A 57671-nucleotide genomic window follows, 5' to 3' on the forward strand; every position below is an offset into this window, starting at 1 on the left:
CCGCAGACGGAGGGGTTGGGGTTGACGGTCACCGTGGTGGTGCTGGCGGCCTGGTTGACGGTGACCGGTGCGGTGCCGGTCGACGGGGTGAAGCAGCCGTTCCCGTTGTAGGTGGCGGTGATGGTGCCGGTCGCCAGCGTGGTGGTGACGCACGCCTTCCCGCCCGGGCCAAGCGCGAGGGTCTCGTTGAGCCCGCCGGGGCCGGTGAGGGTGACCGTTCCGGTGGGTGTGCCGGTGCCGGGCGGGACCGCGGTGACGGTGGCGCAGACGGTCACGGCCTGACCGCAGACCGAGGGGGTGGGTTCGACGGTCACCGTGGTGGTGGTGGCGGTCTGGTTGACGGTGACCGGTGCCGTGCCGGTCGAGGGGGCGAAGCATTCGTCGCCGTTGTAGGTGGCGGTGACGGTGCCGGTGCCCAGGTTGGTGGTGGTGGCGCAGGCGGTGCCGTCGGTGTTGAGGGGGACGGTGGTGTCGAGTCCGCCGGGGCCGGTGAAGGTGACGGTTCCGGTGGGTGTGCCGGTGCCGGGCGGGACCGCGGTGACGGTGGCGCAGACGGTCACGGTCTGGCCGCAGACGGAGGGGTTCGGTTCGGCGGTCACCGTGGTGGTGCTGGCCGCCTGGTCGACCGTCATGTCGAGGGTGCCCGCCGAGCCCGCGAAGCAGGTGTCCCCGTTGTACGTGGCCACGTATGTGCCGCTGGTGAGGCCGTCGGTGGTCAGACACGCCGTGCCGCCCGCGCCAAGGGCGAGTGTCTCGTTGAATCCGCCGGGGCCGGTGAAGGTGACGGTTCCGGTGGGGGTGCCACTACCGGGTGCGACCGCCGTCACCGTGGCGCACACCGTCACCGTCTGGCCGCACACCGACGGGTTCGGGTCCGCCGAAACCGAGACCGCGCTCATCGCCTGGTTGACCGTCACCTCGACCGTCCTCACCGACGGCAGGAAGCATGGGTCGCCTCCGTAGGAGGCGGTGACCGTGCCGCTGACGAGGCCGCTGGTGGTCACGCACGCCGTGCCGTCCGCGTCCAGCCCGACCACCTGGGTGCTGCCGTCGGGAAGCAGGAAGCTGAGGGTTCCGGTGGGGGTGCCGGTGCCGGGCGGGAGCGCGGTGACCGTGGCGCACACCGTCACCGTCTGGCCGCACACCGACGGGCTCGGGTCCACGGACACCGCCACCTGGCTCGACGCCTGGCTGACGGTCACGTCCCGTGAGCCCGTCGACGGCAGGAAGCAGTCGTCGCCGGCGTAGCTGACGGTGACCGTACCGGTCTGCAGCGTGGTGGTGACGCACGCGGTGCCGTTCGCGTCGAGTGTCGTCGTCTCGTCGAGTCCGCCGGGGCCGGTGAAGGTGACGGTTCCGGTGGGTGTGCCGCTACCGGGCGGAAGCGCCGTGACCGTGGCGCAGACGGTCACGGTCTGGCCGCACACCGACGGGTCCGGCTCCACCGAGACCGCCACCGTGCTCATCGCCGGTTCGACCGTCGCGTTCGCGGTGCCGGTCGACGCGGTGAAGCAGGTGTCGCCGTTGTAGGTGGCGGTGACGGTGCCGGTGCCCAGGTTGGTGGTGGTGGCGCAGGCGGTTCCGTCGGTGTTGAGGGGGACGGTGGTGTCGAGTCCGCCGGGGCCGGTGAAGGTGACGGTTCCGGTGGGTGTGCCGGTGCCGGGTGGGACTGCGGTGACGGTGGCGCAGACGGTCACGGTCTGGCCGCAGACGGAGGGGTCGGGCTCGACGGTCACCGTGGTGCTGCTGGCGGCCTGGTTGACGGTGACCGGTGCGGTGCCGGTCGACGCGGTGAAGCAGGTGTCGCCGTTGTAGGTGGCGGTGACGGTGCCGGTCGCCAGGCTGGTGGTGGTGACGCAGGCGGTGCCGTTCGCGTCGAGTGTCGTCGTCTCGTCGAGTCCGCCGGGGCCGGTGAAGGTGACGGTTCCGGTGGGTGTGCCGGTGCCGGGTGGGACCGCGGTGACGGTGGCGCAGACGGTCACGGCTTGACCGCAGACGGAGGGGGCGGGCTCGACGGACACGGTGGTGGTGCTGGCGGCCTGGTTGACGGTGACCGGTGCGGTGCCGGTCGAGCCGGTGAAGCACTCGTCGCCGTTGTAGGTGGCGGTGACGGTGCCGGTGCCCAGGTTGGTGGTGGTGGCGCAGGCGGTGCCGTCGGTGTTGAGGGGGACGGTGGTGTTGAGTCCGCCGGGGCCGGTGAAGGTGACGGTTCCGGTGGGTGTGCCGGTGCCGGGTGGGACCGCGGTGACGGTGGCGCAGACGGTCACGGTCTGGCCGCAGACGGAGGGGTCGGGCTCGACGGTCACCGTGGTGGTGCTGGCGGCCTGGTTGACGGTGACCGGTGCGGTGCCGGTCGAGCCGGTGAAGCATCCGTCGCCGTTGTAGGTGGCGGTGACGGTGCCGGTCGCCAGGTTGGTGGTGGTGGCGCAGGCGGTTCCGTCGGTGTTGAGGGGGACGGTGGTGTTGAGTCCGCCGGGGCCGGTGAAGGTGACGGTTCCGGTGGGTGTGCCGGTGCCGGGCGGGACCGCGGTGACGGTGGCGCAGACGGTCACGGTCTGGCCGCAGACGGAGGGGTCGGGCTCGACGGTCACCGTGGTGCTGCTGGCCGCCGGGCCGACCGTCACGTCGAAGGTGCCGGTCGCGCTCGCGTAGCACGTGTCCCCGTCGTAGGCGACGGTGACCGTGCCGGTCGCCAGCGTGGTCGTGGTGACGCACGCCGTGCCGCTGGCGTCCAGAGTCACCGTCTGGTCCAGCCCGCCGGGACCGGTGAAGGTCACCGAGCCCGACGGAGTGCCGACGCCCGAGGCGACCCGCGTCACGGTGGCGCAGAGCGTCACCGTCTCACCGCACACCGACGGGTCGGGGTCGGCCGAGACGGTGACCGAGACGGGCGCCTGCTCGACGACGTGGGGCGTCAGGGGGGAGTTCGACGCGTCGAAGTTCGCGTCGCCACTGTAGAAGGCGGCTGCCTGGTGTAAGCCGACGGCGAGGTCGTCGAACGTGACCTGTGCCTGCCCGTTCTGGTCCACGGGAGCGGTCAGCACCGGACCGTCGTCGCTGACGAGGAAGGACACCGTGCCCGTGGGGGTTCCCGCGCCCGGCGGAACGGGGGTCACCTGCGCGGTGAAGGTCACCGGCTGGCCGCAGAAGGAGGGTTCGGGGGTGACGGACAGGGCGGTGGTGGTGTTCGCGAGGGTGACCTCCTGGGTGTCCGCGCCCGTGGAGGGGTCGTACTCGGCGTCGCCCGAGTAGTCGGCCTGCACGCTGTGGAGACCGGTGTCCAGGTTGTTCGTCGTGTACTGGGCCTGGCCGCTCGTGTCGAGCGTGACCGTGGTGACGGGCACGCCGTCGACGATGAACTCGACGCTGCCGGTCGGGACGGGGCCGCCGGCGACTTCCGGCTGGACGGTGGAGGTGAAGGTGACCGACTGACCGAAGACGGATGGATCCGGCGCAGAGGTCACGATGGTGGTCGAAATGGCCATGGTTCGGCTCCTTTCGGATGACACACGAAAGCAGGTGATCGCCATCGCCCATGTGGTCTGTGGCCGAGTGCGGGACATACGCGGACAGGCCGGTGCGGCGTTCCGGTAATGGCCCTTGTCCGCGCGGAGTCGGGGGACATCACCCGCTGATGTCAGCAGTAGGCACTCCGATTGGTCCGCTCAGCCAGATGGGCGAACCGAATACCACCCTTTCGGCGCAGCGCACTTAAGGGCAGGGGAGGTGAAAAATTAATATCGTGCGATGTTTTTGGCGTGCCCCTTGCTGTGCCGTTTACCTGGGCTCCTGCAGAAAGCCGTGGTGTTCACGACTCCGTCCACGAGATGCGCGTTCCCGCCGAGCGGTTGTCCCCGCCGTGCTGCCCATGCCCGGGCGGCGGTGGTCAGCGGCTCTCCTGCCCGACGATGCGGGTGAGTTCGACGCGGGAGCGTACGCCGAGGAGGACGAAGACGTTACGCAGGTGGTAGTCGACCGTGCGGGTACTGACGGCCAGCCGTTGGGCCACCTCCCGGTTGGTGGCGCCCTCGGCCACGTGGCGTGCGATCCGCAGTTGCTGCGGTGTCAGGCACGACAGCCCCGCCGTCGGGTCCTTGCCGGACGCGGCGCCGTTGGCGCGCAGTTCACCGCGTGCTTGGTCGGCCCAGGCGCCCGCGCCGCAGCGTTCGAAGGCGACCAGGGCGGACCCCAGCCGGCCCCGGGCCTCGCGCAGCCGGCGGCGGCGCCGCAGCCACCGGCCGTACAGGAGCTCGGTGCGGGCGCGTTCGAAGTCTCCGACGGACTCGTCGTGCAAGCTCAAAGCGGACTGGAAGAGGTCGTCGGCTTCTTGGCCGTCCGCGGTCAGCAGGGCCCGGCAGCGGGCGAGTTGGGCCTTCGCGTGCGGGTCGGTACCGAAGGCCGCCCACCAGTCGAGCCCGGCGACGACCCGCCGCGCGTCCTCCGGCTGCCCGGCGAACACCGCCGCCTCCACGAAGCACGGCGCGGCCAGCATCCACACCGCGAAATGACCACGCCGGGGGCCGGGGCCGACGAGCGGGCCCAGCCGGTCGGCGGCCTCCAGGGGGCGGCCACGGGACAGGTCGGCGCGGGCGGTCGCCCACTCGGCCAGGGTCGCCGTCTGAGCCAGACCGTGGCGGCGGGCGGTCCCCAGGGCGGCAGAGGCATGGCCGGCGACCGCTGTGGTGTCCCCCTCGATCGATGCGGCCAGGGCGAGCATCGCGTGGTGGCTCGCCGCCGTGTTGCGGTGGCCGGCCGTCACCGCGGCCCGCACACCCTCCTCGGCGTGGGCACGCGCCTGCGCGTGGCGGCCGGCACGCAGTTCCGCGTAGGCCAGGTACTCCAAGGCCCGCGCTTCCCAGGCGGCGCACCCCGCGTTGCGGGCCGCCGCGAGGGCGCGGGCCCCGATGGTGAGGCCCGCGCGTACGTCCCCCAGCATCAGGGCCGCCTTCGCGGCGCGCAGCAGTCGCTCCGGCCGGCCGTCGGTGCGCGCTTGCTCCAGCACGCGCCGCAGTGGCTTGACGGCGTGCTCCGGCTGCCGGGTCAGCAGACCCCGTACGCCGTCGCGGTAGTCCCGGAAGAACCCTGTCGTCCCGGTACCGGGCTCGTCCGGGGATGCCGTTGCCGTGGCCGTGGGCCTGAGCGGATGGGGGTGACCGTCCGGCCTTATTGGTGTGTCCATGTCACTCAGGATGGCCAGGCAAGCCGTGACATCGCCCGCCGCCCAGGCGGAATCCACCGCCGAGAGGCGTGCTTCCTCGGCCAGGTCCGGGTAGTCCTCGGCCAGGAGGGATGCGGCCAGCAACAGCGACTCGCGCGCGTCACCTACCGGTCCGTCGAACAACTGCTGCCTGCCACGCGCGAGTTCGATCTGCCCACGACCCTCGGCAAACGGCCGGACGGCGTCTCGTCCGTCCCGGACGGCGACGCGGGGGGCCGGCCGCACTCTGCTCGTGTCTAAGGTCACTCGACGGAGACTACTTGTGCGTAATGGAGACCGGGAGATTGAAATGCGCACTTTTCGCGCGCACGTGTGCATCCAGCGAACACGGCAGACGGACCGGTGGACGAACCTGGCGGCGGACGCGTGGCGCGCGCCCGCCGCCAGGTGCTCAGCGCCGCGGACTCGGAGGCCCGGCGGCACCCGATGTCACGAACTGTGCGGGCAGTTGCCCCGGTACTCCTCGATCGTCGTGCTCGGCTGCGGCAGCGGGCACAGGAACTGCTCATAACGGGTGTCGTTGTCGATGAACCGCTTGAGCCAGGAAATGCTGTACTTCGCGACCGTCGTGTTCGACATGGTGGGTGTGGAGTGCGTCGCCCCGTTCAGCTCCAGATAGGCCCGGTCCAGCGAGGAGGGCAGACTCGTGTAGAAGGGTTCGGCGTGGGAGGAGACGGGGGCGACGGTGTCTCCGTCGGCTCCGACGATCAGGGTCGGCGTGCTCACCTCGGGCCAGGTCTTGTCGGTGTCCCACGGGGTCAGCGGGATCGCTGCCTGAAGGGCTGGACGCGACTTGGCGGCCTCCAGACTGCCGCCGCCGCCCATCGAGTGGCCCATGACGCCGAGGCGGGAAGCATCTATGCGGGTGCGCACCGAACTGGTCCCGGTGAGGTAGTCCAGGGCCGCCAGCAACTGGGTTCCGCGGGAGGCGGGCTGGTCGTACACGCTCTGCGTGTCGATGGTCATCACCACGAAGCCCTGCGAGGCCAGGCGCGGTCCGAGCCAGGCGACGGACGACTGGGTCGCGGTGAACCCGGGCGAGATGGCCACCGCGCCGAAGGTGCCGTCGCTGGTGCTCGTCGGATAGTAGATGGTGCCGCCGCCGAACCCGGTCACGGATCCCGCGGAGACGGATGTCTGCGACACGGCGTACGGGCCGCGAGCCGCCTCGATGCTGGCCGTGGTCGGGGCCGGACCGCGCTCGTAGGGGTTGGCGGCTGCCTGGGCGCCCTGGCTGTTCAGGGGGCCCAGGCTGAGGATGACGGCGAGCGCCGCGGCGGCACCGGCCAGTCGCCGGGGTGATCTGCCGGCGCGGGTGTGTGATGCGGTGTGGGGGTGGAGTTGCACCACGAGTTGTCCTTTCCTGTGGTGGCGGGCGGCCCGGCCGGCGGGGCACACGGGACGCGGGGCGTCAGCCGCATGCCCGGGGCGGGCGCCGCCGTGGGGATGGCCGAGTCATTGTCGAAGAGCGGTCCCCGCGCGGGGACCGGCAATATCACCGGTCTTGAGGGGGGCCGCCTCGCAGACGCGCGGCAGGCGGTGCCGCAGGACGGCTCGGGCACTCGTCCCCGGCTGTCACGCTCGGTTACTATGCTCACTTCGGGTCGGAGGGTGGAAGCAAGGCTGCGCCGCGAGGGAATCTGCCATGGAATGCAAGGTAAAAAGATCGTGGGGCCTTGGAATATGTTGAGAGAGGTCACCGCGACCCGCTACGTCGCACCCCTGCACTCCGGCGGCTCCGTGCCGGCACTCGTCGAGGCCGACGACCTCGGCACCTACGTCGTGAAGTTCACCGGCTCCGCGCAGGGCCGCAAGGCGCTCGTCGCCGAGGTGATCGTGGGCGAGCTGGCCCGCGCGCTGGACCTGCGCTTCCCCGAACTGGTCCTGGTGCGCTTCGACCCGGCGATCGCCGCCGACGAGCCCCACCAGGAGGTGCGGGAACTGCACGGCGCCAGCGCCGGCGTGAATCTCGGCATGGACCACCTGCCGGGTGCCGGGGACTTCACCCCGGAGGTCGCCGAGACCTTCCGTGTGGACCCGCTGGAGGCGGGCCGGATCGTCTGGCTGGACGCGCTGACCGCGAACGTCGACCGCACCGTCCACAGCTCGAACCTGATGGTCTGGCCCACCTTCGGGACGGTCCCGCCGCGGCTGTGGCTCATCGACCACGGTGCCGCCCTGGTCTTCCACCACCGCTGGGCCGCGTCCGACCCCGCGAAGGCGTACGACTTCCGCCACCACGCGCTCGGCCGCTACGCCCCCGACGTACGGGCCGCCGACGAGGCACTCGCCCCCAGGGTCACCCGGGAACTGCTGCGGGACATCGTGGCCGAGGTCCCGGACGCCTGGCTGGCCGGCGAGGAGGGCTTCGCCACGCCGGACGACGTCCGCACGGCGTACGTGGAGTACCTGCACGCGCGCGTGGCGGCCTCCGCGCACTGGCTGCCCACCGACTTCCCCGGCCGGGAGGAACTCGCCGCCGAGGAGGCGCGGCGCGCGGCGCGGACCCAGCAGGGCCGGCCGGACTGGCTGAAGCGGGTCCCCGACCTGCACGGCAAGCCGGCCGCGGAACAGGATTGGTCGGTGCACCTGGGATGAGCACGCATGACGGGCGGGTCGAGATCGAGTACTGCACCCAGTGCCGCTGGCTGCCCCGCGCGGCCTGGCTGGCGCAGGAGCTGCTGACGACCTTCGAGGAGGAGCTGACCGAGCTGGCCCTGAAGCCCGGCAAGGGCGGGGTCTTCGTGGTCCGCGTCGGCGGCGAGGTGGTGTGGGACCGGCGGGAACAGGGCTTCCCCGAGCCGACGGCGGTGAAGCGGGCGGTGCGCGACCGAGTGGCCCCGGGCAGGTCCCTGGGCCACTCGGACACGCCCGCCTGAGCGTCAGCCCTCGAGCCGCTCGTACGCGGGCAGCGTCAGGAAGTCCGCGTAGTCCTCGTCGAGGGCGACCTTCAGCAGCAGGTCGTGGGCCTGCTGCCAGTGCCCGGCCGCGAAGGCCTGCTCGCCGGTCTCCTCGCGGATGCCGTCCAGTACCCCGGCGGCCACCTGCCGCGCCAGCTGAGGGGTGACCTTGACCGTGGTCCCGTCGTGCTCGAACTCGACGCCCGCGTTGATCCACTGCCAGATCTGCGAGCGGGAGATCTCGGCGGTGGCCGCGTCCTCCATCAGGTGGAAGATGGCGACCGCGCCGAGGCCGCGCAGCCACGCCTCGATGTAACGGATGCCCACCTGGACGGCGTTGACGAGTCCGTCGTACGTGGGACGGGCGTCCAGGGAGTCGATCGCGATCAGGTCGGCCGCCGTCACGTGGACGTCCTCGCGCAGGCGGTCCTTCTGGTGCGGTCTGTCGCCGAGCACCCGGTCGAAGGACTCCATGGCGATCGGGACCAGGTCGGGGTGGGCCACCCAGGAGCCGTCGAAACCGTCGTTCGCCTCACGGTCCTTGTCGGCACGCACCTTCTCGAAGGCGACCTTGTTGACCTCCGCGTCCCGGCGCGAGGGGATGAACGCCGCCATACCGCCGATCGCGTGCGCGCCGCGCCGGTGGCAGGTGCGGACGAGGAGTTCGGTGTACGCCCGCATGAACGGGGCGGTCATCGTGACCGCGTTGCGGTCCGGCAGGACGAACCTGGCGCCGGCGTCACGGAAGTTCTTGACGATGGAGAACAGGTAGTCCCAGCGGCCCGCGTTCAACCCGGAGGCGTGGTCGCGGAGTTCGTAGAGGATCTCCTCCATCTCGTACGCGGCCGTGATCGTCTCGATCAGGACGGTGGCGCGGATCGTGCCCTGCGGGATGCCGAGGTGGTCCTGCGCGAAGACGAACACCTCGTTCCAGAGGCGGGCCTCGAGGTGCGACTCGGTCTTCGGCAGGTAGAAGTACGGGCCCTTGCCGAGGTCGAGGAGGCGCCGGGCGTTGTGGAAGAAGTACAGGCCGAAGTCGACGAGGGCGCCGGGAACCCGGCGGCCGTCGGCGTCGACGAGGTGACGCTCGTCCAGGTGCCAGCCGCGCGGGCGCATGACGACGGTCGCCAGTTCCCCGGCCGGGCGCAGGGCGTACGACTTGCCCGACACCGGGTCGGTGAAGTCGATGTTCCGGGTGTAGGCGTCGATCAGGTTGAGCTGGCCGAGTACCACGTTCTCCCAGGTGGGGGAGGAGGCGTCCTCGAAGTCGGCGAGCCAGATCCGGGCGCCCGAGTTGAGCGCGTTGACGGTCATCCTGCGGTCGGTGGGGCCGGTGATCTCCACCCGGCGGTCGTTCAGGGCGGCCGGGGCCGGGGCCACGCGCCAGGAGTCGTCCGCGCGGATCGCGGCCGTCTCGGGGAGGAAGTCGAGCGTGGCGGTACGGGCGATCTCGGCGCGGCGCTCGGCACGGCGGGCGAGGAGTTCGTCACGGCGCGGGGTGAACCGCCGGTGCAGCTCGGCCACGAAGGCGAGCGCCGCGTCGGTGAGGACCTCCTCCTGCCGGGGCAGGGGCTCGGCGTCGACGACGACGGCGGCGGGCGGGGGTGGCGCTGGTGCGGACATGGGCGGTCACTTCCTTCGGCGGCGGCACCGGGCGATAGTGGATAGTAGTTTCCTCATCGTGGAACTTCAACGGTGTGTTGATGTCGTGGCCACCCTCCTCACTCGAGGTGCGCGAGGTCCGCCTCGGTGTCGATGTCGTACGGCCGTGCCACGTCCCCGCACTCGACGATCGTGAGCGCCCCGGGGTTCTCCTTCAGGTACGCGCGTGCCCCCCGGTCGCCCGTGGCGGTCGCGGCGATGCCCGCCCAGTGCGCCGCGCCGAGCAGGACGGGGTGGCCGCGTACCCCGTCGTAGACCGCCGAGACCAGGGAGTGCTCGTCCCGGTACGCGGCGAGCACCCGCGCCACCGCCTCCGGCCCGATGCCCGGCTGGTCGACGAGCGAGACCAGCGCGGCCCGCGCGCCGGTGCCGGCCAGCGAGTCCAGTCCCGCCCGCAGCGAGCTGCCCATGCCCGTCTCCCAGGCCGGGTTGTCGACGAGTACGCATCCGGTCAGCCGCGCCCGCTCCCGTACCAGGTCCGCGCCGGCCCCGAGGACCACGTGCACCCGCTCGCAGCCGGCCGCGCGCAGTACCCCGGCCGCGTGCTCCACCAGGGGCCGGCCCCGGTGTGCGAGCAGTGCCTTGGGCCGTCCCCCGAGCCGTCTGCCGCCCCCTGCGGCGAGGAGCAGCCCGGCGATCTGGTGGTGGTCGTCCGTCATGGGTCCTGCATACCCGACGGCGGAGGGAGCGGCCGGCTTCCGTGGACCGAATTTCGGTCCGCGTGCTGGCGCGCCCCGCACCGGGTGGCGTTTACTGGCCCGCGTCCCCCGGCACCCGGCCAGTGCCACGGGGGCGTGCGCCGGGGGAAGGCGGGGAACACGGGCGCACGGAGGAGCGTGAGGGGGAGGGCTGTGTTGCGGAGCTTGGGGCAGAGACCAGTGACCGGCAGTGACGAGGATCCGAGGGTGGCGGAACTGCGGACCGCGGTGTCCCGCCTGCGCCGGGAACTCGCCACGCATCCGGCGGAGTTCCCCGACCGGGGGATCGCCGAGGACGAACTCGCCGCGCTGGCCGCGATGACGTCCGGCGGACTCCCCGAGGTACCGCGGCTGCGCCGCTCACTCTTACTGATCGCGAGCGCGATCGGGTCCGTCAGCGCCCTGGCGCGGGGCCTGGCGGACGTCCGTGACGCCGTGGACCTGTTCGGCGAGCCGCCGCGCGGCTGACGCCCGTGTCCCGTGCCCGTCGGGGCGCCGGCTCAGGACGACAGCGCCTGGGACAGCTCCGTCGCCACCTGCTGGAGGACCGGCACGATCCGTTCCGTGGCCGTCTCGGTGACCCGGCCGGCCGGGCCGGAGATCGAGATGGCGGTGGCGGTGGGGGAGCCGGGGACGGAGACCGCGAGGCAGCGGACCCCTATCTCCTGCTCGTTGTCGTCGACCGCGTAGCCCTGGCGGCGCACGTCCGCCAGGGCCGCCAGGAAGCCCTCCGGGGTGGTGATCGTCTTCTCGGTCGCGGCCGGCATGCCGGTGCGGGCCAGCAGGGCGCGTACCTCGTCGTCCGGGGTGGTGGCGAGCAGCGCCTTGCCCACGCCGGTGGAGTGCGGCAGGACGCGCCGGCCGACCTCGGTGAACATGCGCATGGAGTGCTTGGACGGCACCTGCGCCACGTAGACGATCTCGTCCCCGTCGAGCAGCGCCATGTTCGCCGTCTCGCCGGTCTCCTCGACCAGGCGGGCCAGGTGGGGGCGGGCCCAGGCGCCGAGCAGCCGGGAGGCCGACTCGCCCAGGCGGATCAGGCGCGGGCCGAGGGCGTAGCGCCGGTTGGGCTGCTGGCGTACGTACCCGCAGGCCACGAGCGTGCGCATCAGGCGGTGGATGGTGGGCAGCGGCAGCCCGCTGCTCGCCGACAGCTCGCTCAGGCCGACCTCGCCGCCCGCGTCCGCCATCCGCTCGAGCAGGTCGAAGGCGCGCTCGAGGGACTGGACCCCACCGCCGCCCGTGGACCTGGCGGACCCGGTGGTGCTGGCGCGGGACGTCGGCACGGCGCGCTCCTTCCGAACGATATTCTGCGTACCGGAATTTTAATTCCGCTTTACGGAAAAGTCCAGAGAGGCGGGTCGGTGGTGGGCCGCAGGTGCCGGAAAGCAGTGTGCCTCTTGACTCCTGAGGAAGCGGAGTGAAGACTCCTTCAACAGAACGTTGAAGTCCGTTACGTAAAGGTAAATCCCGTTTCCCGGGAGTGAACGGCGACGGAGAGGGGTCCGGGGTGTCCGAGGCCGAACTGGTGCTGCGCTCCACACGGGTCATCACCCCGGAAGGGACCCGTGCCGCGTCGGTCGCGGTGTCCGCCGGGACGATCACCGCCGTCCTGCCGTACGACGAGCCCGTACCCGGGGGTGCCCGCCTGGAGGACCTCGGCGACCACGTGCTGCTGCCCGGACTGGTCGACACCCACGTCCACGTCAACGACCCCGGCCGCACCGAGTGGGAGGGCTTCTGGACCGCCACGCGCGCGGCGGCGGCCGGCGGCATCACCACCCTCGTCGACATGCCGCTCAACTCCCTCCCGCCGACCACGACGGTCGGCCACCTCCGCACCAAACGGGAGGCCGCCGCCGGCAAGGCCCACGTCGACGTCGGCTTCTGGGGCGGCGCCCTGCCCGACAACGTCCCGGACCTGCGCCCGCTGCACGACGCCGGCGTCTTCGGCTTCAAGGCCTTCCTGTCCCCGTCCGGCGTGGACGAGTTCCCGCACCTCGACCAGGAGCGACTGGCCCGGTCCCTGGCCGAGATCGCCGGCTTCGACGGCCTGCTGATCGTGCACGCCGAGGACCCGCGGCACCTGGACGAGGCCCCCCGCCGGGGCGGCCCCCGCTACGCCGACTTCCTCGCCTCCCGGCCGGGCCGCGCCGAGGTCACGGCCGTCGCGAACCTGATCGGCCAGGCCAGGCGCCTGCACGCGCGCGTGCACGTGCTGCACCTGTCCTCCGGTGACGCGCTGCCGCTGATCGCCGCCGCGAAGGCGGACGGGGTCCGCGTCACGGCCGAGACCTGCCCCCACTACCTCACCCTGACCGCCGAGGAAGTCCCCGACGGCGCGAGCGAGTTCAAGTGCTGCCCGCCGATCCGCGAGGCCGCCAACCAGGACCTGCTGTGGCAGGCGCTGGCCGACGGCACCATCGACTGCGTGGTGACCGACCACTCGCCCTCCACCGCCGACCTCAAGACCGCCGACTTCGCCACGGCCTGGGGCGGCATCTCCGGCCTCCAGCTCAGTCTGGCCGCCGTGTGGACCGAGGCCCGCCGGCGCGGGCACGGCCTCGAGGACGTGGTCCGCTGGATGTCGACGCGCACGGCGGAACTGGCCGGCCTCGACCGCAAGGGCGCCATCGCGCCGGGCCGCGACGCCGACTTCGCCGTCCTCGCGCCGGACGAGACGTTCACCGTGGAACCGGCGGCCCTCCAGCACCGCAACCGTGTCACGGCGTACGCGGGCCGCACCCTCACCGGCGTCGTGAAGTCCACCTGGCTGCGCGGCGAGCGCATCGTGGCGGACGGCGGGTTCACCGCGCCGAAGGGCCGCCTGCTCACCCGGACGCGCTGACCCCCGCCCGGCCCCCCCGCAGCGGCCGAGAACCGAAAGGAACCCCTGATCGACGTGACGGCGATCGAGACCTTCACCGGCGACGCGAACCCCTACAAAGGCGGCGACCCGTACGCGGACTACCGCACCGCCGACTTCCCCTTCACCCACCTCGCCGACCTCGCCGACCGCCGGCTCGGCGCCTCGGTCGTCGCCGCAGGCGACGAGTTCTTCGCCGACCGCGAGAACCTGCTGCTGCCCGGCCGGGCCGAGTTCGACCCGGAGCGCTTCGGGCACAAGGGCAAGATCATGGACGGCTGGGAGACCCGCCGCAGGCGCGGCGCCTCGGCGGAGCACCCCTGGCCCACGGCGGAGGACCACGACTGGGCCCTGGTCCGCCTCGGCGCGCCCGGCGTGATCCGGGGCATCGTCGTCGACACCGCCCACTTCCGTGGCAACCACCCGCAGGCGGTGTCGGTCGAGGGCACCTCCGTGCCGGGCTCACCGTCCCCCGCGGAACTCCTGTCCGGCGACGTGACATGGACCACGCTGGTGCCACGCACCCCGGTCGGCGGCCACGCGGCGAACGGCTTCTCCGTATCGGCGCAGCAGCGCGTCACCCACCTGCGGGTCAACCAGCACCCCGACGGCGGCATCGCGCGCCTGCGCGTGTACGGGGAGGTCGTACCGGACCCGCGGTGGCTCGAGGCCCTCGGCACCTTCGACGTGGTCGCCCTGGAGAACGGCGGCCGGGTCGAGGACGCCTCCGACCTCTTCTACTCCCCGGCCGCCAACACCATCCGGCCGGGCCGCTCCCACCGGATGGACGACGGCTGGGAGACCCGCCGGCGTCGCGACCGCGGCCACGACTGGATCCGCTACCGGCTCACCGCCCAGGCCCGGGTCCGGGCCCTGGAGATCGACACGGCCTGCCTCAAGGGCAACAGCGCGGGCTGGGCCTCGGTGTCCCTGAAGGACGGCGCGGACGGCGAGTGGCGGGAAGTGCTGCCCCGCACCCGCCTCCAGCCCGACACCTGCCACCGCTTCGTCCTCCCGGCACCCGCCGTCGGCACGCACGCGCGCGTGGACATATTCCCGGACGGAGGCATCTCCCGCCTGCGGCTGTTCGGCTCACCGACTCAGGCGGGCGCGGCGCAGCTGACCGCACGTCACCGGGAGCTGGGCGGCTGACCGAGGAGGCGGTGGGGGCGGAACGCCCCGCGGCTCACGCCGCGTGCCCGCCGTCCACCGCGGACTCCGCACCCGTGACGTAGTCCGCCCCGGCCAGGTACGCCACCGTCGCCGCCTTCGAGGAGGGTGTCCAGTACGGCGTCCAGCGCGTCGGCGGCCTCAACCGCCAGGGGATCATGAACGCCGTCTTCGGTGGCGAGGGCCTGTCCCTGGCCACGCTGGAGGGCATCGGCCGCGTCATCCTCCAGTCCCTCACGATCGAGGGCCTAGCCAACGCCCTGAAGAAGGCCCAGGGCGGCGACAAGCAGGGCCTGACGGGAGGTCTGTTCTCGACGCACACCGGGTGAGGCGATGCGGCGGGGAGGCGGTGGCACGGAGCCCTCGGATCGCGCCAAGACATGGGATGTATGCCGCTGTGTTGCGGCGTCTTGTGCCGCCGAAGGCGGAAAAGCCCGGGGTCGCCGATAAATCCATCCCATTGATCGCCGCACGGATCTTGACATGCTCAGGTCGCATGGTTGAGCTTCGTAACGGCCGTACGCTCCTCCCCCCACACGGAAGTGGAGTCAGACATGCCGTCAGAAGGACTGTCCCGCCGTACCGTCCTCGGTGCCGTCGGCGCGGCCGCTGCCGCCACCGTCCTGCCCGGCGTCCCCGCCTCGGCCGGTCTGCTGCCCGAGGCCGTCGCCGCCGAGGCCGACGCCCCGTCGAACCTCGCCGCTCTCGTCGACATGCGCTTCGGCATGTTCAACCACTTCAACATGGGCACGTTCACCGACGAGGAGTGGGCCGCCCCCCACCACGATCCAAAGCTCTTCGCGCCCAGCGCCGTCGACTGCGCCCAGTGGGCGGCGGCGGCAGCGGCGGCGAAGATGAGCTACGGGGTCCTGACCACCAAGCACCACGACGGATTCTGCCTCTGGCCCACCGCGTACAACGACTACAACGTCGCCACCAGCTCCTACCGGCACGACATCGTCGCCCAGTACGTCGACGCCTTCCGGGCCAAGGGTCTGCGGGTGGGGCTGTACTTCTCGATCTGGGACCGCAGTTACGACGTCCAGGCCTACGACACCCGGCACGGTGTGGCCGCCGACCAGGTCATCCAGCCCACCGACCTGACCTACATCCTGAACCAGATCACCGAACTCCTCACGAACTACGGCACGATCGACATGTTCGTCACCGACGGCTACGCCTGGCAGATGGGGCAGCAGGCAATCCCGTACCAGCGGGTGCGCGAGCACGTGAAGGCGCTGCAGCCGGACATCGTCATGATCGACCACGGCGGTCTGTCCGTGCCGTTCCTGGGCGACGCGATCTACTTCGAGGAGCCGCTCGGCATCACCTCCCCGGCCGGCAACACCTACGCGTCGCTCCAGGGGCAGACCGTCAGCAACGGCTGGTTCTGGCACCCGTCCACGCCCACCACCGAGCCGATGAGCAAGGCCTCCATCCTGTCGCACCTCGCCGACCTGGAGCCCAAGTACACCTCGTTCATCCTCAACTGCCCGCCGAACCGCGACGGTCGCCTCGACGGCAACATCGTGACCCGGCTCGCCGAGGTCGGCGCGGCATGGAGCCCCGACACCTCCCGGCCCGCCCTGCCGGCCCAACCGCACCGCGCCGAGCACCCGGTCACTCCCGTCAGCGCCTACGCCACCGGCTTCCACACCGGCGAGGGCCCGATGAACGCCATCGACGGTCTGAGCGACAAGAACTTCGAGACCTGCTGGTCGACCTGGAGCCTGACGCTGCCGCACTCCCTCACCATCGACCTGGGCGGGGTGTACAGCAACATCTCCGTCCTCGAGTACCTGCCCAAGCAGTGGAACCGCACCGGCTCCACGGACGGCGACATCACCGCCTACACGGTGTCCACGAGCACCGACGGAACCGTCTTCACCCAGGTCGCCGAGGGCACCTGGGCCGGGGACCGCACCACCAAGGTCGCGGAATGGCCGGCCCGCACGGCCGGGTTCGTGCGCATCACGGTCAGCTCGGGGACCGGCGGGTACGCCAACATCGGCGGGGTGCGCATCGGAGGCCGGACCGCCGCGCCGGTTCGCGTCTCCCGGGTCCTGCCCGGCGACGGGACGGTCTACCGGCTGGTGAACCGCAAGAGCGGCAAGGTGGTCGACGTCAGCGGTGCGGGTACCGCCGACGGCACGGACATCCTGCAGTGGCCGTGGACCGGCGGGGCGCACCAGAAGTGGACCTTCGTCGACGCGGGCGACGGCTACTACAAGATCAAGGGAGTGGGCAGCGGGAAGCTGATGGAGGTGGCGGGCCTCTCCCGTGCCGACGGCGGGAACGTCGGGCTCTGGTCGGACGCCGGCGCGCCGCAGCAGCACTGGGCCGTGACGCCGACCGGTGACGGCTACCACTACCTCACCAACCGGCTCAGCGGCCTGTCCCTGAACGTCGACGGTGGCTCCACGGCCGACGGCGCCGACGTCAACCAGTGGACGTACAACGGCGCGACGCAGGAGCAGTGGCAGATCATCGCCGTGTAGACGTCAGACGCCGGATGCCAGGCGCCGGACGCCTGGCATCGGACGATCCGGGTGATTGAAACGTTTCATTCACGGTGTGGCAGGTCGCGTCTCGGGAGGGAGGAGGCTCACGACGAAAATGGGCCCCGGCGAGCCCGGCTGTCGACCCGTGCGCGGAAGGTGAGGGCGTTTCATGCCCGGGCGTGTGGCCCGGTCCGCCCGGCGAGCGCCTCACCGGTCTCCCGCGGCCCGGTCGGCAACGGCGTTGAATGATCCGCCCCGTCGCGCCGTACTCCTCAGCAAGCGTTTGCCGGCCGCCGTCCACCACGGACGCGCGAGCCGGCCCGAGTCGGGAGTCGATGCATGTTCTCAGATGCTTTCCGTACGGACCGGGCAAGGCGCCGCGCCAAGGCCGTCCGGGTGTCCGCGGCGGCTGCGGGAGCGGTGGCCGCGGTCCTGATCGCCGGGTGCGCGTCGTCGAACACGCCCACGGGGGCGGCGCCGTCCGCCGGTACCGTCCAGCCCAAGGCGGCGGGCGACACCGCGCTGACCGAGACCAGGCAGGTGTCCGGCACCTTCGACGGGCACGACGCCCGGTTCGTCGGCGCCGGCGCTCTGGGCGGCAGCGGTCAGGAGGAGGGGCAGGACCCGCTCTTCGAGCTGGCCGACGGGGCCGTGCTGAAGAACGTCGTACTGGGCGCTCCGGCCGCGGACGGTGTGCACTGCCTCGGCAGCTGCACGCTGCAGAACGTCACCTGGGAGGACGTCGGCGAGGACGCCGCCACCTTCCTCGGCAAGTCCCCGGACGCCACCTACCTGGTGGAGGGCGGCAGCGCGGCCAAGGCCGACGACAAGGTGCTCCAGTTCAACGGCGCGGGCACGCTGACCGTGCGGAACTTCGCGGTCTCCGACTTCGGCAAGCTGGTGCGCTCGTGCGGCAACTGCTCGACGCAGTTCCAGCGGAACGTGGTGCTCGACACCGTCAAGGTCACCGGGCCGGGCAAGGACATCGTCGGCATCAACAGCAACCTCGGCGACACCGCGAAGCTGTCCGGCATCACCATCACGGGTGACCCCGGCGGCAAGATCGTGCCGTGCCAGAAGTTCGAGGGCGTAACCTCGGGCGAGCCGAAGGAGCTCGGCTCGGACGCGGACGGGAAGAACTGCGTCTTCAGCGAGGCCGACATCGTCCGCCAGTAGCGGATGCCACGAGGCGGGCGCACCCGGAAGGCCGTCCGTCTGGCTGGGGGACACCGCGCTGGGGCCGAGGGGGAGTCGGGCTCACCCGGGCGCGGGGGTTTTCGCGGTGGGCCGTGATGCCGTGGTTCGTGCGGTGGGCGCGGGTGCCGGGGGGACCGGGCCCACTGTGACCGGGTGGGTGCGGCGCCCGGGGCGGCCGGGGCCCGCCCGGCCGGTCGGCCGGGCGTCACACCGTCCCCGGCAGGGTCCCGCCCGGGATCTCCGCCAGCCGCACCGGCCGCCGTTCCCGGCGGGACAGCTCGCAGGCCTCGGCCACCCGCAGGGCCTGCAGGGCCTCCCGGCCGTCGCACGGGTTGGCGCGTCCGCCGCGGACGACCTCGACGAAGGCGCACAGCTCGGCCTCGTAGGCGGGGCCGAAGCGTTCCAGGAAGCCGGTCCACGGCTTGTCCGCGGCCGGCGGCCCGGTCGGCTCGGTGGAGGCGATCGGCGTACGGTCGTCCAGGCCGACCACGATCTGGTCCAGCTCCCCGGCGAGCTCCATGCGGACGTCGTAGCCGGCCCCGTTCAGCCGGGTCGCCGTCGCCGTGGCCAGCGTGCCGTCGTCCAGGGTGAGCAGGGCCGCGCCCGTGTCGACGTCACCGGCCTGACGGAACATCGCCGGCCCGGCGTCCGACCCGGCCGCGTACACGTCGACGACCTCCCGCCCGGTCACCCAGCGCAGCGCGTCGAAGTCGTGGATCAGCGTGTCCCGGTACAGCCCGCCGGAGAGCGGCAGCCAGGCGGCGGACGGCGGGGACTGGTCGGAGGTCAGGGCCCGTACGGTGTGCAGCCGCCCGAGCCGCCCCGAGCGGACCGCCTCGCGGGCGCCCGCGTAACCGGTGTCGAAGCGCCGCTGGAACCCCATCTGCAGAATGATTCCGGCCGCCTCGACCTCGGCCAGCGCGTGCAGGGTTCCCGGCAGGTCCAGGGCGATCGGCTTCTCGCAGAAGACGGGCAGCCCGGAGCGTGCTGCCCGACCGATCAGTTCGGCATGGGCCGAGGTGGCCGTGGTGATCACCACGGCGTCGACGCCCCACCTGAAGATCTCGTCCACACCCGGCGCCGCCGTCTCGCCGAGGCGGTGTGCGAGCTCCTGCGCCCGCGCCGGTTCCGTGTCCGTGAGGATCAGGGAACCGACCTCGCGGTGGCGGCTGAGCGTGTTCGCATGAATGGTGCCTATGCGGCCCGTCCCGATGACCCCGATGCGCATGGAAACAAAGTGAGGGGCGACCCCGGGCGCTGTCAATGCGTATGTCCGGACAATCTGACTACACGACTTCCCGTCAACCGGCCACGGAGCTACGCTCGGCCCGTGCCGAAACCAGATGTGGACCCCACAGTGCCGCTCCACCTGAGCGTGGACCGGAGCTCACCGGTGCCGTTGTACTTCCAGCTCGCCCAGCAGCTGGAGGCCGCGATCGAGCACGGCGCGCTCACCCCGGGCAGCCTGCTGGGCAACGAGATCGAGCTCGCCGCACGCCTCGGCCTGTCCCGGCCCACGGTCCGCCAGGCCATCCAGTCCCTCGTGGACAAGGGCCTCCTCGTCCGCCGCCGCGGCGTCGGAACGCAGGTCGTGCACAGCCAGGTCAAGCGCCCGCTGGAGCTCAGCAGCCTCTACGACGACCTGGAGGCGGCCGGGCAGCGCCCCGCGACGAAGGTGCTGGTCAATACCGTCGTCCCGGCGTCCGCCGAGGTCGCGGCGGCGCTCGGCGTCGCCGAGGAGAGCGACGTGCACCGCATCGAGCGGCTGCGGCTGGCGCACGGGGAGCCGATGGCGTACCTGATCAACTACCTGCCGCCCGGTCTGCTCGACCTGGACACCGCCCAGCTGGAGGCGACCGGCCTGTACCGTCTGATGCGCTCCGCCGGGATCACCCTGCACAGCGCACGGCAGTCCATCGGCGCCCGGGGCGCCACGGCCGCCGAGGCCGGGCGGCTGGCGGAGAAGGAGGGCGCGCCGCTGCTCACGATGCAGCGCACCACCTTCGACGACACCGGTCGCGCGGTCGAGTTCGGTGACCACACCTACCGGCCCACGCGCTACTCCTTCGAGTTCCAGCTGCTCGTGCGGCCTTGACGCGGTGGCGGTCGCATCGTCCACATGTCCGGACAATGTGACCGAAAGTCTCCTCGTTCCTCGTTCCTCGTTCCCCGGTGCGCGGTGCGCGGTGCGCGCCCGCGGCGGCGCCGGGCCACGGACCGCGGCGGGCCCGAGGGGAGCGGCGCTCCGCACCCGGCGACGGCCGCGCACCTCTGCGCATCTCCTCCCGAACTCTCCGCTCCTTCGCACTCCTTGTCTCCCCCGAACAGCACCGTTCCGCGGGGTGAGGCAGAATCGAGGCCGATGAGCACCTACCGCGACCTCACCGCCCCCATCGGCTCCCGCCGGGCCACCGTGCTGCGTACGGTGGGCACACGAGAGCGCCGGTCACTCCTGACCGCGCCCCGCGTGCCCACGGTCGGGATCGACATCGGCGGCACCAAGGTGATGGCGGGCGTCGTGGACGCCGACGGCAACATCCTGGAGAAGGTCCGCACGGAGACCCCGGACAAGTCCAAGAGCCCGAAGGTCGTCGAGGACACCATCGTGGAACTCGTCCTGGACCTGTCCGACCGGCACGACGTGCACGCGGTCGGCATCGGCGCCGCGGGCTGGGTCGACGCCGACCGCAACCGTGTCCTGTTCGCCCCCCACCTGTCCTGGCGGAACGAGCCCCTGCGCGACCGCCTGTCGGGACGGCTGTCCGTCCCGGTCCTCGTGGACAACGACGCGAACACCGCCGCCTGGGCCGAGTGGCGCTTCGGTGCCGGCCGCGGCGAGGACCACCTCGTCATGATCACGCTGGGTACCGGCATCGGCGGCGCGATCCTGGAGGACGGCCAGGTCAAGCGCGGCAAGTATGGCGTCGCCGGTGAGTTCGGGCACATGCAGGTCGTGCCCGGCGGCCACCGCTGCCCCTGCGGCAACCGCGGCTGCTGGGAGCAGTACAGCTCCGGCAACGCGCTGGTCCGGGAGGCACGCGAACTGGCCGCCGCCGACTCGCCGGTCGCGTACGGGATCATCGAGCACGTCAAGGGCAACATCGCCGACATCACCGGTCCGATGATCACCGAGCTGGCCCGCGAGGGCGACGCGATGTGCGTCGAACTGCTCCAGGACATCGGCCAGTGGCTCGGCGTGGGCATCGCCAACCTGGCCGCCGCCCTGGACCCGTCCTGCTTCGTCATCGGCGGCGGCGTCAGCGCCGCCGACGACCTGCTGATCGGCCCGGCCCGCGACGCCTTCAAACGCCATCTCACCGGCCGCGGCTACCGCCCCGAGGCCCGCATCACCCGCGCCCAGCTCGGCCCGGAGGCCGGCATGGTCGGCGCCGCCGACCTGGCCCGCCTGGTCGCCCGCCGCTTCCGGCGCGCCAAGCGGCGCCGGGTGGAGCGCTACGAGCGCTACGAGCGGTACGCCGAGGCGCGCCGCGCGCAGGACCCGGCATGACCGCCTCGCTGCCCCGCCAGGCCGCACCCCCGGACGAGCCGCACCGCCCGGCCGAGAACCCCCGCCACAAGGCCGAACGCAGGGCGCTCACCCTGCTGATCATCGTGCTGCTCATCGGCATCCCGGCCGGCTACCTGGTGATCTCCGCCAACCAGAGCCGCGACAGCGGCAAGGACAAGGAGCAGAAGTACTCGGCCACCGGCCTCACCGCGGGCTGGCCGTCGAAGGTGCAGCGCCGCCTCTACCAGGTGCCCGTCCCGCACCCGGCCGACCGGATCGCCTACTACGAGACGAACAACTGGAAGACCAGCCGTCTCTACACCCAGTTCCGGACCAACAGCGCCGGTCTGGACAGCTTCCTGGAGAGCATGGAGGTCAGCCGGGACGACCTGCGGAAGGGCGACATCAGCATCAGCGCCCGCGACCAGAAGATCACCGGTTGGACCTTCACCGGCCCCGGACCCTGGTGGGGCCTCACCCACAAGCAGAAGAACCCGGCGCCCACCCAGGACGTGGTCGTGAACCTGGCCGACCCGAACTTCCCGATGGTGTACGTCGTCTCCCGCACCGTGCCCTGACCGGGCGGGCCCCGAGCCACGGCCGCCGGAACCCGAGTACCGGCATCGATGTCAGACCCCGCCCGTACAGTCGAAGACGTCTGATCCGACGCACGGGCGGGAGGTGGCAGAGCGTATGAGCGGCACGGCTGCGGTGGCCGGAAGCGCCGGAGGAACCCCCGGGGACGGGGAGGCCGTCCCGCTGCGGTTCGCGGCCGTCTACCTGCCCGCGCCCCTGCCGCGCGAGGGCCGGATCGCCTTCTGGGACCCCGACGACGGACCGGCCCCGCCCGAAGCCGCCGAGGAACCGCCGGGCGCACGCCGGGACGAGCTGACGGTCGTACGCCGGCACGGCCCGGGTGTGCGCCGCAGGCAGGTGCCCGCCCTGTCCCTGCCGCTCGAGCAGGCCCTCCCGCTGCTGGTGCGGGCCCGCCGGGACCCGGCCGCCCACCCGGCCACGGCCTGCTGGGGCGCGGCCGCCCTGCACGCGCTCCGGCTCGCCGCCCGCGGCCGCCTGCTGCCCGGGCTCACCCCCGCCGGGCACGACGCGTGGCGTGCCGGGCCCCTCGACGCCGACGACATCGCCCACCTGCGCGCGGTGGCCGCGGCCCTGCCCGCCGAGGGCCATGCCGTGCCGCTGCCCGGACCGGGCCCGCTGCGGCTGCCCGAGCCGGAGGCGCTGGTCCGCTCCTTCCTGGACGCCGTCGCGGACACCCTGCCCCGCACCCCGGCCGCGCCCCACGTCTCCGGCAGGCCCTTCGCCGCCCGCGAACCCCAGTCGCTGCCCGAGGCCCACGACTGGGCCGCCGAGGTCGCCGCCGGCATGGACGCGGGTGTGCGGATCTCGCTGCGCCTGGACCTGTCGGCGTACGACCTCTTCGACGGGGACGCGGACAGCACGCGGGCGCGCGGCGCGGGCGCGGCGATCGTCCAGGTGCACAGTCTCGCCGACCCCACCCTGATGGCCGACGCGGCGGCCCTGTGGGCGGGGGAGGCCGACGCCGCGTTCGGGCCCCGCGCGCGCGTCGACGCGGCTCTCGCGGTGCGCCGCGCCGCCCGGGTGTGGCCGCCGCTGGACCGGCTCGCCGAACAGGAGGTGCCCGACGTGCTGGCCCTGTCCGAGGACGAGGTCGGCGAGCTGCTCGGCGTGGCGGCGACCCGGCTCGCCGCGGCCGGGGTCGCCGTGCACTGGCCCCGGGACCTGGCGCAGGACCTGAGTGCCGCCGCCGTGGTCCGGCCCGCGCCGGGCTCGGCGACCGACGGCACGGGCTTCTTCGAGAGCGAGGAACTGCTGCAGTTCCGCTGGCAGCTGGCGCTCGGCGGCGACCCGCTCAGCGAGGCCGAGATGGACGCCCTCGCGGAGGCCCACCGCCCGGTCGTCCGGCTGCGCGACCGCTGGGTGCTCGTCGACCCGGCCCTCGTCCGCAAGGCCCGCAAGCGAGAACTGGGCCTGCTCGACCCCGTCGACGCCCTGTCCGTCGCGCTCACCGGCACCGCCGAGGTCGACGGCGAGACCGTGCAGGCGGTACCCGTCGGCGCGCTGGCCGCCCTGCGCGACCGCCTCACGGCCGGGATCCGGCCCGCCGAGCCGCCCGCGGGCCTGCACGCCACCCTCCGCGACTACCAGCTGCGCGGCCTGGCCTGGCTCGACCTGATGACCTCCCTCGGCCTCGGCGGCTGCCTCGCCGACGACATGGGCCTGGGCAAGACCATCACGGTGATCGCCCTCCACCTGAAGCGGGCCCGCCCCGAACCGACCCTCGTCGTCTGCCCCGCGTCCCTGCTGGGCAACTGGCAGCGCGAGATCGCCCGGTTCGCGCCCGGCGTCCCCGTCCGCCGCTTCCACGGCCAGGGCCGCACCCTGGACGGCCTCGGCCCGGGCTTCGTCCTCACCACGTACGGGACCATGCGCTCGACGGCGTCCCGCCTGGCCGGCCAGCCCTGGGGCATGGTCGTCGCGGACGAGGCCCAGCACGTCAAGAACCCGTACTCGGCGACCGCGAAGGCGCTGCGTACGATCCCGTCCCCCGCGCGCGTGGCACTGACCGGTACCCCGGTGGAGAACAATCTCTCCGAACTGTGGGCCCTCCTCGACTGGACCACCCCCGGACTCCTCGGCCCCCTGAAGGCCTTCCGCGCCCGGCACGCCCGCGCGGTGGAGAACGGCGAGGACGAGGAGGCGGTGGCCCGCCTCGCCCGCCTGGTCCGCCCCTTCCTGCTGCGCCGCAAGAAGTCCGATCCCGGTATCGTGCCCGAACTGCCGCCCAAGACCGAGACGGACCACCCCGTCCCGCTCACCCGCGAACAGGCCGCGCTGTACGAGGCGGTGGTGCGCGAGTCGATGCTGGCGATCGAGACCGCGGAGGGCATCGCGCGCCGGGGCCTGGTGCTGAAGCTGCTGGGCGCCCTCAAGCAGATCTGCGACCACCCCGCGCTGTACCTGAAAGAGGAGGCACGCGACGGCCTCCCCCAGGCCGCCCGCTCGGGCAAACTCGCCCTGCTCGACGAGCTGTTGGACACCCTGCTCGCCGAGGACGGCTCGGCGCTGGTCTTCACGCAGTACGTCGGCATGGCCCGCCTCATCACCGCCCACCTCGCCGCCCGCGCGGTCCCGGTCGACCTGCTGCACGGCGGCACGCCCGTCCCCGAGCGCGAGCGCATGGTGGACCGCTTCCAGAGCGGTGGGACACCGGTCCTCGTCCTCTCCCTCAAGGCCGCCGGGACCGGTCTGAACCTCACCCGCGCGGGCCATGTCATCCACTTCGACCGCTGGTGGAACCCGGCCGTCGAGGAGCAGGCCACCGACCGCGCCTACCGCATCGGCCAGACCCAGCCCGTCCAGGTCCACCGCCTGGTCACCGAGGGCACGGTCGAGGACCGCATCGCGGAGATGCTCACCGCCAAGCGCGCCCTGGCCGACGCGATCCTCGGCTCCGGCGAGGCGGCCCTGACCGAACTGACCGACCGTGAACTGTCCGACCTGGTGTCGCTGAGGAGGCCGTCGTGACGGGCGGGGAGAGGCGCCCGGGTGACGTGGCGCGGCGGGCCCTGCGGGAGGCGCTGGACGCCCGGGAGCGGGGGAGCGGCCCGCCGTGGAGCGAGCACGAGGCCGTGGCGGCCGAGGGCGGGACCGGGCCGGCACCCGGGGCGGGGCCCGGGACCGTCCCCGGGCCGGCCGGGGACGGGGCCCGCGACGAGCGGACACCCGGACCCGGCGCCGGGGACGAGGGCGCCTGGAACGGGACCGCCCGGGACGAGAAGGCCCGGGACGGGACCGCCCGGGGCGAGGAGCCGTCGCCGCGTCCGCGTCCGGCGGTTCCCGGGCGGGACGCGCCGAGGCCCGGCGACGCCGCGCGCGCGGCGCTCCGGACGGCCGTCGCCGCCCGGCGGGACGTGGGCGCGGCCGCCGAGCACGGCCCCGGACCGGCCGCCCGTGTCGCGGCGGCGCGGCCCCCGCAGGAGCCCGCCCCGGACGCCGGGCACCGCCGCCCGGCCCCGGAGGCGGTACCGGAGAGCCGTGGCCCGGCCGGGCCGGGCGGACGCCCGGGAGACATCGCCCGGGAGGCGCTGCGTGCCGCTCGCCGCGCAACCCGGGAGGCGGATCCCGCGGACGGCACCGGGCCCGTGGACGGCACCGGGCCCGCGGACCGGCCGGCACCGGCCGGCGGTGACGACCCGCGGCGCGTCGAGCGGCGCAGGGCGGCCCGGGAGATGCGGGAGTTCCTCGCCACCGCCTTCCGCATGCCCTCGATGTCCGACGAGCCTGACGAGCCGCACGAACCGCACAAGCCATACGAACCCCACGAGCCGCACGAACCGCACAAGCCATACGAGCCGGACGAGCCGCACGAGCCGGACGAGCCGTCCCACCCCGAGGACCCGCCGGCGCGGGCGACCGTACCCGGCCCGCCGGCCCCTTCACCCACCGCGGCCACGTCCCCGGCCACCCCGGCACCGGCGGCCGCGCCCCCCGCGCAGGAGGCACCGCCCCTCCCGCCCGTCCCCCACACCATGGCCACCCCCCACCGCGACCACGAACTGCGCCGCACCTTCCCCGCCCTCCCGGCCCGACCGTCGCAAGGGGCCCGGTTCGCCGGGACGTGGTGGGGCAACGCCTGGGTCGACGCGCTGGAGCAGGGCGCACTGGACGTGCGGCGGCTGGCGCGCGGGCGGGGGTACGCCGAGCAGGGCCACGTGGACGCGATCACCGTGACACCGGGGCTCGTGCTGGCCTACGTGCGCGGCAGCCGCCCGCGGCCGTACCGCGTCCAGGTGCGGCTGCGCACGCTGGAGGAGGCCGACTGGGAGCGGTTCCTGGACGCGGCCGCCGACCGGCCGGGACACATCGCCGCCCTGCTCGACAAGGAGCTGCCCCACTCCCTCGCCGACTGCGGCGTCCCCCTCCTGCCCGGCCCCGGCGACCTGGCACCCCGGTGCAGTTGCCCCGACTCCGGCCACCCCTGCAAGCACGCGGCGGCGCTGTGCTACCAGACGGCCCGTCTGCTCGACGCCGACCCCTTCGTCCTGCTCCTGCTGCGCGGCCGCGGCGAGCGCGACCTGCTGGACGCGCTGTCCCGCCGCAGCGCCGCCCGCGCGGCCCGCGCCGACGGGGAACGGCAGCCGGCGTCCCTGCCCGGCGTCCGCGCCACCGACGCCCTCGCTCCACGCGGCCTTCCGCCGCTGCCCCCGCCGCTGCCCGCACCCCCGCACCCCCAGCAGCCCCCGGTGTACCCGGCGGCGCCGGGCGGCCCCGACCCCTTCGCGCTGGACCAGCTGGCGACCGACGCCGCCGCCCGCGCCCACACCCTGCTCACCACCGGCCGTGACCCGGTCGGCGACCTCACCCTCTGGCAGGACGCCGTACGCCAGGCCGCGGCCCGCCCCGGTACCGGGCTGACCGCGAGCACCCGCGCGCTCTACTCCGCACTGGCCGCCGCCGCGGGCCGCACCCCGGCCGAGCTGGCGCGCGCGGTCGCCGCCTGGCGGCAGGGCGGACCCGAAGGACTCACCGTCCTCGAAGAGCCCTGGGATCCGCCGGCGGGACGCTTCGACCGGGCCCGCCCGCTCCTGCTCGCCGCCGGCCTTCCGGCCTTCCGGCCGTGGCGCAACCGCCTCACCCACCCCCGGGGACATGTCCAGCTCCGGCTCGGCCGCGACGGCTCGTGGTACGCGTACGAGTCGGAACCGGACCACGACGACTGGTGGCCGCGCGGCACGCCCGACCCGGACCCGGTCGGCGCGCTGACGGGCCAGGGCACCTCCGGTGGAGCGTGAGACGGCTCAGCGGGCCCCCGCACCACCCGCCGACGGTGCGGTAACGCCTGCCCGGGCGGCCGACCCGCGGCACGGAGGCGCCCCCGGGTGCGAAATACTCTCCCGATGAGTTCACGCACGTCCCCGACCAGTCAGCCGGTCACGATACGGAGGGCCGTCGCAGGGGATGCCAAACGGCTCACGCGGCTCGTGCGTGGCTCGGGCGCCTACGAGGGCAAGTACGCGACCGCGGTCGCGGGCTACCGGGTCGGTCCTGATTACATCGAGGCCCACCGCGCCTTCGTGGCCGTCGGCGCCGACCAGCAGGGCGGCCGGGTCGTCGGGTTCTACTCGCTCGTCCTCGCGCCACCGGAGCTCGACCTGCTGTTCGTCGCCGACGAAGCGCAAGGAAGAGGTATCGGACGACTGCTCGTGGCGCACATGCGGTCCGAGGCCCGTGCCGCCGGGCTCGACCGTGTCAAGGTCGTGTCGCATCGTCCCGCCGATGACTTCTACCGCCGCGTCGGTGCGGTGCGGACCGGGACCGTGCTCGCGAACCCGCCCGCCGTGCCGTGGGACCGTTCCGAATTCGAGTTTCGCATTCCTTCGGAGCGAGACCGCTCTTCCTGAAACGTGGCACTCGAGCGGATCAATATCTGTACTCGCGAAGCGAGGATTTGACGGACCGCGTAGCGAGGGTTCTTGCCGCACGAGGCAGAGTGAAATTGCGTAATGTGCACGGGCCGTTCCGGTGTGCTACCTTCGATCCCAGTTGCAGTTGTGGTTCCCGAAGTCATTTCCGGACGGGGTAATCATCGCGGCGACTCGGCGTCCGCACGGTGCGGATTCCGATGTATTGCCCCTAAGGAGATATGACATGGCTGCTGGTACCGTGAAGTGGTTCAACGCGGAAAAAGGCTTCGGTTTCATCGAGCAGGACGGTGGCGGCGCTGACGTGTTCGCCCACTACTCGAACATTGCCACCCAGGGCTTCCGTGAGCTGCTCGAAGGCCAGAAGGTGACCTTCGACATCGCGCAGGGCCAGAAGGGCCCGACGGCCGAGAACATCGTTCCGGCCTGACGCTCACGCACCGACCGCAGCTGGGGCCCGCATCCTTCGGGGTGCGGGCCCCAGCTGCACGCATCTCCCGCGGCGTCACCCATTTCAGCACCGGTGCCCCCGGATGTTTCCGCCGGCCCGAAGCTGTTTTTTCACCACCGGTCCATACCTGTAATTCTCCATGCCGCTCATCGCTGCGGGAATTCCTTGATATGTGCCACATCGAGGAAGGTTCCGCATGAACCGCACACGTACGAACGATCGCTCCGCCCGCGCCCGTAAGGGCGGTGCCGACGCAGGAAAGGGCGGCAGCCGCTTCGGCTCGCAGGCACAGCCCCGTTCGGGCGGGCCCGCCCGGTCCGGTGGTCACGGCCGCCGGACCGCCGCGGCGCGGGGTGAGTTCGCACTGCCCAGGACGATCACCCCCGCGTTGCCCGCCGCCCAGGCGTTCGCCGATCTCGAGATGCCCGAGCCGCTGCTGGCCGAACTCGGCAAGCAGGGGGTGACCGCACCGTTCCCGATCCAGGGTGCGACGCTGCCCAACTCCCTGGCGGGCCGTGATGTTCTGGGCCGCGGGCGCACCGGTTCCGGCAAGACCCTCGCCTTCGGCCTCGCTCTGCTCGCCCGTACCGCTGGACAGCGGGCTGAACCCCGCCGGCCGCTGGGGCTGATCCTCGTACCGACGCGTGAGCTGGCGCAGCAGGTGACCGACGCGCTCACCCCGTACGCCCGCTCCGTCCGGCTGCGGCTGGCCACGGTGGTCGGCGGGATGTCGATCGGCCGGCAGGCCGGGGCGCTGCGCGGCGGGGCCGAGGTCGTCGTCGCGACGCCGGGTCGGCTCAAGGACCTCATCGACCGTGGCGACTGTCGGCTGGACCAGGTGGGCGTCACGGTGCTCGACGAGGCTGACCAGATGGCCGACATGGGTTTCATGCCGCAGGTCACCGCGTTGCTCGACCAGGTGCGTCCGGAAGGGCAGCGGATGCTGTTCTCCGCCACCCTGGACCGCAACGTCGACCTGCTGGTGCGCCGCTATCTGACCGACCCCGTCGTGCATTCGGTCGACCCGTCGGCCGGTGCGGTCACGACGATGGAGCACCACGTCCTGCACGTCCACGGCGCCGACAAGCACGCCGCCACGACCGAGATCGCCGCCCGCGACGGCCGCGTCATCATGTTCCTGGACACCAAGCACGCCGTCGACCGGCTGACCCAGGACCTGCTCAACAGCGGGGTGCGCGCCGCTGCGCTGCACGGCGGCAAGTCGCAGCCGCAGCGCACCCGCACGCTGGCGCAGTTCAGGACGGGGCACGTCACCGTGCTGGTGGCGACCAATGTCGCGGCGCGCGGCATCCACGTCGACAACCTCGACCTGGTCGTCAACGTGGATCCGCCGACCGACCACAAGGATTACCTCCACCGCGGCGGCCGTACCGCCCGCGCCGGCGAGTCCGGCAGCGTCGTCACGCTGGTCACACCGAACCAGCGCCGCGGCATGGTCCGCCTCATGTCCGACGCCGGAATCCGGCCGCAGACCACCCAGATCCGCTCGGGAGACGAGGCCCTGAGCCGGATCACCGGCGCCCAGGCCCCGTCCGGCATCCCGGTCGTCATCACCGCGCCGGTGGCCGAACGCCCCCGGCGCAGCGCCTCCTCCCGAGGCCGCCGCCGCCCTTCCCCGGGGACCCGGCGTGCCTCCGTACGCAAGCCCGTCCTCGACACGGTGGCCTAGAACCTTCGCGATCAGGAAGTCGCGCCATCTCCGCGGGGGGCACCGTGTGACGCCGGTCCGGACGCGGCCCCGCACGGACGCGGCCGGACCGCGGGTCCGCGACGACATGAGCGTCGAGGTGGCGCCGACCGTCACGGCCGCCGCACGCACGGGCCGACCGGCCGACCGGCCGTCCCCGGCCGGGCCGACCAGCGCATCGGCCCGGTGACCCGGACCGACCTCACCGCCGTCCGCGACAGCGACGCTCGCACGGACCGCGTCCGCCCGCGCGACTTCCCCGGCGACCACGGATCGTCCCGAGGCCGCGTCTGTGGGCACTCCCGGCTCGCCGCCGCACGCCTTGGCGATGCCCGGCGGCCCCGTGACGGTCCGACCGGGGCCGCGGCTCAGGCGTCGATGATGACGGGGATGATGAGGGGCTTGCGGCGGTGGGTGCGGAACGCCCAGTTCGCCACGGCGCGGGCGAGGAGCTGTTCGAGTTGGCGGGCGTCCCCGACGCCTTCCTCGGCCGCGGTGGCCAGGGTCTTCTCGATGACGGGGACGACCGGCTCGAAGGTGGTGTCGTCGTGGACGAAGCCCCGGGCCAGGAAGTCGGGGGCCTCGGCGAGGGCGCCGGTGTCGGCGTCGACGATCGCCACCACCGTGACCACGCCTTCGGCGGCGAGGGTGAGGCGGTCCTTGAGGGACGCTTCGGTGGCGCCGCCGACTTCCATGCCGTCCACGTAGACGTTGCCGGCGGGGACCTTGCCGGTGATGGACGCGCGTCCGTCGACCAGGTCGACCACGACGCCGTCCTCGGCGATGACGACCCGCTCGGGGTCGACACCGGTACGGATGGCGAGGTCGCCGTTGGCCCGCAGGTGGCGCCATTCGCCGTGCACGGGCATGACGTTGCGGGGCTTGACGATGTTGTAGCAGTAGACGAGTTCGCCGGCGCTGGCGTGCCCGGAGACGTGCACCTTGGCGTTGCCCTTGTGGACGACGTGGGCGCCCCACCGGGTGAGTCCGTTGATCACCCGGTAGATGGCGTTCTCGTTGCCGGGGATGAGGGAGCTGGCGAGCAGGACGGTGTCGCCCTTGCCGATGCGGATCACGTGGTCGCGGTTGGCCATCCGTGACAGCGCGGCCATCGGTTCGCCCTGGGAGCCGGTGCACACCAGGGTGACCTTGTGGTCCGGGAGCTTCTCCAGCTCCTTCGTGCTCACCACCAGACCGGAGGGGACCTTCAGATAGCCCAGGTCACGGGCGATGCCCATGTTGCGGACCATCGACCGGCCGACGAAGGCGACCTTGCGGCCGTGCTGGTGGGCGGCGTCCAGGATCTGCTGGATGCGGTGCACATGGCTGGCGAAGCTGGAGACGATGACCCGGCGCGGCGCGGTGCGCATCACCTGTTCGATCGCCGGGTTCAGCTCACGCTCGGAGGTGGTGAAGCCGGGTACTTCGGCGTTGGTGGAGTCGGTGAGGAACAGGTCCACGCCCTCCTCGCCGAGGCGGGCGAAGGCGCGCAGATCGGTGATGCGGTCGTCGAGGGGGAACTGGTCCATCTTGAAGTCGCCGGTGTGCAGCACCATCCCGGCCCGGGTGCGGATCGCGACCGCGAGGCTGTCGGGGATGGAGTGGTTGACCGCCACGAACTCGCAGTCGAAGGGTCCGAAGCCACGCCGGTCGCCCTCCCGCACCCGTACCGTGCGGGGCCGGATGCCGTGTTCCTTGAGTTTGGCCTCCAGGAACGCCAGCGTCAGCTTGGAGCCCACGACGGGAATGTCGGACCGCTCGCGCAGCAGGTACGGCACGCCGCCGATGTGGTCCTCGTGGCCGTGGGTGAGCACCACGGCCACGATGTCGTCCAGCCGGTCCCGGATCGAGGTGAAGTCCGGCAGGATCACGTCCACGCCGGGCTGGGTCTCCTCGGGGAAGAGCACGCCGCAGTCGACGATGAGCAGTTTGCCGGCGTGCTCGAAGACGGTCATGTTGCGGCCGATCTCACCCAGGCCGCCCAGGGCGATGACTCGCAGGCCTCCTTCAGGCAGAGGAGGGGCGGCTTTCAGTTCGGGGTGCGGATGACTCATACCCTGACGGTACCCGGAGAGCGGCACAGGTGATCCATTGGCTGTGTGATCTCTTCCGGGCAGTGGGCGTCCTTCGCCGCGTCGTGCGGGGTCACCCCCGCCGGCGGACCCGCCCGCGCCTCGGCCCGCGTACCGAGAACCACTGCGAACGCCGCGGCAAGGAGGGCAGGACCCGACACGAAGTCGTCCGATGCCTCGGACACCGTGCCGCCCGAGAGGTCGTTCACCTGATCCGGCCCACATTCTCACCCCCTCCGTCGCAGGGGCGGCCGTGCGGGATGAGAGGGTCTGACGGGTGAGCGAGACACCACCGAACACCCTGCAATACCGCTTCGACGGGCCAGAAGACGCACCTGTCCTGATCCTGGGTCCCTCACTGGGCACCACCTGGCACATGTGGGACCGGCAGGTCCCCGAGCTGGTCCGACAGTGGCGGATCTTCCGGTACGACCTGCCCGGGCACGGCGGCGCCCCCTCGTACCCCGCCGGGTCCGTCGCCGAGCTGACCGCGCGGCTGCTGGTCACGCTGGACGGGCTCGGCGTGCACCGCTTCGGCTACGCGGGCTGCGCCCTCGGCGGCGCGGTCGGCATCGAGCTGGCGCTGCGCCATCCGGAGCGGCTGGCCTCCCTCGCGCTGGTCGCCGCCTCGCCGCGGTTCGGCACGGCCGACGAGTTCCGGCAGCGCGGGGTGATCGTACGGACCAACGGATTGGACCCGATCGCCCGTACCTCGCCCGACCGCTGGTTCACCGGCGGGTTCGCCGCCGCCCAGCCGGCGATCACCGAGTGGGCCGTGCAGATGGTCCGCACCACCGACCCCGGCTGCTACATCGCCGCCTGCGAGGCCCTCGCGGGGTTCGACGTGCGGGGCGAGCTGGGCCGCGTCGGCGTGCCGACCCTCGTCCTGGTCGGCTCCGACGACCAGGTCACCGGCCCCGCCGAGGCCCGCACCCTGGTCGCCGGCATCCCGGACGCCCGCCTCGCGGTCGTCCCCGGAGCCTCCCACCTGGTCCCCGTCGAGCAGCCCGCGGCCGTCACCGACCTGCTGGTCCGGCACTTCTCCACCGCCTGGCAGCCCGCCCACGAGCCCGCCACCGGTCAGACGGCCGTCCCGGCGGCCCCCCTCCAGCCGGCCCCCGCCGCGCCGCCGCAGGCCGCCCCCGTCGCCGAGATCGCGCCGGCCGCCGTACCGCAGCAGCTCCCCGCCCGGCCCGACCCCTACGACGCGGGTCTGAAGGTACGCCGGGAGGTCCTCGGCGACGCGCACGTGGACCGCGCGCTCGCCCAGGCCGACGACTTCTCCGGCGACTTCCAGGAGCTCGTCACCCGCTACGCCTGGGGCGAGATCTGGGACCGCCCCGGCCTCGACCGCCGTACCCGCAGCTGCGTCACGCTCACCGCGCTGGTCGCCGGCGGTCACCTGGAGGACCTGGCCTCCCACACCCGGGCGGCCCTGCGCAACGGACTGACTCCCGGCGAGATCAAGGAGGTGCTGCTGCAGGCGGCCGTCTACTGCGGCGTACCGGCGGCGAACAGCGCCTTCCGGGTGGCCCAGCAGGTCATCCGGGAGGAGACCACCCCCGAGGGCTGAGCCGGTCCGGGCGGCGCCCGGGAGGGAGGATGGGAGCCATGAAGCTCACGAAGATGTCCCACGCCTGCGTCCGGCTCGAGAAGGACGGGCGGACGCTCGTCATCGATCCCGGCGGTTTCAGCGAGCAGGACGCCGCCGTCGGCGCGGACGCCGTCCTGGTCACCCACGAGCATCCGGACCACTTCGACGAGGGCCGGCTGCGGGCCGCTCTGCAAGCGAACCCCGCCGCCGGGATCTGGACCCTGAAGTCGGTCGCCGACCAGCTCTCCGCGGCCTTCCCCGGCCGGGTGCACACCGTCGGCCACGGTGACACCTTCACCGCCGCGGGCTTCGACGTGCAGGTCCACGGCGAACTGCACGCGGTGATCCACCCGGACATCCCGCGCATCACCAACGTCGGCTACCTCGTCGACGGCGGCCGGGTCTTCCACCCCGGCGACGCCCTCACCGTGCCCGGTCTGCCGGTCGAGACCCTGATGCTGCCGGTCATGGCCCCCTGGAACAAGATCTCCGAGGTCATCGACTACGTCCGAGAGGTGCGCCCGCAGCGTGCCTACGACGTCCACGACGCCCTGCTCACCGACCTCGCCCGCCCGATCTACGACCGCCAGATCGGCGCCCTCGGCGGCACCGAGCACCTGCGGCTGGCGCCGGGGGCGTCCGCTCAGGTCTGAGCGGCCCGGGAGGCGGGCGGGCCGCGTTGTCGGACCCGCCGGGTAGGTTGGGGGACATGCGCATCGCGACCTGGAACGTGAACTCGATCACCGCCCGCCTCCCGAGGCTGCTGGCCTGGCTGGAGAGCAGCGGCACCGACGTGCTCTGCCTCCAGGAGGCCAAGATCGCCGAGGAGCAGTTCCCGTTCGGCCAGTTGCGCGAGCTGGGATACGAGGCGGCGGTGCACGCCACGGGCCGGTGGAACGGCGTGGCGGTGCTCTCCCGCGTCGGCCTCGCGGACGTCGTCAAGGGACTGCCGGGCGACCCCGGCTACGACGGCGCGGTGGAGCCCCGGGCGATCTCCGCGACCTGCGGCCCGGTCCGCGTCTGGTCGGTGTACGTGCCCAACGGCCGCGAGGTGGACCACCCGCACTACGCGTACAAGCTCCAGTGGTTCGAGGCTCTCAGGGCCGCCGTCGCCGGCGACGCGGGCGGCGGCCGCCCGTTCGCGGTGCTGGGCGACTACAACGTGGCGCCGACCGACGACGACGTCTACGACCGGGCCGCCTTCGAGGGCAGTACCCACGTCACCCCCGCCGAGCGCGCCGCCCTGGCGTCCCTGCGCGAGGCGGGTCTGTCCGACGTCGTCCCGCGCCCGCTGAAGTACGACCACCCCTTCACGTACTGGGACTACCGCCAGCTCTGCTTCCCCAAGAACCGCGGTATGCGCATCGACCTGGTCTACGGCAACGCACCGTTCGCGAAGGCGGTCAAGGACGCCTATGTGGACCGTGAGGAACGCAAGGGCAAGGGCGCCTCCGACCACGCGCCCGTCGTGGTCGACCTGGACGTGTAGCACGCGCGGGACGTGCCGGACGCACAGAGGGCACGACACCAGCGGCCGGGCTGTGGTGTGCACGGCCGTGCGAATGCGACGCTGGGCGTATGAACATCCCTTTCCTGGGCCACCGGCACCCCAAGACCGGGAAGGCGGTGCTCCCCACCGATCCCGAGGGCGTCGCCGACCTCCTCTCCGAGTGCGAGCTGCTGCGCTCCCAGGCGGAGCAGGCGGGGGTCCGGCTGGACGACTCCCCGAGCTCGTTGGAGGCACTCGACCAGGTGCTGCCGCGCTGGCGCGACGACGAGGAGATCCTGCCCTGGCTGGGCAACGACGCCGGTTTCTACCTGGGGACGGTGATCGTGCGTACCGTCCCCGGCGCGGTGTGGGACCTCCGGCCCGCCGGGCCGGTCGTACTGCTGGCGTCCGGCCGTGAGTTCGACGTCGTCGCGTCCGGCCACGAGTGGGCCGCGAACGGCGTGCCGGAACTCTCGCAGCTCTACGCCGAGGTCGCCGAGTCGTAGGAGCGGCCCGCCGGTCGAGCCCCAGGTCACCGGGCGGCGACCCCGGTCGGCTGACCGGCCGGTGGTCGTCGCATAGGATGTGCCCTTCGTGGGGTGGCGGTTCACCGAGCCAGACCCGGCCGGCGGCAGCCGGCGATCACTGCTCGCGCAGCGGCACGGACACGTATGACGGGTCGTCCGCCGGTGAGGAGAAGGTCAGCTGCGCGCCGGGCGGGTTGTGCTCGATGGAGAGCGGGTCGACCGTGTCCACGACCAGGACGAGACGGCGCCCGGCCGGCACGTCGTAGGCGGTGGAGAACAGATCCAGGTCCACGGCCGACGACCGGCCGGGCGTCCGTCCGTGCCAGGTGTACGGGGCGTGGGTGACCAGCTTGCCGAGGCCCAGCGGCCCCACGTCGTACAGGTAGGCGACGAGGGTGCCGCTCCCGGCGCTCGGGGTCAGCGTGGTGTGCAGGTGAGCGGTGCCGCGCACCTGTTGGGCCGAGGCGTACTTCTCCGACTGCCACACCGCGGCCCAGCGGCGCGGGAGCAGCGTGACCGGCGCGACGGGCGGCACCCGGGCCACCTGGTCGAGGATGCCGGACAGCAGGACGGTCCCGCCGTCCGCGCCCGAGTCGACGTTCGTGTGGACGGTGGTGGAACCCGTGAGGGCGATCTTCCGGCGGGTGGCGGCGGCCGATTTCCAGTCCGGGTAGCCCTCGTAGCCGCCCGTGGAACGGGACTTGAGCCGGACCGGCTGCTCGCGGTCGATGCCGTTGTCCGTGCCCTTGAGACAGTGGTCGAACCAGCGCCCGGTGTCGGTCCGCACCTCGTCGGGCCGCCCGAACAGGCCTGTCGGCTCGTGCGAGTAACGATTGTTGTGGTGTGAACGAGTTCAGGAGGCACGGTGTGAGGTGCGTGGGGGAGCGGGCTCCTCGGCGGCCGGCGGCGGCGCCTGTGCCGCCCGCGTCACGTCCGCGACCAGTTCCACCACGTCGGGCCCGTACGCCTGCGAGTTGACGACCTTCAGCAGCAGCACGAAGGAGTTGTCGCCGTGTTTGCGGGCCAGCCGTTCGTGGTTGCGGGCGAGGTACCGGGTCGCCGCCTGGTTGGTGATCGCCCGCTGCCCGCAGAACAGGAACACCGGCCGCGCCTCGCGCCGTTCGCCCGCGGTGAGCCGGGCCAGCAGGACGTACTCCGTGACGCCGGGATCCATGCGGTACCGCTCGGCGCCGATCTGGAAGGCGCCGCGGTCCGGGCCCGGCTCCGGGTCCACGTTGACGCGCAGTCCGGGCAGCATCGCCGACATGTGGGCCAGCATGCGCCGGTTCGACCCGGGTCCGCCCACGCAGAACTCCGTGCGTTCGCCGAAGCCCTGCTGGACGGTGTCCTGGGTCACCACCTGCAGATGCGCGCCGCAGTCCTTGATCAGCGCGGCCAGTTCCAGGAGCGCGAACACATCGAAGCGGTGGACCGCCGGCTCGGACGTGGCCGGGTCGCGGTTGACGACGAGCAGTGACTCCGCGTTCTCCGGCAGCCCGAAGAACGCCTGCTTGCGCCGGAGTTTCCGCTTCCACAGATAGGTACGGGCGATCCAGCCCAGCCCGGCGCTGATGCCGGCCGCCACCACGCCCAGTACGATGTTGCGCACGTCGTCGTTCATGCCCGCGCATGCTAGCGGTTGCGGCGTACCCGTGTTCGACGCATTCCTGACGTGATCATGACGATGCACTAAGCTGCCCGGACGGTCTCTGGCTGGAGGTGCGGATGCGTCGCCCTGTCGCACGGAAACTCTCGGTCCTGGCGGTCTCGGCCGTCGTGGTGTCGGTGGGGGCGGCAGCGCCACCCTCCGCCGCCGGCACCGTTCCCGGGAAGGTGCCGGTCGCCGTCGGATACGGCGGTGCCGTCGCCAGTGTCGACGCCGACGCCTCCGCCGCCGGCATCGAGGTGCTGAGGAAGGGCGGCAACGCCGTGGACGCCGCCGTCGCCACGGCCGCCGCGCTCGGCGTCACCGAGCCCTACTCCTCCGGCATCGGCGGAGGCGGTTACTTCGTCTACTACGACGCCAAGTCCCGTACGGTGCATACGATCGACGGCCGGGAGACCGCGCCGCTGACCGCCGGCCCCGACCTCTTCACGGAGAACGGCAAGCCCCTCGCCTTCGCCGACGCCGTCAGCAGCGGCCTGAGCGTCGGCACGCCCGGCACGCCCGCCACCTGGCAGACCGCGCTGGACGCATGGGGCAGCAGAAAACTCGGCACGGTCCTCAGGCCCGCCGAGCGGATCGCCCGTGACGGCTTCACCGTCGACGACACCTTCCGCGCCCAGACGGCGGCCAACGAGACCCGCTTCCGCTCCTTCCCGGACACCGCGAAGCTGTTCCTGCCGAACGGGCAGCTCCCCGTGGTCGGCTCCACCTTCAAGAACCCCGACCTCGCCCGCACCTACGCGGAGCTGGCGCGCAAGGGCGTCGGCGCCGTCTACCGCGGCGACCTGGGCAAGGACATCGTCTCCACCGTCGACAACCCGCCGGTCGACCCCGGTTCCGGCTGGAAGGCCCGCCCCGGAAAGCTGTCCGCCAAGGACCTCGCCGCCTACCGCGCGGGGCTCCAGGCGCCCACGAAGACCTCGTACCGCGGACTGAAGGTGTACTCCATCGCCCCCTCCTCCTCGGGCGGCACCACGGTCGGCGAGGCCCTCAACATCCTGGAGAACACCGACCTCTCCAAGGCCGGTGAGGTCCAGTACCTGCACCACTTCATCGAGGCGAGCCGCATCGCGTTCGCCGACCGCGGCCGCTGGGTCGGCGACCCCGCCTTCGAGGACGTGCCGACCAGGCAGCTGCTCGCGCAGAAGTACGCCGACTCCCGCGCCTGCCTGATCCAGGACGACGCGGTCCTCACCAGCCCGGTCGCCCCCGGCGACCCGCGCCACCCCGCGGCCTGCGGCACCGGCGGCACGGCCGCCGCGACGACGTACGAGGGCGAGAACACCACCCATCTCACGGTCGCCGACAAGTGGGGCGACGTCGTCTCCTACACGCTCACCATCGAGCAGACCGGCGGCAGCGCCATGACCGTGCCCGGCCGCGGGTTCCTGCTCAACAACGAGCTGACCGACTTCTCCTTCACCCCGGCCAACCCGGCGGTGCACGACCCGAACCTGCCGGGCCCCGGCAAGCGGCCGCGCTCGTCGATCTCGCCGACCATCGTGCTCGACCGGCACGACAGGCCGGTGGTGGCGCTGGGATCGCCGGGCGGCGCGACCATCATCACCACCGTGCTGCAGACCCTGACCGGGTTCCTCGACCGGCGCCTGTCCCTGGCCGACGCCATCGCCGCACCCCGCGCCAGCCAGCGCAACGCGGCCAGGACCGAACTCGAACCCGCCCTCTACGACAGTCAGACGCGGGCCAAGCTGGAAGCCATCGGGCACTCCTTCTCGCTCAACCCCGAGATCGGCGCGGCGACCGGCGTGCAGCGGCTGGGCAACGGCGAATGGCTGGCCGCCGCCGAGAAGGTACGGCGCGGAGGCGGCTCGGCGATGGTGGTGGACCCGGCGCCCTGAGCGCCGGGCCGCCCGGCCCGCGGGCGAACACCCCGCGGGCGCCCGGCCCGCCGGCTCACGCGTGCGGTGCGGGCGGCTCGCCGGCACCGTCCTCGGTGCGGAACGCCAGCTGTCCGTCCGTCACGTCCACCGTCACCCGGCTGCCCTCCCCGATCCTGCCGTCGAGCAGCAGCCGGGAGAACCGGTTGTCCACCTCGCGCTGGATGGTGCGGCGCAGCGGCCGGGCACCGTACTCGGGCTGGTAGCCCCGCTCGGCGAGCCAGGTCACGGCCGGGCCGGTGAACTCCACCGTGACGCCCTGCGCGTGCAGCATCCGGCGGGTCCGCTCCAGCAGCAGGTCGGTGATCCGCCGCAACTGGTCGGCGGTGAGCTGGCGGAAGACGACGATCTCGTCGATGCGGTTGAGGAACTCCGGCCTGAAGTGCTCGCGCAGCGGCCTGAGGATCTGCTCCCGCCGCGCCTCCTCCTCGGCCTCGCTGCCGCCCGCGCCGAACCCGATGCCGGCGCCGCGCCGGGTGATCGCCTCGGAGCCGAGGTTGCTGGTCATCACGATGACGGTGTTGGTGAAGTCGACGGTGCGGCCCTGCGAGTCGGTCAGCCGCCCGTCGTCGAGCACCTGCAGCAGGATGTTGAAGACGTCCGGGTGCGCCTTCTCCACCTCGTCCAGGAGCAGCAGCGAGTACGGGTGCCTGCGCACCACCTCGGTGAGCTGGCCGGCCTCCTCGTGGCCGACGTACCCGGGCGGGGCGCCGACCAGCCGGGAGACGGTGTGCCGCTCCTGGTACTCGCTCATGTCGAGGCGGACCATCCGGTCCTCGCTGCCGAACAGCGCCTCCGCCAGCGCCCGGGCCAGCTCGGTCTTGCCGACACCGGTCGGGCCCAGGAACAGGAAGCTGCCGATCGGCCGGTCGGGGCTCGCCAGGCCGGCCCGCGAGCGCATCACCGCCTCGGCGACGACTGCGACCGCCTCGTCCTGGCCGACCACCCGCTGGTGCAGATGCCGCTCCAGGCCCAGCAGCCGCTCCTTCTCCTCCTGTGTGAGGCGGCTGACCGGGATGCCGGTCTGCCGGGACACCACCTCGGCGACGGCCTCGGCCGTCACCTCCAGGTCCTGGCCCTCGTCGGCCCGGTCCCCGCCGGTGCTCTCCGCGATGCGCCGCTTCAGCTCGGTGATGCGGTCCCTGAGCTGGGTCGCCAGCTCGTACTGCTCGTCCGCGACCGCCTGGTCCTTGTCCCGGGTCAGCTGCTCGGCCTCGCGCTCCATGGCGCGCACGTCCGTGCCCTTGGTCCGGGCACCGAGCCGCACCCGCGCCCCGGCCTGATCGATCAGGTCGATCGCCTTGTCCGGCAGCCGGCGGTCGGCGAGATAGCGGTCGGACAGCTCCACGGCGGCCACCAGCGCCTCGTCGGAGTAGCGGACCTGGTGGTGGGCCTCGTAGCGGTCGCGCAGCCCGCGCAGGATCTCCAGGGCGTCCGCGACGGTCGGCTCGGGCACCAGGATCGGCTGGAAGCGGCGGGCCAGCGCGGCGTCCTTCTCGATCCGCCGGAACTCCTCCAGCGTGGTCGCGCCGACGATGTGCAGCTCGCCGCGGGCCAGCGCCGGCTTGAGGATGTTGGCCGCGTCCATCGCCCCGCCCTCGCCGCCGGCGCCCGCGCCGACGACGGTGTGCAGTTCGTCGATGAAGACGATCAGGCGGTCGGAGTGGGCGCGGATCTCGCCGACGATGTTGGTCAGCCGTTCCTCGAAGTCGCCGCGGAAACGGGTGCCCGCGACCACCCCGGTCAGGTCCAGGGCGACCACCCGGCGCCCGAGGAGGCCGTCGGGCACGTCCCCGTCCGCGATCCGCTGGGCCAGGCCCTCCACGATCGCGGTCTTGCCGACCCCCGCGTCCCCGATCAGGACCGGGTTGTTCTTGCCGCGCCGGGAGAGCACCTCGATGGTCTGCTCGATCTCGTCGTCCCGCCCGATCACCGGGTCGATGCGCCCCTGCCGGGCCAGGTCGGTCAGATCGCGGCCGTACTTGTCCAGCGTCGGCGTCGACGTGGGCCGCTGCCGCTCGGCGGTCCGCGTCCGGTCGCCCTCCGACGACTCGGACGGAAGGCCGGAGGACGCGAAGCGGGACGCGTGCAGGATGTGCCCGGCGGCCGAGTCCGGGTTCGCCGCCAGGGCGCTCAGCACGTGCTCCGGGCCGATGTATCCGGCACCGCGCGAGCGGGCCAGGTCGTGCGCGTCCAGCAGGGCGCGCTTGGCCGCCGGCGTCAGGGACAGCGTCGTCGGCGGCGGTGCCTCGCCCGGCGGGTGCTGGGCCGGACCGGACCGCTCGTCGATCTCCGTCGCGAGCGCGTCCGGGTCGGCGCCGGCCCGGCTGAGCAGGCTCCGGGTGGGTTCGGCGGCGAGCGCAGCGCGCAGCAGGTGCTGCGTGTCCAGGTCCCGGCTGCCGTGCTCGGCGGCGTACTGGGCGGCACCTCTGACCAGTTCCCGGGCCGGCTGGCTCAGCAGACGGCCGATGTCGATCTGGCGGGGGCCGGGGCTGGGGCCGGCTCCGCCGAAGAAGCGGGCGAGGAATTCGCCGAAGGGGTCGCCCTCCGGTCCGATGAAGCCGCTGGTCATCGTTTCCGTTTCCTTCGCTGACGGGTGGCCCCCGCCGGGTGACCGGGACGGGGTGCGCTCATGCCACGATGGCACGTATCGATTCCGGCGGCACGTTCTGATCCCTGCGGCGGGGCGGGGCCGCTACCGCTCCGTGAGAACCCGCGGGCCCGCCTCCGTGATCGCCACCGTGTGTTCCACGTGGGCGGCCCGGGAGCCGTCGTTCGTGCACAGCGTCCAGCCGTCGGGGGCCGCGTGGTAGTCGTTCCGTCCGCCGGCGATCAGCATCGGTTCGATCGCCAGGACCATGCCGTGACGCAGGGCCAGGCCCCGGCCGGGGCGGCCCTCGTTCGGTACCGGCGGGTCCTCGTGCATGCGGCGGCCGATGCCGTGGCCGCCGAAGTCGTCCATGATGCCGTACCCGCCGGCCCGGCACACCGTGCCGATGGCGTGGGCGATGTCGCCGATGCGGTTGCCGACGACCGCCGCCCCGATGCCCGCCGACAGGGCCCGCTCGGCCGTCTCGATCAGCCGTACGTCGGCCGGGCGGGCCCGGCCCACGGTGAAGCTGATCGCCGAGTCACCGGCCCAGCCGTCCAGTTCCGCGCCGCAGTCGATGGAGACCAGGTCGCCGTCGCGCAGGCGGTAGCGGGTCGGGATGCCGTGCACGATCGCGTCGTTGACCGAGGCGCAGATCACCGCGGGGAACGGGGTCGGGGCGAAGGAGGGGCGGTAGCCGAGGAACGGCGAGGAGGCACCCGCCTCGCGCAGTACCTCCCGGGCCACCTCGTCCAGTTCCAGCAGGGTGACGCCGACGGCCGCGGCCTCCCGCACGGCCGTCAGGGCCCGCCCCACGACCTGGCCCGCCGCGTGCATCGCTTCGATCGACGTGTCCGTCTTCAGTTCCACCATGCCAATTACTATACCGGTATTACAATGACGGCATGGTGCGCACCCCCCTGACCCCCGAAGAACGCGAACGCGGCGAGCGCCTCGGCTGCCTGCTGCGTGACGCCCGCGGCGCGCGGAGCATGACGGACGTCGCCGCCGAGGCGGGCATCTCGGCCGAGACCCTCCGCAAGATCGAGACGGGCCGCGCCCCGACCCCGGCGTTCTTCACGGTGGCCGCGCTGGCCCGGGCGCTCGGGCTGTCCATGGACGCGCTGGCCGAGCGGTGCGAGCTCGCCGGGGTGTCGGTCAAGATCCCGTAATGGATCACTCGTGCCCCTTTCCGGAAAAACCGGTGTAGCAGTGCCGTAACACGCCTGGTGTTGCCTACGGAACCGGAGTGCTCCGGTCGAGCGGGAGTCGGGCGATGACTGTGGATCAACTCCCCGGGCAGCTGCGGGAGTTCGCGAACTACCTGGACGGTCTGCTGGCGCGCCTGGATCAGGGCGGCGGCTGGTGCGGGGTGTTCTGGCGGCGTGACCCCGAGGGCATGCGGGCCTGCCTCGACGGACGTGAGGTGCCGCCGTGGGACGTGGTGGACGCGCTCCTGCGGGACCTCGCGGTGACGTACGGGGCCCCGGCCGCGCGGGCCGAGGAGGAACGGGCCCGGCTCCTGCACGCGGCCGCCCTCGCCGCATACGACCTGCGGCCGGGCGCCCGGGCGGAACTGGGCGACCGGCTGGACGCGATGCTGCGCGAGCGGAGGTACGCCGCCGAACGGCAGGCCGAACTGGGCCGGCTGCTCGCCGCGGCCACCACGCCGGGGGAGGCCGACGCCCTGCGCCTCGACCTCGCCTGGGCCCGCGACGACCACGAACGTGCCACCGCGCGGTGCGCGGAACTCCGGTCCCGCGTGGCCGGCCTGGACCGGCGCGCGGCACGCGGCGACGAGACGGCCCCGGCCGGAACGGGGGACGCCGGCGCGGACTTCGTCCGCGAGTACCGTCTGCGCCCCCGAACGCCCCGCCTCCCGGACGGCACCCCGGCAGCCGCGGTCCCCGCCTCCGTCCGCACCGGGCGCCTGTCCGCCTTCCACGCCCTGCGCCGCCCCGGCCCGGCACCTGCCTCCGGCGGGCAGTACCCCGCCCCGCCCGCCCCCGCCGAGGCCGTCCCGGACCCGCTCGCATCCCCCGCGCCCGAAGAGCCTCCCGCGCCCGAAGAGCCTCCCGCGCCCGAAGAGCCTCCCGCGCCCGAGCAGCCTCCCGCGCCCGAACCGGCCCCCGCCGCCGGGCCGTCCCGCGAAACCCCGGGGACCGCCTCCGAGGCCACCCCCAAGCAGCGCAAGCGCCGCCGGGGCAGTGCCCGCTTCGCCGGGATGGCCGAGGACGAGGCCGCGCCGGCCGTCGTACCGCAGGCGGCCCCGGTACAGGCCCCGGTGCCGCCGCCCGCCGCCGGGCCGGCACCCGCGGCCCGGCGCACCCCGCGTGGTGCCCGGTTCGCCGGGGCCGCGCAGGAGGTGCCCCGGCCGGAGCCGGGTCCCGAGCCGGCGGACACGGAAGCGGACAGGGAGGCGGAGTCGGAGGCGGACGCGGCACGGGCCGTCGCCGGCGCCGTCGAGCGGCTCGTACGGCTGCGGGCTCAGGGCCGCAGCGGCGAGGCGCACGCCCTGCTGGCCGAGGTCGCGCACTGGCCCGCCACCCGCTTCCCGCCGCTCGCGGCCGAGTTCCGGCGCGCCGGGCTCGGCGCGGACTGGGCGACCCTGCTGTGGGAGGCCGCCTCGCTGCCCGCCGACCGGCTGGTGGCCGCGGCCGACGCCCTGGACGCGGCGGGACACTCCGCGGACGGGCAGCAGATCCTGCGGCAGGGCGTGGCCCGCCCCGCCGCCGAGATCGGCGAGGCGGTGCTGGCGCTGGACGGGCGGGGCCGAAGCCGCGAGGTGCGGATCCTGCTGGACGCCTACGTCCGGGTGCGCACCCCCGAGGAGGCCGCGCGCAGCGTCGCCGCCGACCCCCGGCGTCTGGTGCCGCTGCTGCTCCGGGCCGCGCAGGCCGTCTCCCAGGAGTGTCACTGGGACCTGCTGCACGCCGTCCGCGTCGCCGGATTCACCGTCTGACCGCCGTACCGCGCCCCCCGATCGCCCACTGGAGTGCGAAACACGATCGACCCAGCGGGTTGACGGCGATGGTCTTGGCAAGGCCGCCCGGGAGGCTTACGTTCGTCCCTCTACGCCCTCGCTTCTACGGGCGTAGAGGGATGAACGTCCCGTCGAAGGAGCAGCTCATGGCGAACGTCGTCCGCGCCGCACTGGTCCAGGCCACCTGGACCGGCGACACCGCGTCCATGGTGGCGAAACACGAGGAGCACGCCCGCGAGGCCGCCCGGCAGGGCGCCAGGATCATCGGGTTCCAGGAAGTCTTCAACGCCCCCTACTTCTGCCAGGTCCAGGAGCCGGAGCACTACCGCTGGGCCGAGCAGGTGCCCGACGGGCCGACCGTCAGCCGGATGCGGGAACTGGCCCGTGAGACCGGCATGGTGATCGTCGCCCCGGTGTTCGAGATCGAGCAGTCGGGTTTCTACTACAACACCGCGGCCGTGATCGACGCCGACGGAAGCTACCTCGGCAAGTACCGCAAGCACCACATCCCGCAGGTCAAGGGCTTCTGGGAGAAGTACTACTTCAAACCGGGCAACCTCGGCTGGCCCGTCTTCGACACCGCCGTCGGCAAGGTCGGCGTCTACATCTGCTACGACCGGCACTTCCCGGAGGGCTGGCGGCAACTCGGCCTGAACGGCGCCCAGCTCGTCTACAACCCGTCCGCCACCCACCGCGGCCTGTCCTCCCACCTGTGGCAGCTGGAGCAGCCCGCCGCGGCCGTCGCCAACGCGTACTTCGTCGCCGCGATCAACCGGGTCGGCATCGAGGAGTACGGCGACAACGACTTCTACGGCACGAGCTACTTCGTCGACCCGCGCGGCCAGTTCGTCGGCGGGACCGCCGACGACACCAAAGAGGAACTCCTCGTCCGCGACCTCGACTTCGAACTCATCGAAGAAGTGCGGCAGACGTGGGCGTTCTACCGCGACCGCCGCCCCGACGCCTACGAAGGGCTGGTGCAGCCGTGACCAAGGACCTGCTGGGCCGCCACCGGGCCGTCCTGCCCGACTGGCTCGCCCTCTACTACGAGGACCCGATCGAACTCACCCACGGCGAGGGCCGGTACGTCTGGGACGCCGCCGGCAAGCGCTACCTCGACTTCTTCGGTGGCATCCTCACCACGATGACCGCGCACGCGCTGCCCGAGGTGACGAAGGCGGTGAGCGAGCAGGCCGGCCGGATCATCCACTCCTCCACCCTCTACCTCAACCGGCCGATGGTCGAACTCGCCGAACGGATCGCCCAGTTGTCCGGCATCCCGGACGCCCGGGTCTTCTTCACCACCTCCGGCACCGAGGCCAACGACACCGCCCTGCTGCTCGCCACCGCCTACCGGCGCAGCAACACGGTCCTGGCCATGCGCAACAGCTACCACGGCCGCTCCTTCAGCGCGGTCGGCATCACCGGCAACCGCGGCTGGTCCCCGACCTCCCTGTCCCCGCTGCAGACCCTCTACGTCCACGGCGGAGTGCGCACCCGCGGCCCGTACGCCCGGCTGGGCGACGAGGAGTTCATCGCCGCCTGCGTCGAGGACCTCAGGGACCTCCTCGGCCACACCCGCGCGCCCGCCGCGCTGATCGCCGAGCCCGTCCAGGGCGTCGGCGGCTTCACCTCGCCGCCCGACGGCCTGTACGCCGCGTTCCGCGATGTCCTGCGCGAGCAGGGGATCCTGTGGATCGCCGACGAGGTGCAGACCGGCTGGGGCCGCACCGGCGACCACTTCTGGGGCTGGCAGGCGCACGCGGGCAGCGGACCGCCGGACATGATCACCTTCGCCAAGGGCATCGGCAACGGCATGTCCATCGGCGGCGTGGTCGCCCGCGCGGAGATCATGAACTGCCTGGACGCGGCCAGCATCTCCACCTTCGGCGGCACCCAGATCACCATGGCGGCGGGCCTGGCCAACCTGACCTACCTGCTGGAGCACGACCTCCAGGGCAACGCCCGGCGGGTGGGCGGGCTGCTCATCGAGCGGCTGCGGGCCGTCACCGCGGAGCTGCCCGGCGTACGGGAGGTGCGCGGACGCGGACTGATGATCGGCGTCGAACTGGCCAAGCCCGGCACCGACCGGGCCGATCCGCAGGCGGCCGCCGCGGTGCTGGAGGCGGCCCGCGCGGACGGACTGCTCCTCGGCAAGGGCGGCGGCCACGACACCAGCGCCCTGCGCATCGCACCACCGCTGTCCCTGACCGTCGCGGAGGCCGAGGAGGGCGCCGCGATCCTGGAACGCGCTCTGCGGAGCATCTGGTAGCACCGGCCGGGCTGCCCCGGGCAGCACATGAGCAAGGGAACAAGGTCATGGCCACCACCTCCGAGATCCCGCCGGCCCCGGAACCCGCCCTGTCGGTCCGGCAGGTCCTCACCCTGGAGCGGGTGCTCGCCGGGGAGCCCGAGGTGGTGGCCGGCGCCGACCGGCTCGACCGGCCCGTGCGCTGGGTGCACGTCGCCGAGGCCCCCGACGTCGGCGTGATGCTCAGCGGCGGCGAGATGGTGCTCACCACCGGCGTGCTGCTCGCCGGCGACGAGGGCAAGCAGGCCGAGTACATCCGGTCGCTGCACCGCGCGGAGGCCGCGGCCGTCGTCCTCGGGCTCGGCCGGGCCTTCCCGGCCCCGCCGGACGTCATGCGCCGGGCCGCCGAGCGGTGCGGGCTGCCCCTGGTCGTCCTGCACAGCCCGTTCCCCTTCGCCGAACTGACCGAAGAGGTGCAGTCCCGGCTGGTGCGGCGGAAGTTCGCCGCCGTCAGCCTGTCGGAGGCGGTCCGCACCGCCCTCACCGGGCTCATCACCGCGGGCGCCCCGCTGCAACGGCTGCTGGACGAGGTGGCCCGGCACAGCGGCTGTCCCGTCGTCGTCACCAATCTCGCCCACCGTGTGCTGGCCACGGCGGGGGAGCGGCCGGCCGTGGACGACGTACTGCGCGACTGGGAACGCATAGCCCGCCAGGCGGGCGGCGCCCCCGGCGACGGCTGGATCCGCGCCGACCTCGGCGGACGCGGGGAGCGCTGGGGACGGCTCGTGCTGTGCGGGTACCGGGGAGACACCGCAACCGGCCGGCTGCTCGCCGACCGCGCCGCCGAGGCCCTCGTCCTGCACCGCATGCTCGGCGGCACCGCCGCCCGCACCTGGGAGGAGCAGTCCGCGCAGAGCCTGCTGACCGACCTGGTCTCCGGCGTCGTACCGGCGCGCCGGCTGCTGCCCCGGGCCCGCGCGGCCGGGCTGCCGGTCAACCGGCGCACCTTCGTGCCCCTCGTCGTCCGGGACGCCGACCCCACGGCACTCGACCGCCTGCTGAGACTGCTGGGCCTGCCCGGGCTCGTCGCCGAGCTCGCCGACGGCGCCACCGCCGTGCTGCTCAGCCTCGCCCGGGACCAGGACGCCGAGGCGCTCGCCGCGCACTTCGCGGCCCGGCTGCGCACCGGGTCCGGCCGGGCCCGCACGGTGGTCGCCGCCGCCGGCCCGCGCACCGCCTGGGACGACGTGCCCGCCGGGCTGCGCGAGGCCCAGCACGTCGCGGACGCCGTGACCGACTCCTCGGCCGCCCTGGACCTCCCGGCCGTCGTCCGCCTCCGGGACGTCCATCTGCGCGGCCTGGTCCGGCTGCTGCGGGACGATCCGCACGTGCAGTCCTTCGCGGAGCGGGAGCTGGACGGACTGCTCTGCCCGGCCGACGACGACCTGCTGTCCGTACTGCGCACCTATCTGGCCACCGGCCGCAACAAGTCCCGCACCGCCCAGCTCCACCACGTCTCCCGGCCCGCGCTCTACCGGCGGCTGGAGGCGATACAGGGCCGGCTGGGTGTCGACCTCGACGACTTCGAACAGGCCGCGTCCGTGCATATCGCACTCCTCGCGCACGACGCGCAACAGGGCTGAAACATACGATGACCTGCGAAAACGGCGGTGAAACATGGGCCGACGACAGCGTGACACCGTGGCACGCCGCACGCCCGCAGACGTGACACCGTGCCACTCAGAGCCCCTTTTCGGACTTCCTAGTCTTCTCGCACACCGAGCGACCGGAGGTCCCGATGAGCAGAGTGATCCGCGCCGCCCTCTTCCAGACCGCGTGGACGGGCGACAAGGAGTCGATGATCCAGGTGCACGAGCAGGCGGCCCGCGACGCGGCCGCGCAGGGCGCTCAGGTCCTGTGCTTCCAGGAACTGTTCTACGGCCCCTACTTCTGCCAGGTCCAGGACAAGGCGTTCTACGAGTACGCCGAGCGGATCCCGGACGGCCCGGTCGTGCGGCGCTTCCAGGCGCTCGCCAGGGAACTGGGCATCGTCCTGATCCTGCCGATGTACGAGGAGGAGCAGCCCGGCGTCCTGTACAACACGGCGGCCGTGATCGACGCGGACGGCTCGTACCTCGGCAAGTACCGCAAACACCACATTCCCCAAGTGCCCGGATTCTGGGAGAAGTTCTACTTCCGTCCCGGCAACCTCGGCTGGCCGGTCTTCGACACCCGGGTCGGGAGGATCGGCGTGTACATCTGCTACGACCGGCACTTCCCGGAGGGCTGGCGGGCCCTGGGCCTGGCCGGAGCCGAGATCGTCTTCAACCCCTCGGCCACCTCGCGCGGCCTGTCCGCCTACCTGTGGCAGCTGGAGCAGCCGGCCGCGGCCGTCGCCAACGAGTACTTCGTCGGCGCGATCAACCGGGTCGGTGTCGAGGAGTTGGGCGACAACGACTTCTACGGGACGACGTACTTCGTCGACCCGGAGGCCCGGTTCGTGGGCGAGACGGCCTCCGACAAGGAGCCCGAACTCGTCGTCCGCGACCTGGACATGGCCAAGCTGCGCGAGGTCCGCGACCGCTGGCAGTTCTACCGGGACCGCCGCCCCGACGCGTACCCGCCGCTGACCGCACCCTGACCGCACCGTTCACCCAGGCAGGAGAGGGACCATGAGCAGCCGTACCGTCATCCGCGGCGGCCTCGTCATCACCGCGTCCGACGAGATCCACGCCGACGTCCTGGTCGAGGACGGCCGCATCGCCGCCCTCGCCGCCTCCGGCACCCCGGCAGCCGAGGCCTTCACGGCCGAACAGGCCATCGACGCCACCGGGAAGTACGTCATCCCGGGCGGCGTCGACGTCCACACCCACATGGAACTGCCCTTCGGCGGCACCTTCGCCTCCGACACCTTCGAGACCGGCACCCGGGCCGCCGCCTGGGGCGGGACCACCACGATCGTCGACTTCGCGGTGCAGAGCGTCGGCCGCTCCCTGCGCGAGGGCCTGGACGCCTGGCACGCCAAGGCCGAGGGCAACTGCGCCATCGACTACGGCTTCCACATGATCGTCTCCGACGTCCACCAGGAGACGCTGAAGGAGATGGACCTGCTGGTGGAGGAGGGCGTGACCTCCTTCAAGCAGTTCATGGCCTACCCGGGCGTCTTCTACAGCGACGACGGCCAGATCCTGCGCGCCATGCAGCGGTCCGCCGAGAACGGCGGCCTGATCATGATGCACGCGGAGAACGGCATCGCCATCGACGTGCTGGTGGAGCAGGCGCTGGCGCGCGGGGAGACCGACCCGCGCTACCACGGCGAGGTCCGCAAGGCCCTGCTGGAGGCCGAAGCCACCCACCGCGCCATAAGGCTCGCCCAGGTCGCGGGCGCCCCGCTGTACGTGGTGCACGTCTCGGCCGCGGAGGCGGTCGCCGAGCTGGCCCGGGCCCGCGACGAGGGGCTCCCCGTCTTCGGCGAGACCTGCCCGCAGTACCTCTTCCTGTCCACGGACAACCTCGCCGAACCCGGCTTCGAGGGCGCCAAGTACGTGTGCAGCACCCCGCTGCGCCCCAAGGAGCACCAGGCCAGGCTCTGGCAGGGCCTGCGCACCAACGACCTCCAGGTCGTCTCCACCGACCACTGCCCCTTCTGCTTCACGGGCCAGAAGGAACTCGGCCGGGGCGACTTCTCCAAGATCCCCAACGGCCTGCCGGGGGTGGAGAACCGCATGGACCTGCTCCACCAGGCCGTCGTCGACGGACACATCAGCCGCCGCCGCTGGATCGAGATCGCCTGCGCCACCCCGGCCCGCATGTTCGGCATGTACCCCAAGAAGGGCACCATCGCCCCGGGCGCCGACGCCGACATCGTCGTCTACGACCCGCACGCCGAGCAGGTCGTGTCCGCCGGGACCCACCACATGAACGTCGACTACTCGGCGTACGAGGGCAAGCGCACCACCGGCCGGGTCGAGACGGTCCTCTCGCGCGGCGAACCCGTCATCACCGAGCGGGAGTACACCGGTCACGCCGGCCACGGCGTCTACACCCCGCGCTCCACCTGTCAGTACCTCAACTAGGAGTGGCGCCCATGGACTTCGGACTCGTCCTGCAGACCGACCCGCCGGCCTCCCGGGTCATCAGCCTGATGCAACGCGCCGAGCGCAACGGCTTCACCCACGGCTGGACCTTCGACTCCGCCGTGCTCTGGCAGGAACCCTTTGTGATCTACAGCCAGATCCTGTCCAGCACGGACCACCTGAAGGTCGGCCCCATGGTCACCAACCCGGGCACCCGGACCTGGGAGGTCACCGCCTCCACCTTCGCCACCCTCAACGACATGTTCGGCAACCGCACCGTCTGCGGCATCGGCCGCGGCGACTCCGCGATGCGCGTCGCGGGCCGCAAGCCCAACACCCTCGCCCGCATCAGCGAGGCCATGAAGGTGATCCGGGCGCTCGGCCGGGGCGAGGAGGCCGACCTCGGCGGCACGGTGATCAGGTTCCCGTGGATCGAACCGGGCGCCGAACTGCCCGTGTGGATGGCCGCGTACGGGCCCAAGGCGCTGAAGATGACCGGTGAGGAGGCCGACGGCTTCATTCTCCAGCTGGCCGACCTGTATCTGACCGAGTACATGGTCAAGGCCGTGAAGGACGCGGCCCGCGCCGCCGGCCGCGACCCGGCCGAGGTGAGCATCTGCGTCGCCGCCCCCGCCTACGTCACCGAGGACGACTCGCCCGAGGCGCTCGCCCACGCCCGCGAGCAGTGCCGGTGGTTCGGCGGGATGGTCGGCAACCACGTCGCCGACCTGGTCGCCAAGTACGGCGAGCACTCCGCGGCCGTACCCGGCGAACTCACCGACTACATCAAGGCCCGGCAGAGCTACGACTACGCCCACCACGGGCGCAGCGGCAACCCCGACACCCAGTTCGTGCCGGACGAGATCGTCGACCGGTTCTGCCTGATCGGCCCGGTCGACCGGCACATCGAGAAACTCCGGGCCCTCGGCGAGCTGGGCGTCGACCAGTTCGCGGTGTACGACATGCACGACGCGCAGGAAGCCGTCATCGACGCCTACGGGTCGCAGGTGATCCCCGCCGTCAACTCCTGACGCCCCTCAGCCCCCCTTTCGCACCCCCTTCCTGGTCACCCCTCCCCGCCGTCCCCGGGGAGGGGCGAGTGCCCGCACGGCCTCTCCCGTCCCACCTCGTTCGATTGGCCTGCCCATGACCGACACCGCTCCCACCGCCCTACCGCCGACCTCCCAAGTCACCCTCCCCGACGGCCGCGTGGAGATCGCCCCCGGTGCGCCGCAGCCCAGCGGCGCCTACGCCAACGAGGACCTGCTGCCGGTCCCGGTGGCCCAACGCACCTGGACCACCTACAACTTCTCCGCCCTGTGGGTCGGCATGGCCCACAACACGGCCTCCTGGACCCTCGCCTCCGGGCTCATCGCCGTCGGCATGGACTGGAAGCAGGCGGTGTTCACCATCGCCCTGGCCAACCTGATCGTGCTCGTGCCGATGCTGCTCACCGGGCACGCCGGACCCAAGTACGGCATCCCCTTCCCGGTCTTCGCCCGCGCCTCCTTCGGCGTGCGCGGCGCCAACCTTCCCGCCGTGGTACGGGCGTTGGTGGCCTGCGGCTGGTTCGGCATCCAGACCTGGATCGGCGGTGAGGCCATCTTCTTCCTCGCCGGGAAGCTGATCGGCGACAGCTGGTCGAACGCCTCGCACATCGGCGGGTACGCCTGGACGATGTGGCTGTCGTTCGCGGTCTTCTGGGCGCTCCAGGTCGCGATCATCTACCGGGGCATGGAGACGATCCGCCGCTTCGAGAACTGGGCGGCACCCTTCGTGCTGGTCGGCGCCTTCGTGATGCTGTGGTGGATGAGCGGCAAGGCCGGCGGCCTCGGCCCGCTGTTCGACCAGCCGTCCGGACTGGGCTGGGGCGGCGACTTCTGGAAGCTGTTCTGGCCCTCGCTCATGAGCATGATCGGCTTCTGGTCCACGCTGTCCCTGAACATCCCGGACTTCACCCGGTACGGCAAGAGCCAGAAGGCGCAGACCTGGGGCCAGGCGCTCGGCCTGCCGACCACGATGACCCTCTTCGCGTTCCTGTCCGTGCTGGTGACCTCGGGCTCGCAGGCGGTGTACGGCAAGCCGATCTGGGACCCGGTCCAACTGGCCGCGCGGACGGACAGCGTGGTCGGTCTGCTGTACGCGCTGGTCACCGTGCTGGTGGCGACCCTGTCCGTGAACATCGCGGCCAACCTGGTCTCGCCGGCGTTCGACTTCTCCAACATCGCGCCCCGGCGGATCGGTTTCCGCACCGGAGCCCTCGCCACCTGTGTGCTCGGCGTGCTGATCTTCCCCTGGAAGCTGTACTCCGACCCGCAGGGCTACATCTTCACCTGGCTGGGCCTGGTCGGCGGTCTGCTCGGCACGGTCGCCGGCATCCTCATCGCCGACTACTGGATCCTGCGCCGCACCCGCCTGGACCTCACCGACCTCTACCGCACGGGCGGCCGGTACTGGTACGCGGGCGGCTGGAACTGGCGGGCGGTCGTCGCCTTCGTGGCGGGCGGCGTGCTGGCCGTCGGCGGCGCCAGCTTCAAGCCGCTGATCGACGGCCGGCCCGTTCCGGCGCTGTCCGCGCTGGCCGACTACGGCTGGGCGGTGGGCCTGGGGACGTCACTCGCGCTGTACCTGGTGCTGACGGTGCTGACCGGACGGAAGGACACGACCGCGGACCTGCCGGCCTGACGAGCGGTGAAGGAGGGCGGTCAGGAGGGCGGTCAGGAGGTCCTGCCGCCCTCCAGGGCCCGTACCGCTTCCTTGGCCGCCTTGATGGCCCCCTTGTTGATCTCATCCGTGCCGGGCGCCTTCTTCGTCTCGAAGTCGCTGCCGTTGTACGTGACCACCACCAGTGCGTTGGAGACCCGCACCAGCACCGTGCCCTCGCGCGTCTGCTGCTTGTCCTCGGTGGTCAGGTTCACCACGGAGTACCCGGCGTCACCGACGCCCGGAACATCCCCACCGCCGCTTTTGTCCGTGACGCGCTGCTTGTATTGCTTCTGCGCCGCCTGGTCCGATTCCGTTATCTCGAAGGACACGTCGAGCCAGCGGTAGTCGTACCCCTTGAGCGCGTTCCAGGAGCAGGTGCGGCGCAGCTTGGTGTCGGTGGACGGGATCTCCTTGCCGGCCGTACCGGCGCCCGGCACCAGCGACTTGACCGTCGCCGCGGGCACGGCGCCGCAGGGCGCGGGCGCGTCGGCGTACGTGGTCCGCCCGGCCGTCGGCGCCGGCGCCGAGGAGGACTGGCCGGCCGTCTTCCGGACCGGCTGGTGCCCGGCGGCCGGTGCCGGGGCGAGCGGACCGGACGCCAGCGCCCAGCCGGCCGTGGCCAGTACGGCCACCGGCGACAGGCGCGCGGTCAGGGCGAGCGGCAGAGGAAGAGGGGGCACGGCGCACTTCTCGTGGGGGAGGGTTGTGCGGATGGGGGGTCCGCACCGCGGACGGGGCGCCAGTCTCACATGAGTCCCTGTGAGACGGAAGCGAAAACTCGCTCCGTGCCCGCGCGGTCACAAAGGACTCACCGCCGGGCCCTGCGCGTTCGGGCAGCTGTCATGTGTCGGCCTGCTGATCGAATCCGAACCGATGACTTCTCGACGTTCGATACGCCGCTCCCGGGCGCTCTCGCGGACCAACTCGATAGCCTGCGCCGTATGTTCACCACCCGGCCCACCCTCCAGGGCACCTTCGGTATGGTGTCGTCCACGCACTGGCTGGCCTCGCAGACGGCGATGGCCGTACTGGAGGACGGCGGCAACGCCTTCGACGCGGCCGTGGCGGGCGCCTTCGTGCTGCACGTCGTCGAGCCGCACCTCAACGGCCCCGCCGGCGAGGTGCCGGTCCTGCTCGCGCCGGCGGGCGGCGAGGTGCGCGTGCTGTGCGGGCAGGGCGTGGCGCCGGCGGGGGCGACGACCGCGCACTACCGGGGCCTCGGTCTGGATCTCGTACCCGGTACGGGACCGCTCGCGGCGGCCGTCCCCGGCGCCTTCGACGCCTGGATGCTGCTCCTGCGCGACCATGGCACCCGATCCCTCGAGGACGTCCTGAAGTACGCCGTCGGATACGCCGAGCACGGGCACGCGCCCGTGGAGAACGTCGGCGCCACCGTCGAGGCCGTGCGGGAGCTGTTCGAGACGGAGTGGACCTCCTCGGCCGAGGTGTACCTCCCCGGCGGCAGGGCGCCCCGGACCGGCGAGCTGCTGCGCAACCCCGCCCTCGCCGCCACCTGGAAGCGGCTGCTCGCCGAGACCGCCGGGGCCGGCAACCGCGAGGCCCGCATCGAGGCCGCGCGCGAGGTGTGGCGCACCGGCTTCATCGCCGAAGCCCTGCTGCGGCAGGCCGCCCGGCCCACCCTCGACACCAGCGGCGAGCGGCACACCGGCACGCTCACCGCCGCCGACCTCGCCGGCTGGTCCGCGAGCTACGAGACACCGGTGACGTACGACTGGAACGGCTGGACCGTGTGCAAGGCCGGCCCCTGGAGCCAGGGCCCCGCCTTCCTCCAGCAGCTCGCCCTGCTCCCGCCCGAACTGCCCCCGTACGGCTCCGCCGACCACGTCCACCTGCTCGTCGAGGGCTGCAAGCTCGCCATGGCCGACCGGGAGGCCTGGTACGGGGACGCCGCCGAGGTGCCGCTCGACACGCTGCTGTCGAAGGAGTACAACGACCGGCGGCGACGGCTCGTCGGCACGCAGGCCTCCCACGAGCTGCGGCCCGGCAGTCCCGGCGGCCGGCAGCCCCGGCTGCCCGGGCACGCGCGCGTGACGGGCGGCGGGGAATCCGGCTTCGACCCGATGGGCGTCGGCGAGCCCACCGTGATGCAGATCCCGGGCGGACCGGGGATCACCGCCGACGGCGGCACCCGCGGCGACACCTGCCACCTCGACGTCGTCGACCGCTGGGGCAACATGATCGCCGCCACGCCCAGCGGCGGCTGGCTCCAGTCCAACCCGGTCGTCCCCGAACTCGGCTTCCCGCTCGGCACCCGGCTGCAGATGGCCTGGCTGGAAGAGGGCCTGCCGAACACTCTCACCCCCCACCGCCGCCCCCGCACCACCCTCACCCCCTCCCTCGCGCTGCGCGACGGAGTGCCCGTGCTGGCCTTCGGCACCCCCGGCGGCGACCAGCAGGACCAGTGGCAGCTGCACTTCTTCCTGGCCGTCGCCCTGCGCGCCCCCGTCCGCGGCGGCCTCGACCTCCAAGGCGCCGTCGACGCCCCGAACTGGCACAACGACAGCTTCCCCAGCTCCTTCTACCCGCGTGGCACACGCCCCGGCAGCGTGACCGTCGAGTCCCGCCTCGACCCCCGGGCCGTCGAGGAGCTCAGGCGCCGCGGCCACCACGTCACGGTCGGTCCCGCCTGGTCGGAGGGCCGCCTGTGCGCGGTGGCCCGGGACCCGCAGCGCGGCATCCTGTCGGCGGCGGCCAACCCGCGGGGCATGCAAGGGTACGCGGTGGGACGGTGACACCCCGCTTCTTCATCCCGATTCCACCCGGTGTCCACCACCCCGGCGGGGATTGTCAGTGCCCCGTGCTCTCATGGAGGCATGATCGAAGACACGGAAACCATCGACGAGTTTCTCGACACGTTCCTCACCCGCCACGCGGCCGACGTGACGGAAGCGATCCGCAAGGCGGCCGCCGCCGAGATCCTGCCCCGCTTCCGCCGGCTCGCCGCGCACGAGGTCGACCAGAAGAGCGGACCCCACGACCTGGTCACCGACGCCGACCGCCTGGCGGAGCTGTACCTCACGGACCGGCTCGGCGCCCTCCTGCCCGGCTCCGTCGTCGTGGGCGAGGAGGCGGTGCACGCCAACCCGGCGACGTACGAGGCGATCCAGGACGACGCACCGGTCTGGATCATCGACCCCGTCGACGGCACACGGCAGTTCGTGCACGGTGACGACGGCTTCTGCACCCTCGTCGCGCTCGCCCACCGCGGCCGCACCCTCGCCTCCTGGACCTACGCGCCCGCCCTCGACCAACTGGCCACCGCCGTACGGGGCAAGGGCGCCCTGCTGGACGGCGAGCCGCTGCGAGCCGGCACCCCCGAGGCCGGCCGGGACCTGCGCGTCGCCCACTCCCACCCGGACTACACCACGCACGAGCAGAAGCACGCCCTGCTCGGCCTGCGGACGCGGGGGATCGCGCCGCGCCCCTGCGGCTCCGCCGGGCTGGAGTACCTCGCCGTC

The 57671-nt window shown here is 72.7% G+C and carries 43 protein-coding genes and 3 pseudogenes (1 of these 46 running past the window's edge); 32 read left to right on the forward strand and 14 right to left on the reverse strand.

What is annotated here, in order from left to right; all coding sequences use genetic code 11:
- From ABZX30_RS07880 to ABZX30_RS07890, 3 genes are all read right to left on the reverse strand, one after another.
- On the reverse strand, positions 1-3485 hold a 3485-nt coding region (locus ABZX30_RS07880; RefSeq protein WP_355930206.1), incomplete at its 3' end, for an Ig-like domain-containing protein.
- A gap of 401 nt (positions 3486-3886) precedes the next feature.
- A complete protein-coding gene (locus ABZX30_RS07885) occupies positions 3887-5464 on the reverse strand; it encodes a LuxR C-terminal-related transcriptional regulator (RefSeq protein ID WP_355930207.1) in 1578 nt (525 codons plus the stop codon).
- Positions 5465-5647: 183 nt separating this feature from the next.
- The gene (locus tag ABZX30_RS07890) at positions 5648-6565 is read right to left on the reverse strand and encodes an alpha/beta hydrolase (RefSeq protein ID WP_355930492.1); all 918 of its coding nucleotides are present in this window, start codon (positions 6563-6565) and stop codon (positions 5648-5650) included.
- A 336-nt stretch (positions 6566-6901) separates the two neighbouring features.
- Here ABZX30_RS07890 and ABZX30_RS07895 point away from each other — a divergent pair, with 336 nt between their 5' ends.
- A complete protein-coding gene (locus ABZX30_RS07895; protein WP_355930210.1) occupies positions 6902-7816 on the forward strand; it encodes a HipA family kinase in 915 nt (304 codons plus the stop codon).
- Positions 7813-8097, forward strand: a complete 285-nt coding sequence (locus tag ABZX30_RS07900) for a SelT/SelW/SelH family protein (protein WP_355930213.1) — start codon at positions 7813-7815, stop codon at positions 8095-8097. Before ABZX30_RS07895 ends, ABZX30_RS07900 begins: the two co-directional genes overlap by 4 nt.
- A gap of 3 nt (positions 8098-8100) precedes the next feature.
- Here the strand turns inward: ABZX30_RS07900 and aceB are convergent, their stop codons facing one another.
- Positions 8101-9741 (reverse strand): malate synthase A, encoded by a 1641-nt coding sequence (aceB, locus tag ABZX30_RS07905; RefSeq protein ID WP_355930216.1) that lies wholly within the window; start codon positions 9739-9741, stop codon positions 8101-8103.
- Positions 9742-9839: 98 nt separating this feature from the next.
- Entirely contained in the window at positions 9840-10439 is a 600-nt protein-coding gene (locus ABZX30_RS07910; RefSeq protein ID WP_355930219.1) for a nucleotidyltransferase family protein, read from the reverse strand.
- 192 nt (positions 10440-10631) lie between these two features.
- Between ABZX30_RS07910 and ABZX30_RS07915 the strand changes: the two genes are divergently transcribed.
- Entirely contained in the window at positions 10632-10946 is a 315-nt protein-coding gene (locus ABZX30_RS07915) for a DUF5955 family protein (protein WP_355930221.1), read from the forward strand.
- A 32-nt stretch (positions 10947-10978) separates the two neighbouring features.
- On the opposite strand, the gene ABZX30_RS07920 is transcribed toward ABZX30_RS07915, so the two are convergent.
- The gene (locus ABZX30_RS07920; RefSeq protein WP_355930224.1) at positions 10979-11764 is read right to left on the reverse strand and encodes an IclR family transcriptional regulator; all 786 of its coding nucleotides are present in this window, start codon (positions 11762-11764) and stop codon (positions 10979-10981) included.
- Between the two features lie 224 nt (positions 11765-11988).
- Between ABZX30_RS07920 and allB the strand changes: the two genes are divergently transcribed.
- Entirely contained in the window at positions 11989-13326 is a 1338-nt protein-coding gene (gene allB, locus ABZX30_RS07925) for an allantoinase AllB (RefSeq protein WP_355930227.1), read from the forward strand.
- 54 nt (positions 13327-13380) lie between these two features.
- Entirely contained in the window at positions 13381-14496 is a 1116-nt protein-coding gene (alc, locus tag ABZX30_RS07930) for an allantoicase (protein WP_355930230.1), read from the forward strand.
- A gap of 34 nt (positions 14497-14530) precedes the next feature.
- Here the strand turns inward: alc and ABZX30_RS07935 are convergent.
- Positions 14531-14611: pseudogene (locus tag ABZX30_RS07935) on the reverse strand (oxidoreductase); the annotation flags it as partial.
- On the opposite strand from ABZX30_RS07935, the pseudogene ABZX30_RS07940 reads away from it, so the two are divergent.
- From ABZX30_RS07940 to ABZX30_RS07950, 3 genes and pseudogenes are all read left to right on the forward strand, one after another.
- Positions 14610-14843: pseudogene (locus ABZX30_RS07940) on the forward strand (AIM24 family protein); the annotation flags it as partial. The pseudogenes ABZX30_RS07935 and ABZX30_RS07940 sit on opposite strands and share 2 nt — an antisense overlap.
- A 225-nt stretch (positions 14844-15068) precedes the next feature.
- A complete protein-coding gene (locus ABZX30_RS07945; protein ID WP_355930231.1) occupies positions 15069-17012 on the forward strand; it encodes an RICIN domain-containing protein in 1944 nt (647 codons plus the stop codon).
- A gap of 342 nt (positions 17013-17354) precedes the next feature.
- Positions 17355-18191: a pectate lyase gene (locus ABZX30_RS07950; RefSeq protein ID WP_355930234.1), complete on the forward strand. Its 837-nt coding sequence runs from the start codon at positions 17355-17357 to the stop codon at positions 18189-18191.
- Between the two features lie 226 nt (positions 18192-18417).
- On the opposite strand, the gene ABZX30_RS07955 is transcribed toward ABZX30_RS07950, so the two are convergent.
- Positions 18418-19440: a Gfo/Idh/MocA family oxidoreductase gene (locus ABZX30_RS07955; protein ID WP_355930236.1), complete on the reverse strand. Its 1023-nt coding sequence runs from the start codon at positions 19438-19440 to the stop codon at positions 18418-18420.
- Positions 19441-19569: 129 nt separating this feature from the next.
- Here ABZX30_RS07955 and ABZX30_RS07960 point away from each other — a divergent pair, with 129 nt between their 5' ends.
- The 8 genes from ABZX30_RS07960 (at position 19570) to ABZX30_RS07995 (ending at position 30322) form a co-directional block, all read left to right on the forward strand.
- A complete protein-coding gene (locus ABZX30_RS07960; protein ID WP_355930494.1) occupies positions 19570-20307 on the forward strand; it encodes a GntR family transcriptional regulator in 738 nt (245 codons plus the stop codon).
- 267 nt (positions 20308-20574) lie between these two features.
- Positions 20575-21720 (forward strand): ROK family glucokinase, encoded by a 1146-nt coding sequence (locus tag ABZX30_RS07965; RefSeq protein WP_355930237.1) that lies wholly within the window; start codon positions 20575-20577, stop codon positions 21718-21720.
- Positions 21717-22298, forward strand: coding sequence for a sugar kinase (locus tag ABZX30_RS07970; protein ID WP_355930240.1), 582 nt, complete (start codon positions 21717-21719; stop codon positions 22296-22298). Before ABZX30_RS07965 ends, ABZX30_RS07970 begins: the two co-directional genes overlap by 4 nt.
- A 115-nt stretch (positions 22299-22413) precedes the next feature.
- Positions 22414-25284 (forward strand): DEAD/DEAH box helicase, encoded by a 2871-nt coding sequence (locus ABZX30_RS07975; protein WP_355930242.1) that lies wholly within the window; start codon positions 22414-22416, stop codon positions 25282-25284.
- Complete coding sequence (locus ABZX30_RS07980; protein WP_355930245.1) at positions 25281-27551, forward strand: SWIM zinc finger family protein; 2271 nt, start codon at positions 25281-25283, stop codon at positions 27549-27551. The genes ABZX30_RS07975 and ABZX30_RS07980 overlap by 4 nt, the downstream gene beginning before the upstream one ends.
- A 105-nt stretch (positions 27552-27656) precedes the next feature.
- On the forward strand, positions 27657-28160 hold the full coding sequence (locus ABZX30_RS07985; RefSeq protein WP_355930247.1) for a GNAT family N-acetyltransferase: 504 nt from the start codon (positions 27657-27659) through the stop codon (positions 28158-28160).
- A 247-nt stretch (positions 28161-28407) separates the two neighbouring features.
- Complete coding sequence (locus tag ABZX30_RS07990) at positions 28408-28611, forward strand: cold-shock protein (protein WP_030404051.1); 204 nt, start codon at positions 28408-28410, stop codon at positions 28609-28611.
- A 217-nt stretch (positions 28612-28828) separates the two neighbouring features.
- Positions 28829-30322 (forward strand): DEAD/DEAH box helicase, encoded by a 1494-nt coding sequence (locus ABZX30_RS07995; RefSeq protein WP_355930249.1) that lies wholly within the window; start codon positions 28829-28831, stop codon positions 30320-30322.
- Between the two features lie 386 nt (positions 30323-30708).
- On the opposite strand, the gene ABZX30_RS08000 is transcribed toward ABZX30_RS07995, so the two are convergent.
- Positions 30709-32394, reverse strand: coding sequence for a ribonuclease J (locus ABZX30_RS08000; RefSeq protein WP_355930252.1), 1686 nt, complete (start codon positions 32392-32394; stop codon positions 30709-30711).
- 295 nt (positions 32395-32689) lie between these two features.
- On the opposite strand from ABZX30_RS08000, the gene pcaC reads away from it, so the two are divergent.
- The 4 genes from pcaC to ABZX30_RS08020 all read left to right on the forward strand — a co-directional run bounded on the left by pcaC (position 32690) and on the right by ABZX30_RS08020 (position 36001).
- Positions 32690-33985 (forward strand): 4-carboxymuconolactone decarboxylase, encoded by a 1296-nt coding sequence (gene pcaC, locus ABZX30_RS08005; protein WP_355930254.1) that lies wholly within the window; start codon positions 32690-32692, stop codon positions 33983-33985.
- A gap of 38 nt (positions 33986-34023) precedes the next feature.
- Positions 34024-34659, forward strand: coding sequence for an MBL fold metallo-hydrolase (locus tag ABZX30_RS08010; RefSeq protein ID WP_355930256.1), 636 nt, complete (start codon positions 34024-34026; stop codon positions 34657-34659).
- 56 nt (positions 34660-34715) lie between these two features.
- The gene (locus tag ABZX30_RS08015) at positions 34716-35495 is read left to right on the forward strand and encodes an exodeoxyribonuclease III (RefSeq protein ID WP_355930259.1); all 780 of its coding nucleotides are present in this window, start codon (positions 34716-34718) and stop codon (positions 35493-35495) included.
- A gap of 89 nt (positions 35496-35584) precedes the next feature.
- Complete coding sequence (locus ABZX30_RS08020) at positions 35585-36001, forward strand: DUF6278 family protein (RefSeq protein ID WP_355930261.1); 417 nt, start codon at positions 35585-35587, stop codon at positions 35999-36001.
- Between the two features lie 136 nt (positions 36002-36137).
- On the opposite strand, the pseudogene ABZX30_RS08025 reads toward ABZX30_RS08020, so the two are convergent.
- Positions 36138-36848 (reverse strand): annotated as a pseudogene (locus ABZX30_RS08025) (CocE/NonD family hydrolase C-terminal non-catalytic domain-containing protein); the annotation flags it as partial.
- Positions 36849-36875: 27 nt separating this feature from the next.
- The gene (locus ABZX30_RS08030; RefSeq protein ID WP_355930264.1) at positions 36876-37643 is read right to left on the reverse strand and encodes a hypothetical protein; all 768 of its coding nucleotides are present in this window, start codon (positions 37641-37643) and stop codon (positions 36876-36878) included.
- 104 nt (positions 37644-37747) lie between these two features.
- Here ABZX30_RS08030 and ggt point away from each other — a divergent pair, with 104 nt between their 5' ends.
- Positions 37748-39547: a gamma-glutamyltransferase gene (gene ggt / locus ABZX30_RS08035; protein ID WP_355930266.1), complete on the forward strand. Its 1800-nt coding sequence runs from the start codon at positions 37748-37750 to the stop codon at positions 39545-39547.
- Positions 39548-39602: 55 nt separating this feature from the next.
- Here ggt and ABZX30_RS08040 read toward each other — a convergent pair whose 3' ends face one another.
- Both ABZX30_RS08040 and map read right to left on the reverse strand, forming a co-directional pair.
- Positions 39603-42158 carry an ATP-dependent Clp protease ATP-binding subunit gene (locus ABZX30_RS08040; RefSeq protein WP_355930269.1) on the reverse strand — a complete coding sequence of 852 codons (2556 nt, stop codon included), beginning with the start codon at positions 42156-42158 and terminating at the stop codon, positions 39603-39605.
- A 123-nt stretch (positions 42159-42281) separates the two neighbouring features.
- Positions 42282-43049: a type I methionyl aminopeptidase gene (gene map / locus ABZX30_RS08045; RefSeq protein WP_355930271.1), complete on the reverse strand. Its 768-nt coding sequence runs from the start codon at positions 43047-43049 to the stop codon at positions 42282-42284.
- Between the two features lie 32 nt (positions 43050-43081).
- On the opposite strand from map, the gene ABZX30_RS08050 reads away from it, so the two are divergent.
- The 9 genes from ABZX30_RS08050 (at position 43082) to ABZX30_RS08090 (ending at position 54171) form a co-directional block, all read left to right on the forward strand.
- Entirely contained in the window at positions 43082-43348 is a 267-nt protein-coding gene (locus ABZX30_RS08050; RefSeq protein WP_355930274.1) for a helix-turn-helix transcriptional regulator, read from the forward strand.
- Positions 43349-43452: 104 nt separating this feature from the next.
- Positions 43453-45138: a hypothetical protein gene (locus tag ABZX30_RS08055; protein ID WP_355930277.1), complete on the forward strand. Its 1686-nt coding sequence runs from the start codon at positions 43453-43455 to the stop codon at positions 45136-45138.
- A 167-nt stretch (positions 45139-45305) separates the two neighbouring features.
- Positions 45306-46148 carry a nitrilase-related carbon-nitrogen hydrolase gene (locus tag ABZX30_RS08060; RefSeq protein WP_355930279.1) on the forward strand — a complete coding sequence of 281 codons (843 nt, stop codon included), beginning with the start codon at positions 45306-45308 and terminating at the stop codon, positions 46146-46148.
- Positions 46145-47431 (forward strand): aspartate aminotransferase family protein, encoded by a 1287-nt coding sequence (locus ABZX30_RS08065; RefSeq protein WP_355930281.1) that lies wholly within the window; start codon positions 46145-46147, stop codon positions 47429-47431. Before ABZX30_RS08060 ends, ABZX30_RS08065 begins: the two co-directional genes overlap by 4 nt.
- Positions 47432-47478: 47 nt before the next feature.
- Positions 47479-49053: a PucR family transcriptional regulator gene (locus tag ABZX30_RS08070; protein ID WP_355930284.1), complete on the forward strand. Its 1575-nt coding sequence runs from the start codon at positions 47479-47481 to the stop codon at positions 49051-49053.
- A gap of 155 nt (positions 49054-49208) precedes the next feature.
- Positions 49209-50051: a nitrilase-related carbon-nitrogen hydrolase gene (locus ABZX30_RS08075; RefSeq protein WP_355930287.1), complete on the forward strand. Its 843-nt coding sequence runs from the start codon at positions 49209-49211 to the stop codon at positions 50049-50051.
- 31 nt (positions 50052-50082) lie between these two features.
- Positions 50083-51486 carry a dihydropyrimidinase gene (gene hydA, locus ABZX30_RS08080; RefSeq protein WP_355930290.1) on the forward strand — a complete coding sequence of 468 codons (1404 nt, stop codon included), beginning with the start codon at positions 50083-50085 and terminating at the stop codon, positions 51484-51486.
- A gap of 11 nt (positions 51487-51497) precedes the next feature.
- Positions 51498-52517 (forward strand): TIGR03842 family LLM class F420-dependent oxidoreductase, encoded by a 1020-nt coding sequence (locus ABZX30_RS08085; RefSeq protein WP_355930292.1) that lies wholly within the window; start codon positions 51498-51500, stop codon positions 52515-52517.
- A gap of 115 nt (positions 52518-52632) precedes the next feature.
- On the forward strand, positions 52633-54171 hold the full coding sequence (locus tag ABZX30_RS08090; protein WP_355930295.1) for an NCS1 family nucleobase:cation symporter-1: 1539 nt from the start codon (positions 52633-52635) through the stop codon (positions 54169-54171).
- Positions 54172-54203: 32 nt separating this feature from the next.
- On the opposite strand, the gene ABZX30_RS08095 is transcribed toward ABZX30_RS08090, so the two are convergent.
- Positions 54204-54872 (reverse strand): hypothetical protein, encoded by a 669-nt coding sequence (locus ABZX30_RS08095; protein ID WP_355930298.1) that lies wholly within the window; start codon positions 54870-54872, stop codon positions 54204-54206.
- Between the two features lie 261 nt (positions 54873-55133).
- Between ABZX30_RS08095 and ABZX30_RS08100 the strand changes: the two genes are divergently transcribed.
- Together ABZX30_RS08100 and ABZX30_RS08105 are read left to right on the forward strand one after the other, a co-directional pair.
- Positions 55134-56945, forward strand: a complete 1812-nt coding sequence (locus ABZX30_RS08100; protein WP_355930301.1) for a gamma-glutamyltransferase — start codon at positions 55134-55136, stop codon at positions 56943-56945.
- An 81-nt stretch (positions 56946-57026) separates the two neighbouring features.
- Positions 57027-57671, forward strand: the 5' portion of a protein-coding gene (locus ABZX30_RS08105; protein WP_355930304.1) for an inositol monophosphatase family protein. 213 nt of this gene lie beyond the right edge of the window; only the first 645 of its 858 coding nucleotides appear in the window; it begins with the start codon at positions 57027-57029; its stop codon lies beyond the right edge, outside the window.

This window comes from Streptomyces sp. NPDC004542, from assembly GCF_040610035.1.
Lineage (GTDB): Bacteria > Actinomycetota > Actinomycetes > Streptomycetales > Streptomycetaceae > Streptomyces.

Bases quoted from the DNA above. Each gene is read 5' to 3' on its own strand.
- ABZX30_RS07895 (WP_355930210.1), top strand. From the start codon at position 6,902: ATGTTGAGAGAGGTCACCGCGACCCGCTACGTCGCACCCCTGCACTCC.
- ABZX30_RS07900 (WP_355930213.1), top strand. From the start codon at position 7,813: ATGAGCACGCATGACGGGCGGGTCGAGATCGAGTACTGCACCCAGTGC.
- aceB (WP_355930216.1), bottom strand. From the start codon at position 9,741: ATGTCCGCACCAGCGCCACCCCCGCCCGCCGCCGTCGTCGTCGACGCC.
- ABZX30_RS07910 (WP_355930219.1), bottom strand. From the start codon at position 10,439: ATGACGGACGACCACCACCAGATCGCCGGGCTGCTCCTCGCCGCAGGG.
- ABZX30_RS07945 (WP_355930231.1), top strand. From the start codon at position 15,069: ATGCCGTCAGAAGGACTGTCCCGCCGTACCGTCCTCGGTGCCGTCGGC.
- ABZX30_RS07950 (WP_355930234.1), top strand. From the start codon at position 17,355: ATGTTCTCAGATGCTTTCCGTACGGACCGGGCAAGGCGCCGCGCCAAG.
- ABZX30_RS07955 (WP_355930236.1), bottom strand. From the start codon at position 19,440: ATGCGCATCGGGGTCATCGGGACGGGCCGCATAGGCACCATTCATGCG.
- ABZX30_RS07965 (WP_355930237.1), top strand. From the start codon at position 20,575: ATGAGCACCTACCGCGACCTCACCGCCCCCATCGGCTCCCGCCGGGCC.
- ABZX30_RS07970 (WP_355930240.1), top strand. From the start codon at position 21,717: ATGACCGCCTCGCTGCCCCGCCAGGCCGCACCCCCGGACGAGCCGCAC.
- ABZX30_RS07975 (WP_355930242.1), top strand. From the start codon at position 22,414: ATGAGCGGCACGGCTGCGGTGGCCGGAAGCGCCGGAGGAACCCCCGGG.
- ABZX30_RS07985 (WP_355930247.1), top strand. From the start codon at position 27,657: ATGAGTTCACGCACGTCCCCGACCAGTCAGCCGGTCACGATACGGAGG.
- ABZX30_RS07990 (WP_030404051.1), top strand. From the start codon at position 28,408: ATGGCTGCTGGTACCGTGAAGTGGTTCAACGCGGAAAAAGGCTTCGGT.
- ABZX30_RS07995 (WP_355930249.1), top strand. From the start codon at position 28,829: ATGAACCGCACACGTACGAACGATCGCTCCGCCCGCGCCCGTAAGGGC.
- ABZX30_RS08000 (WP_355930252.1), bottom strand. From the start codon at position 32,394: ATGAGTCATCCGCACCCCGAACTGAAAGCCGCCCCTCCTCTGCCTGAA.
- ABZX30_RS08010 (WP_355930256.1), top strand. From the start codon at position 34,024: ATGAAGCTCACGAAGATGTCCCACGCCTGCGTCCGGCTCGAGAAGGAC.
- ABZX30_RS08015 (WP_355930259.1), top strand. From the start codon at position 34,716: ATGCGCATCGCGACCTGGAACGTGAACTCGATCACCGCCCGCCTCCCG.
- ABZX30_RS08020 (WP_355930261.1), top strand. From the start codon at position 35,585: ATGAACATCCCTTTCCTGGGCCACCGGCACCCCAAGACCGGGAAGGCG.
- ABZX30_RS08030 (WP_355930264.1), bottom strand. From the start codon at position 37,643: ATGAACGACGACGTGCGCAACATCGTACTGGGCGTGGTGGCGGCCGGC.
- ggt (WP_355930266.1), top strand. From the start codon at position 37,748: ATGCGTCGCCCTGTCGCACGGAAACTCTCGGTCCTGGCGGTCTCGGCC.
- ABZX30_RS08040 (WP_355930269.1), bottom strand. From the start codon at position 42,158: ATGACCAGCGGCTTCATCGGACCGGAGGGCGACCCCTTCGGCGAATTC.
- map (WP_355930271.1), bottom strand. From the start codon at position 43,049: ATGGTGGAACTGAAGACGGACACGTCGATCGAAGCGATGCACGCGGCG.
- ABZX30_RS08050 (WP_355930274.1), top strand. From the start codon at position 43,082: ATGGTGCGCACCCCCCTGACCCCCGAAGAACGCGAACGCGGCGAGCGC.
- ABZX30_RS08055 (WP_355930277.1), top strand. From the start codon at position 43,453: ATGACTGTGGATCAACTCCCCGGGCAGCTGCGGGAGTTCGCGAACTAC.
- ABZX30_RS08060 (WP_355930279.1), top strand. From the start codon at position 45,306: ATGGCGAACGTCGTCCGCGCCGCACTGGTCCAGGCCACCTGGACCGGC.
- ABZX30_RS08070 (WP_355930284.1), top strand. From the start codon at position 47,479: ATGGCCACCACCTCCGAGATCCCGCCGGCCCCGGAACCCGCCCTGTCG.
- ABZX30_RS08075 (WP_355930287.1), top strand. From the start codon at position 49,209: ATGAGCAGAGTGATCCGCGCCGCCCTCTTCCAGACCGCGTGGACGGGC.
- hydA (WP_355930290.1), top strand. From the start codon at position 50,083: ATGAGCAGCCGTACCGTCATCCGCGGCGGCCTCGTCATCACCGCGTCC.
- ABZX30_RS08085 (WP_355930292.1), top strand. From the start codon at position 51,498: ATGGACTTCGGACTCGTCCTGCAGACCGACCCGCCGGCCTCCCGGGTC.
- ABZX30_RS08090 (WP_355930295.1), top strand. From the start codon at position 52,633: ATGACCGACACCGCTCCCACCGCCCTACCGCCGACCTCCCAAGTCACC.
- ABZX30_RS08100 (WP_355930301.1), top strand. From the start codon at position 55,134: ATGTTCACCACCCGGCCCACCCTCCAGGGCACCTTCGGTATGGTGTCG.